This window comes from Vibrio atlanticus (assembly GCF_024347315.1).
Taxonomy (GTDB): Bacteria; Pseudomonadota; Gammaproteobacteria; order Enterobacterales; family Vibrionaceae; genus Vibrio; species Vibrio atlanticus.
This window is the reverse complement of sequence record NZ_AP025460.1, coordinates 1-57,671: the sequence shown is the minus strand read 5'-3', so window position 1 is coordinate 57,671 and position 57,671 is coordinate 1. Positions and strand designations below refer to the sequence as shown.

Annotated in this window: 39 protein-coding genes, 10 tRNA genes, 3 rRNA genes and 1 riboswitch (1 of these 53 running past the window's edge); of the genes, 18 read left to right on the top strand and 34 right to left on the bottom strand. The window is 45.3% G+C overall.

The features are described 5' to 3' along the window. Positions 1–528, bottom strand: the beginning of a protein-coding gene (prlC, locus tag OCV30_RS00260) for an oligopeptidase A (protein ID WP_065679632.1). Its footprint begins 1,515 nt before the window's first position; only the first 528 of its 2,043 coding nucleotides appear in the window; it begins with the start codon at positions 526–528; its stop codon lies off the left edge, out of view. Positions 529–807: 279 nt separating this feature from the next. Between prlC and OCV30_RS00255 the strand changes: the two genes are divergently transcribed. From OCV30_RS00255 to OCV30_RS00240, 4 genes are all read left to right on the top strand, one after another. Beyond that, a complete protein-coding gene (locus OCV30_RS00255) occupies positions 808–1,647 on the top strand; it encodes a 23S rRNA (adenine(2030)-N(6))-methyltransferase RlmJ (RefSeq protein ID WP_009848068.1) in 840 nt (279 codons plus the stop codon). A 188-nt stretch (positions 1,648–1,835) separates the two neighbouring features. Further along, the gene (gene gorA / locus OCV30_RS00250) at positions 1,836–3,191 is read left to right on the top strand and encodes a glutathione-disulfide reductase (protein ID WP_065679631.1); all 1,356 of its coding nucleotides are present in this window, start codon (positions 1,836–1,838) and stop codon (positions 3,189–3,191) included. A gap of 202 nt (positions 3,192–3,393) precedes the next feature. After that, the gene (locus OCV30_RS00245) at positions 3,394–5,091 is read left to right on the top strand and encodes a hypothetical protein (protein ID WP_065679630.1); all 1,698 of its coding nucleotides are present in this window, start codon (positions 3,394–3,396) and stop codon (positions 5,089–5,091) included. 141 nt (positions 5,092–5,232) lie between these two features. After that, positions 5,233–5,484, top strand: coding sequence for a DUF6482 family protein (locus OCV30_RS00240; RefSeq protein ID WP_017103429.1), 252 nt, complete (start codon positions 5,233–5,235; stop codon positions 5,482–5,484). A gap of 91 nt (positions 5,485–5,575) precedes the next feature. Here the strand turns inward: OCV30_RS00240 and OCV30_RS00235 are convergent, their stop codons facing one another. The 11 genes from OCV30_RS00235 to OCV30_RS00185 form a co-directional block, all read right to left on the bottom strand. After that, positions 5,576–6,817: an NADH:ubiquinone reductase (Na(+)-transporting) subunit B gene (locus OCV30_RS00235; protein ID WP_017103428.1), complete on the bottom strand. Its 1,242-nt coding sequence runs from the start codon at positions 6,815–6,817 to the stop codon at positions 5,576–5,578. A 198-nt stretch (positions 6,818–7,015) separates the two neighbouring features. Continuing rightward, positions 7,016–8,002: an SPOR domain-containing protein gene (locus tag OCV30_RS00230; protein ID WP_065679629.1), complete on the bottom strand. Its 987-nt coding sequence runs from the start codon at positions 8,000–8,002 to the stop codon at positions 7,016–7,018. Positions 8,003–8,190: 188 nt separating this feature from the next. After that, positions 8,191–9,129 (bottom strand): ABC transporter permease, encoded by a 939-nt coding sequence (locus OCV30_RS00225; RefSeq protein ID WP_065679628.1) that lies wholly within the window; start codon positions 9,127–9,129, stop codon positions 8,191–8,193. 2 nt (positions 9,130–9,131) lie between these two features. Next, positions 9,132–10,109, bottom strand: coding sequence for an ABC transporter permease (locus OCV30_RS00220; RefSeq protein WP_009848074.1), 978 nt, complete (start codon positions 10,107–10,109; stop codon positions 9,132–9,134). 180 nt (positions 10,110–10,289) lie between these two features. Then, positions 10,290–11,843 carry an ABC transporter substrate-binding protein gene (locus OCV30_RS00215; RefSeq protein WP_009848075.1) on the bottom strand — a complete coding sequence of 518 codons (1,554 nt, stop codon included), beginning with the start codon at positions 11,841–11,843 and terminating at the stop codon, positions 10,290–10,292. 94 nt (positions 11,844–11,937) lie between these two features. Next, a complete protein-coding gene (locus OCV30_RS00210; protein WP_065679627.1) occupies positions 11,938–13,665 on the bottom strand; it encodes a dipeptide ABC transporter ATP-binding protein in 1,728 nt (575 codons plus the stop codon). Positions 13,666–14,865: 1,200 nt separating this feature from the next. Continuing rightward, a tRNA-Pro gene (locus OCV30_RS00205) sits at positions 14,866–14,942 on the bottom strand. Positions 14,943–14,997: 55 nt separating this feature from the next. Next, positions 14,998–15,073 (bottom strand) — tRNA-His (locus OCV30_RS00200). 45 nt (positions 15,074–15,118) lie between these two features. Beyond that, positions 15,119–15,195, bottom strand: a tRNA-Pro gene (locus OCV30_RS00195). Between the two features lie 77 nt (positions 15,196–15,272). Further along, positions 15,273–15,348 (bottom strand) — tRNA-His (locus OCV30_RS00190). A gap of 47 nt (positions 15,349–15,395) precedes the next feature. Then, positions 15,396–15,472: transfer RNA gene (locus tag OCV30_RS00185), tRNA-Arg, on the bottom strand. Between the two features lie 297 nt (positions 15,473–15,769). On the opposite strand from OCV30_RS00185, the gene OCV30_RS00180 reads away from it, so the two are divergent. Beyond that, positions 15,770–16,183: a c-type cytochrome gene (locus OCV30_RS00180; protein ID WP_065679626.1), complete on the top strand. Its 414-nt coding sequence runs from the start codon at positions 15,770–15,772 to the stop codon at positions 16,181–16,183. Positions 16,184–16,269: 86 nt separating this feature from the next. Here OCV30_RS00180 and rep read toward each other — a convergent pair whose 3' ends face one another. Continuing rightward, entirely contained in the window at positions 16,270–18,288 is a 2,019-nt protein-coding gene (rep, locus tag OCV30_RS00175) for a DNA helicase Rep (RefSeq protein ID WP_012602966.1), read from the bottom strand. Between the two features lie 151 nt (positions 18,289–18,439). On the opposite strand from rep, the gene OCV30_RS00170 reads away from it, so the two are divergent. The 4 genes from OCV30_RS00170 to ubiK all read left to right on the top strand — a co-directional run bounded on the left by OCV30_RS00170 (position 18,440) and on the right by ubiK (position 23,687). Continuing rightward, positions 18,440–19,057, top strand: a complete 618-nt coding sequence (locus OCV30_RS00170; protein ID WP_017096411.1) for a TetR/AcrR family transcriptional regulator — start codon at positions 18,440–18,442, stop codon at positions 19,055–19,057. A gap of 18 nt (positions 19,058–19,075) precedes the next feature. Beyond that, on the top strand, positions 19,076–20,182 hold the full coding sequence (locus OCV30_RS00165) for an efflux RND transporter periplasmic adaptor subunit (protein ID WP_012602965.1): 1,107 nt from the start codon (positions 19,076–19,078) through the stop codon (positions 20,180–20,182). An 11-nt stretch (positions 20,183–20,193) separates the two neighbouring features. After that, positions 20,194–23,316, top strand: a complete 3,123-nt coding sequence (locus OCV30_RS00160; RefSeq protein WP_009848084.1) for a multidrug efflux RND transporter permease subunit — start codon at positions 20,194–20,196, stop codon at positions 23,314–23,316. 119 nt (positions 23,317–23,435) lie between these two features. Beyond that, positions 23,436–23,687 (top strand): ubiquinone biosynthesis accessory factor UbiK, encoded by a 252-nt coding sequence (gene ubiK, locus OCV30_RS00155; RefSeq protein WP_065679625.1) that lies wholly within the window; start codon positions 23,436–23,438, stop codon positions 23,685–23,687. Positions 23,688–23,961: 274 nt separating this feature from the next. On the opposite strand, the gene ilvC is transcribed toward ubiK, so the two are convergent. Then, a complete protein-coding gene (gene ilvC, locus OCV30_RS00150; protein WP_009848086.1) occupies positions 23,962–25,446 on the bottom strand; it encodes a ketol-acid reductoisomerase in 1,485 nt (494 codons plus the stop codon). A gap of 146 nt (positions 25,447–25,592) precedes the next feature. Here ilvC and ilvY point away from each other — a divergent pair, with 146 nt between their 5' ends. Continuing rightward, positions 25,593–26,483 (top strand): HTH-type transcriptional activator IlvY, encoded by an 891-nt coding sequence (ilvY, locus tag OCV30_RS00145; protein WP_065679624.1) that lies wholly within the window; start codon positions 25,593–25,595, stop codon positions 26,481–26,483. Positions 26,484–26,602: 119 nt separating this feature from the next. On the opposite strand, the gene OCV30_RS00140 is transcribed toward ilvY, so the two are convergent. From OCV30_RS00140 to OCV30_RS00090, 11 genes are all read right to left on the bottom strand, one after another. Beyond that, positions 26,603–26,693, bottom strand: a tRNA-Ser gene (locus OCV30_RS00140). A gap of 70 nt (positions 26,694–26,763) precedes the next feature. Beyond that, positions 26,764–26,879, bottom strand: a 5S ribosomal RNA gene (rrf, locus tag OCV30_RS00135). Between the two features lie 93 nt (positions 26,880–26,972). Beyond that, positions 26,973–29,865, bottom strand: a 23S ribosomal RNA gene (locus OCV30_RS00130). A 348-nt stretch (positions 29,866–30,213) separates the two neighbouring features. After that, positions 30,214–30,289: transfer RNA gene (locus OCV30_RS00125), tRNA-Val, on the bottom strand. A 32-nt stretch (positions 30,290–30,321) separates the two neighbouring features. Next, positions 30,322–30,397: transfer RNA gene (locus OCV30_RS00120), tRNA-Ala, on the bottom strand. Positions 30,398–30,422: 25 nt separating this feature from the next. Continuing rightward, positions 30,423–30,498: transfer RNA gene (locus OCV30_RS00115), tRNA-Lys, on the bottom strand. 2 nt (positions 30,499–30,500) lie between these two features. After that, positions 30,501–30,576, bottom strand: a tRNA-Glu gene (locus tag OCV30_RS00110). A gap of 123 nt (positions 30,577–30,699) precedes the next feature. After that, positions 30,700–32,254: ribosomal RNA gene (locus OCV30_RS00105) — 16S ribosomal RNA — on the bottom strand. Together the 16S, 23S and 5S rRNA genes with 5 tRNA genes alongside form the textbook arrangement of a ribosomal RNA operon. A gap of 558 nt (positions 32,255–32,812) precedes the next feature. Beyond that, a complete protein-coding gene (gene hemG / locus OCV30_RS00100) occupies positions 32,813–33,340 on the bottom strand; it encodes a menaquinone-dependent protoporphyrinogen IX dehydrogenase (protein WP_065678308.1) in 528 nt (175 codons plus the stop codon). Positions 33,341–33,349: 9 nt separating this feature from the next. Further along, positions 33,350–34,807: a TrkH family potassium uptake protein gene (locus tag OCV30_RS00095; protein WP_012602960.1), complete on the bottom strand. Its 1,458-nt coding sequence runs from the start codon at positions 34,805–34,807 to the stop codon at positions 33,350–33,352. 34 nt (positions 34,808–34,841) lie between these two features. Next, positions 34,842–35,465, bottom strand: coding sequence for a YigZ family protein (locus tag OCV30_RS00090; protein ID WP_004736669.1), 624 nt, complete (start codon positions 35,463–35,465; stop codon positions 34,842–34,844). 227 nt (positions 35,466–35,692) lie between these two features. On the opposite strand from OCV30_RS00090, the gene fadB reads away from it, so the two are divergent. The 3 genes from fadB (at position 35,693) to acuI (ending at position 40,277) form a co-directional block, all read left to right on the top strand. Continuing rightward, positions 35,693–37,864, top strand: a complete 2,172-nt coding sequence (gene fadB / locus OCV30_RS00085; protein ID WP_065678309.1) for a fatty acid oxidation complex subunit alpha FadB — start codon at positions 35,693–35,695, stop codon at positions 37,862–37,864. Positions 37,865–37,890: 26 nt separating this feature from the next. Further along, positions 37,891–39,054, top strand: a complete 1,164-nt coding sequence (gene fadA, locus OCV30_RS00080) for an acetyl-CoA C-acyltransferase FadA (RefSeq protein WP_065678310.1) — start codon at positions 37,891–37,893, stop codon at positions 39,052–39,054. Between the two features lie 242 nt (positions 39,055–39,296). Next, positions 39,297–40,277, top strand: coding sequence for an acrylyl-CoA reductase (NADPH) (gene acuI / locus OCV30_RS00075; protein WP_065678311.1), 981 nt, complete (start codon positions 39,297–39,299; stop codon positions 40,275–40,277). A gap of 103 nt (positions 40,278–40,380) precedes the next feature. Here the strand turns inward: acuI and OCV30_RS00070 are convergent, their stop codons facing one another. Together OCV30_RS00070 and OCV30_RS00065 are read right to left on the bottom strand one after the other, a co-directional pair. Then, positions 40,381–41,322: a LysR family transcriptional regulator gene (locus tag OCV30_RS00070; protein WP_065678312.1), complete on the bottom strand. Its 942-nt coding sequence runs from the start codon at positions 41,320–41,322 to the stop codon at positions 40,381–40,383. Positions 41,323–41,478: 156 nt separating this feature from the next. Beyond that, the gene (locus tag OCV30_RS00065; RefSeq protein WP_004736674.1) at positions 41,479–41,664 is read right to left on the bottom strand and encodes a hypothetical protein; all 186 of its coding nucleotides are present in this window, start codon (positions 41,662–41,664) and stop codon (positions 41,479–41,481) included. Between the two features lie 149 nt (positions 41,665–41,813). Here OCV30_RS00065 and tusA point away from each other — a divergent pair, with 149 nt between their 5' ends. Continuing rightward, positions 41,814–42,065: a sulfurtransferase TusA gene (gene tusA / locus OCV30_RS00060; protein ID WP_004736675.1), complete on the top strand. Its 252-nt coding sequence runs from the start codon at positions 41,814–41,816 to the stop codon at positions 42,063–42,065. A gap of 83 nt (positions 42,066–42,148) precedes the next feature. On the opposite strand, the gene OCV30_RS00055 is transcribed toward tusA, so the two are convergent. Further along, the gene (locus OCV30_RS00055; protein WP_004736676.1) at positions 42,149–42,403 is read right to left on the bottom strand and encodes a hypothetical protein; all 255 of its coding nucleotides are present in this window, start codon (positions 42,401–42,403) and stop codon (positions 42,149–42,151) included. A gap of 151 nt (positions 42,404–42,554) precedes the next feature. Beyond that, on the bottom strand, positions 42,555–43,109 hold the full coding sequence (locus OCV30_RS00050; RefSeq protein WP_017077289.1) for a TMEM165/GDT1 family protein: 555 nt from the start codon (positions 43,107–43,109) through the stop codon (positions 42,555–42,557). A gap of 34 nt (positions 43,110–43,143) precedes the next feature. After that, a riboswitch (yybP-ykoY riboswitch) is annotated at positions 43,144–43,319 on the bottom strand. Between the two features lie 210 nt (positions 43,320–43,529). On the opposite strand from OCV30_RS00050, the gene glyQ reads away from it, so the two are divergent. The 4 genes from glyQ (at position 43,530) to OCV30_RS00030 (ending at position 50,309) form a co-directional block, all read left to right on the top strand. Further along, entirely contained in the window at positions 43,530–44,444 is a 915-nt protein-coding gene (glyQ, locus tag OCV30_RS00045; protein ID WP_009848159.1) for a glycine--tRNA ligase subunit alpha, read from the top strand. Between the two features lie 2 nt (positions 44,445–44,446). Next, positions 44,447–46,513, top strand: coding sequence for a glycine--tRNA ligase subunit beta (gene glyS / locus OCV30_RS00040; RefSeq protein ID WP_065678313.1), 2,067 nt, complete (start codon positions 44,447–44,449; stop codon positions 46,511–46,513). A gap of 202 nt (positions 46,514–46,715) precedes the next feature. Beyond that, positions 46,716–48,803 carry an alpha-amylase gene (locus tag OCV30_RS00035; RefSeq protein WP_065678314.1) on the top strand — a complete coding sequence of 696 codons (2,088 nt, stop codon included), beginning with the start codon at positions 46,716–46,718 and terminating at the stop codon, positions 48,801–48,803. A 255-nt stretch (positions 48,804–49,058) separates the two neighbouring features. Beyond that, positions 49,059–50,309, top strand: a complete 1,251-nt coding sequence (locus OCV30_RS00030) for a valine--pyruvate transaminase (protein ID WP_065678315.1) — start codon at positions 49,059–49,061, stop codon at positions 50,307–50,309. A 230-nt stretch (positions 50,310–50,539) separates the two neighbouring features. Here OCV30_RS00030 and OCV30_RS00025 read toward each other — a convergent pair whose 3' ends face one another. The 5 genes from OCV30_RS00025 to dnaA form a co-directional block, all read right to left on the bottom strand. Continuing rightward, a complete protein-coding gene (locus tag OCV30_RS00025) occupies positions 50,540–50,974 on the bottom strand; it encodes an Hsp20 family protein (RefSeq protein ID WP_009848140.1) in 435 nt (144 codons plus the stop codon). Positions 50,975–51,478: 504 nt separating this feature from the next. Next, positions 51,479–53,896 carry a DNA topoisomerase (ATP-hydrolyzing) subunit B gene (gyrB, locus tag OCV30_RS00020; protein ID WP_017081727.1) on the bottom strand — a complete coding sequence of 806 codons (2,418 nt, stop codon included), beginning with the start codon at positions 53,894–53,896 and terminating at the stop codon, positions 51,479–51,481. 17 nt (positions 53,897–53,913) lie between these two features. Beyond that, positions 53,914–54,993 (bottom strand): DNA replication/repair protein RecF, encoded by a 1,080-nt coding sequence (recF, locus tag OCV30_RS00015; protein WP_065678316.1) that lies wholly within the window; start codon positions 54,991–54,993, stop codon positions 53,914–53,916. 74 nt (positions 54,994–55,067) lie between these two features. Further along, positions 55,068–56,168 carry a DNA polymerase III subunit beta gene (gene dnaN, locus OCV30_RS00010; protein WP_010433159.1) on the bottom strand — a complete coding sequence of 367 codons (1,101 nt, stop codon included), beginning with the start codon at positions 56,166–56,168 and terminating at the stop codon, positions 55,068–55,070. A gap of 81 nt (positions 56,169–56,249) precedes the next feature. Further along, positions 56,250–57,671, bottom strand: a complete 1,422-nt coding sequence (gene dnaA, locus OCV30_RS00005) for a chromosomal replication initiator protein DnaA (protein ID WP_009848136.1) — start codon at positions 57,669–57,671, stop codon at positions 56,250–56,252.

Below are 57,671 nucleotides of genomic sequence, written 5' to 3'. Positions count from 1 at the left end.
ACCCATGGTTGCATCAAGCACATTGTTTGAGAATTGAGAACCCAGCTCAGACTGACGCTTGCTGATCTCGCCGTAGCGGTGCTGCTCGTCTGCGGGTAAGCCAATGCCTGATAATTCAAAGTCACGCAGTGCGTCGGTAATGGTTTTCTGTTGAGCTTGGTCTAATGCCGAGAATGCCTCACTCGCCTTGATCGCTTTATACGCTTCGAACAAACCTTTGTGTTGGCCGACCCACGTGCCGTACTCAGAAAGTACAGGCAGGCAGCTCTCATAAGCGTCACGCAGTTCGTCGCTGTTCATCACAGAATTCATATGGCTTACAGGTGACCAAATACGGCCTAAACGATCATCCACTTCTTCAATTGGAGCAACGAGGTTGTCCCAACTTGGTGAAGTATTACCTTCAAGTACTTGTTCTATCTTGTTGCGACACTCTTCAATCACTTGCTCAACCGCTGGCTTAACGTGCTCAGGTTTGATCTGTGAAAACGGAGGTAAATCCGTGAAGGTTAATAGCGGATTAGACATATAAACATTCCTTTGGCTTTAGAGACTTTCGTCTTTTTTGTAATGAGGTCGTCTTACAGTCATCAGGCTCAGGGTCACCCTAAAAAATCACCTGCGAATAGTTATTAGATAGTGCCCAACAAGGCAAATTTCAATAGTAGAACCAATAACTAACTGCATATTGCGAACAGCTGTTCCTGAATTGTTCGAGAATTTATGGTCCATTGGGGGTTATAATAGTCAAACTAACCCCACCTACACTAACCACACTCTAATTCGAGAGTGTTACGAGAGTTTAATTTGTTAAGTTATCGCCACAGCTTCCACGCGGGCAACCATGCCGACGTAGTAAAGCATATCGTACAGAGCCTTATTCTTAATTCTTTGAAACAGAAGGATAAGCCTTTTGTTTACCATGACACTCACTCTGGTGTAGGTCGTTACGACTTAACGCATGAATGGTCTGAAAAAACGGGCGAATACAAACAAGGTATTGCCCGCGTCTGGGCACAAACAGAACTTCCTGAAGACATTCAAAGCTACCTTGAGTCTATCTCAGCACTCAACAATGGCGAAAAACTGCGTTTCTATCCAGGTTCACCACGTGTAGCACATGCGCACCTGCGTGACCAAGACCGCATGGTACTGACCGAACTTCACCCAGCCGATCACCCGCTGCTTGAGCAAGAGTTCCACCGCGATCGTCAGGTATCTATCTACAAAGAAGATGGCTTCCAACGCCTAAAAGGCAGCCTGCCACCTAAAGAACGTCGTGGTTTGGTACTTATCGACCCACCTTACGAGTTGGCAAAAGAGTATCGTGATGTTGTGACTGCGATTGCTCAAAGCCATAAGCGCTGGGCAACCGGTATCTACGCAATTTGGTACCCAGTGGTAAATCGCTGTGATATCGAAGACATGATCGAAGGCCTTGAAGGCTTAGGCATCAACAAGATTCTACAAATCGAACTTGGCGTATCACCAGACACCAACGAGCGTGGCATGACAGCATCAGGCATGATTGTTATCAACCCACCTTGGAAGCTAGAAAGCCAAATGAACGAAATTCTTCCATTCTTGAAGGAAGCAATTGCGCCGGCAACCGGTCACTTCAAAGTAGAGTGGATCGTACCCGAGTAATCTCGAACTTAACGTCATGCTCCGACGAATACTCAGCAGACTGTGACGTACACGAATAAATTTTAAACAGGGAGATTGAGTTCAACCGATCTGCCCTCAATATAATAATTAGACAATTTAAGAATCTATAGGACGTAGGTGTTCAGTGCGCTCACTGTACCCACAGCCTTCAATAAATGGAGAAAGTAATGGCGACTCATTTTGATTACATCTGTATCGGCGGCGGTTCAGGCGGCATCGCATCAGCTAACCGCGCAGCAATGCACGGTGCAAAAGTTGCACTTATCGAAGCTCAAGACCTTGGTGGTACTTGTGTAAACGTTGGTTGTGTTCCTAAAAAGGTTATGTGGCACGGTGCTCAAGTTGCTGAAGCAATCAACCTATATTCAAAAGACTACGGCTTCGACGTTGACGTAAAAGGCTTCAACTGGGGCAAACTGGTTGAAAACCGTCAAGCGTACATTGGTCGTATCCACCAATCTTACGATCGCGTTCTTGGTAATAACAAAATAAACGTAATCAAAGGCTTTGCTAAGTTTATAGATGAAAAAACCGTTGAAGTTAACGGTGAACACTACACAGCGGATCACATCCTGATCGCAGTGGGTGGTCGTCCAACCATTCCAAACATCCCTGGCGCAGAGCACGGTATCAACTCAAACGGTTTCTTCGATCTGATGGAGCAACCTAAACGTGTTGCTGTAATCGGCGCAGGCTACATCGCAGTAGAAATCGCAGGCGTACTAAGTGCACTTGGCACAGAAACACACCTGTTCTGTCGTAAAGAGTCTCCACTTCGCAGCTTCGACCCAATGATCGTTGAAACACTGGTTGAAGTAATGGAAGCGGAAGGTCCAACACTTCACACGCACTCTGTTCCTAAAGAAGTAGTGAAAGAAGCAGATGGCACGCTGACTCTGCACCTAGAGAACGGCAACACTCAAAACGTTGACCACCTAATTTGGGCTATCGGCCGCCACCCAGCGACTGACGCTATCAACCTAGCATCAACGGGTGTTGCAACCAACGACCGTGGCTACATCAAAGTAGACGAGTTCCAAGCAACCAACGTTCCTGGTATCTACTGTGTAGGCGACATCATGGAAGGCGGTATCGAACTAACACCTGTTGCTGTTAAAGCCGGTCGTCAGCTTTCTGAGCGTCTATTCAACGGTCAAACAAACGCAAAGATGGACTACACGCTCGTTCCTACTGTTGTATTCAGCCACCCACCTATCGGCACTATTGGTCTAACGACTCAAGAAGCTGAAGAGCAATACGGCAAAGACAACATCAAGGTATACACGTCTGGTTTTACTGCAATGTACACTGCAGTCACTCAGCACCGTCAACCTTGTAAGATGAAGCTAGTGTGTGCTGGCGAAGAAGAGACTGTAGTTGGCCTACACGGTATCGGTTTCACTGTCGATGAAATGATTCAAGGCTTCGGTGTTGCAATGAAGATGGGCGCAACCAAAGCAGACTTCGACTCTGTTGTGGCAATTCACCCAACGGGCAGCGAAGAATTCGTTACCATGCGATAAACCACTGTAAGTCAAAGAAATATTATACAAAAGCCGACCTATGTCGGCTTTTTTTGTTTTTTACCGTATGGTTGGGATATTTATTAACCGAACAGCATTTTACATACTTAACTTGGAATCAAGATCAAACTACAATCGCGCGCTATAAAATTACACGCATAAAAAAAACAATTAGCTCTAATACATGAAGGATGTACGAGTAATGAAAAAAGTGAGTATTCTCGCAGCAGCGATTGCAGTGGCTTTAACAGGTTGTGGTAGCGACAGTTCTAATTCAGGTGTCACAACACCGACAGAACCATCAACAACAACCAACAAATTTATCGATGCCGCTGTTGAAGGTATCTACTACAGTACTAGCTCTGGTTCAAAGGGCATCACAAACAGCGAAGGCGAATTTACCGCTAAGTCTGACGATACGGTGACCTTCTTCATTGGTGGTGAAAATGGCTTGAAAGTAGGGGCAGCATCAAACCGTGATGTACTGACACCATTTGAAGCGGCGGGCAAATACGACCGAGCTCTAAATTTAGCAATTCTACTTCAGTCTTTAGATAACCAATTTGGTAGCGCTTCTGATGAAGTACTGACAATTCCAAATGCGTTGCGCGAACCTGATGCTGCGACGTTAGCGAAGATGAAAAACCTAAGTCTAGATGACCGTGATTCTGTTACAGACTTCCTAACAGCGATGGGAGTCACTTCAATTACTAATGAATCTGAAGCATTGGCTCATATGGAGAAAGCATTCGGAGAAAAATCAGGGACTGTTCGCGGCAGCGCTGATGCCAATCCATTTGTAGCGAAAAATGGGCAATTTATTCGCTCAATCATGGTGAGACAGTATGATATTAACGATCCAAACAACCGCCCTAACGACAAAACAATGTTAGTTCACGCTGACAAAATGCTCCCTAAAGCTGTGTTTGAACATACACGTGGCACGCCTTACTTCACTTATCAAGATTCAGCCAATGGTCTTATTGCTGTAAGTGACAGCGACTCTTTATTGTCATACGCAGACGCTGAAAAGTACATCAGCTGTGTATTGGCAGGGAGTTCTGCAGGCTGCAATCAAACAGCTCACCCAGACTTCACCCTAAACGCTCCGTTTTCTTACCTTCTACTTGATAAAAGCAAAGAAAATACCACACCTAAGCCAGGACGTTACGATGAGGCACCTTTCATTGAAGGGAATCAACAAGTCCTCAACCACTACACGCCAAACAAACTGGAAGATGATCGAGATGAAGGCGATGCAACCCCTTCATACCAATATGAAACTCTTTCAGGTAGCTATGACCCAATTACAAAAATATACACACAGATTCGTTCAAAAACAGAGTTAAGCGACCCATCAAGCGAATCAAATAAAGCAAAGCGTATCGAAGAAAGTTTGAATTTCTACTATCACGTAGAAACACCTAGTGACGAAAGGTACGTGGATTTCACTGGGTCTTGGGATACCACTCAGATTTGCGCTGATGGACAAAATGCTGTCATGAGAATGGTATTTGATTCTGAGGGCGCTACCGTATCAGGGAAAGAGTGCAATGCAAACTCACCGGCAGATCTTGAAGACTCAGGCAAGAAGTATACCTATGAAGAGCTTGCTGCAATTGACTATTGGTGGTTTAACATTTCAGGACGTGAATCAAAAGCAACCCTGACAGATCTAAACTCAGTCGTGCGCTTCTGTGATGATACTGACAATGGTTATATTCCTGGTTCAGGAGATAAATGTCCTGTTGATGCAAATGGTAATAATCAAGAATACATCATTAAATGGGAGTATCAGCCAGCAGGTACTAACTGGGATGAAGGGTTGCTAACTCGCCGTAAAATGACTCCAGACGGATCAACAACAGGCCGTGTGAGCATCATGCAAAAAATCAACTAACCTTTGAGTTAATTTGATTACTTATTAATAAACCAGAAGCTGAGCTTCTGGTTTTTTCATTTTTAACACACATGAACCTTCAAACAACCATCAACGTAGATACAGAAACAAAGAACTATCGAGAACAACATGGAGTTTGTTATGAATCTACTCATTGAATCATTTGAAGGCGGGATCTACTTGGCTTACCAAATCATTGGCGAGCAAAAGCAATTAATCAAAGACGACCACCAGCACCCAATGAAGTTTTTGAGTGTTAACCAAGCCCGCGACCACTTCAGTGATCAAGGCGTATCGTCAGCAATGCTGATACACAACAGTGCATACGATGAGATGTGCGGTGAGCATTGTGGTAACACCCAACCATTCGAAATTGATTTGAAGTGGAGTTAAATCAACTTCAAATCAATCGCAATAAAAATTGAAAGGCTTGCAGCGGTGCAAGCCTTTCTTATGGGAATCGCTTTCCCTATCTGCACTGAAATCAGCGCAATGTTCGTTTCTGCCTGCGTTTGATGTTTTGCTCTTTCACTACAAAGTCGAACAGCGGAGCAAAAAGGTTAGCAAACAAGATCGCCAACATGATGCCCTCTGGATAAGCAGGGTTGAGCACTCGAATACCGACCGTCATCACACCGATCAGAATCCCGTAAGCCCACTTACTCTGATTAGTAAACGCGGCAGAAACTGGGTCGGTTGCCATAAAGAAAGTGCCAAAGGCAACACCGCCCAATACAAAGTGCCAGTAGAACGGCATCGAGAACATCGAGTTGGTATCAGAGCCAATCCAGTTCATCAAACTCGAAGTCACGACGAGACCGATAATCACACCGGCAACAATGCGCCAAGAGGCGATCTTCATGACAATCAGAATCAGCCCCGTCAACATGATAAGCAATGAAGAAACCTCGCCCATCGAACCCGGAATATTACCGATAAAGGCGTCCATCCAAGTGATCGCCTCGCCAGTCATGTTATTGATGAGTGACGCGCCACCACCTTCATACCATTGGCTTAAAGGTGTTGCACCAGAATAACCATCGGCTGCCACCCATACTAAACCTCCCGACATGTTGGCAGGATAGGCAAAGTAGAGAAAGGCTCGACCAGCAAGCGCTGGATTAAGGAAATTTCGCCCTGTGCCACCAAACAGCTCTTTCGCGACAACGATACCAAAGGTGATACCTAGCGCTGCTTGCCATAACGGGATAGTCGGTGGAAGAATTAAGGCAAAGAGAACCGAGCTAACAAAAAATCCTTCGTTGACCTCATGCTTACGTACAACGGCAAACAGCACCTCCCAGAAACCACCGACGACGAAAACTGTCGCGTAAACGGGTAAGAAGTAGAGAGCCCCGAGCAGCATTTGACTTCCCCAGCTACTTACTATCAATGACTGTGCATCACCAAATGCCCATGACAAGCGCCAACTACTCTCAATAACCGAGGTAAGTTCGTTAAGTTGATAACTGGATGTAAGTGCCGAGACACTCTGGTGCCCGACGTTATACATGCCCCAGAACATGGCAGGGAAAGTCGCCAGCCACACCAGAATCATAATTCGCTTGAGATCGATACTATCTCGAACATGGGTCAAGCCTCGGTTTACGTTGCCGGGCGTATAAAAGATGGTGGCAAACGCCTCATAGACAGGGTAAAGCTTTTCGTATTTACCTCCGGCTTCAAAACGCGGGGCTACGTCTTCTAATCGTTTCTTCAAACTCATAATCTCAATCACCTTATTGCTTGAGTTATGGTTTTCTACGCACCAACTGCTCTATTTGAACAATTTTTAGCTATTTTTAATCAAATTTGTATTGAAAATCCGAGTATCCGGAAATAGACCTGATATTGAAAAGAAAGGCGTATAAACAACAAAGCCCCAGCAATGGCTGAGGCTTATTTGGTATTACGCACGTCTTCGTTATTTCACACACATCACATTAAGTAGTGAGGAGCCTTTAAGCTGGTTTACGTTACCGTTAGTAAACAGGCCTTTTTTATCCGCTCCCCAATAAGGTAGATGCATTGGCCAGTTCTGATTTTCCATGACCTTCGACCCTAAGAGACTTTGCCACTGCTTTTCAGTCAACAGCGTCATATTAATCTTATCACATACTAATTCGGCACTGTCGTAATCGAGTCGGCTCCAAGGTTTACCTTGCTCCATATAAAACTGTTGTTCATCACCTAAAAGATAAGGAATCGCATATTTACTAGCCGCAACACTCGCTGTCATGCGTATTTCAATGTTCAGATCATTGTCTGAATTTGCACCATGACTAGGGAAAGCTTGAATGGCAGCAGCACTCGCGACTGCAGTTTTTTGAGCAGCAGCTATCGGCTTCGGCGCTGGTTTCGCTGCTACTTTAGCCTTAACAGGGGCTTGATGCTTAACCGTTTTTGGCTCTGCCGTTTTTGACTTCATTGCTTTGGTCACGACCGGTTGTGAAGAAGAGGTCTTCGATTTATCAACCATACGAATAAAGGCTTCGCCATAGCCAGAAACCTTACGTACCTGAGCTAAGTCTTTTCTCGCATCAGAAAAAGTAGAATAAGGACCAATTAGGCAGCGATAGTCTCCACCTTCGGGCTTCATCCATACGTTCGTTGAAATCTTCTCATACAATGGCTTTGCTTTGCTCAGTGACAAAGGCTTATTCAACAAACCACATTGAACCCAAAACAGATCGTTATCTGAATGATGTTTAGGCGCTTTACTGCCCCAAACACCGTTACCAATCGGACATGATTGTTCTAGCTGTGGTAACTGATTGGTGCTTGCCTGAGTCGCATCGCATAGAACCGATTCGGCATTAACTTGGCTTGATACCAACAGGGATGCAGCAATAAGCCCCATACGATAATTTCTAACCACAGCACGACATACAACATTCATTGTCAACTTCATAACCACCACTTAAACCCTCTAGGGGTTAATTATTACCGAACAAGTGTCGATAAAACATGAATTCCATTTTAAGTACTATTGACTCTATCAATGGTACTAAGTTCCAAATTCATTAAGCAAAAAAAGAGCCGTAATTGCTTACGACTCTTAGTTTAGTGATTTTTTTTACTAAAAATCAAACTGAACTATCACCCTTTATAGATTTTCGGGTTAAACACGTCACGTAACCAGTCGCCTAGTAGGTTGATAACTAGAACCAATGTCACCAAAAGCACACCTGGGAATGCAGTGATCCACCATGCTCCTGAGAAGATGTAGTTAAAACCAGTACTAATCAGAGCACCCAGTGACGGTTGGTCTACTGGAAGGCCTAAACCTAGGAAAGAAAGTGCCGCTTCTGACATGATGGCATTTGCCACCTGTACTGTAGAGATAACCAAAATCGGTGATAAACAGTTAGGCAGAATATGACGGAACATGATACGAGGTGCTCTAAAGCCCATCACACGTGCCGCTTCTACGTACTCTTTCTTCTTCTCTGCTAATACTGATGCACGAATAGTACGCGCATACTGCGGCCATTCTGCGATACCAATGATCACCACCAGCATCACCACAGCGTATTGTGCATAGAAATAACTACCGAAACTTGCCTTAAAGATGGCCGAGACAATGATCGCAACCATCATGGTTGAGAACGAAAGCTGAACATCAGCGAAGCGCATCAAGAAGCTATCAATACGGCCACCGAAGTAACCCGCAGACAAGCCAATGATAATACCAAGCGTCAGTTGTAGACCTACCGCTAAGAAACCAATAGTCAGTGATAAACGAGAACCGTAAAGCATAGTCGATAAAATATCACGGCCTTGCTCATCCGTCCCTAGCAAGAAGCGTTCTTCGCCGTCTTCCATCCATGATGGTGGAAGTTCTGAGTCCATGATATCAATCGATGTCACGTCGTACGGGTCTGTTGGCGCTAGGATAGGTGCAGCTAGAGCCATCACCAAGAAGATTGAGAAAATGGCGAAGCTCACCATTGCCACTTTGTCGCGTAAGAAGTAATACACAATGTCAGATTGCTTAAAACGTTCCCAGCGAGACGGCACTGTCGATGTCTGTTCCATGATTATGCTCCTTTCCCTGTGATGTTAACGGTTGGGTTGATAACACCGTAAAGCAAATCAACAATCGTGTTAGTCACGACGAAAATAAGACCAACAAAAATAACGTATGCAGTAATCAGTGGTGTATCTACACGGTTGATTGCTTCTAAGAATAAGAAGCCTGTACCTGGCCACTGGAAAACAGTTTCCGTAAGAATGGTGTAAGCCACCATAGTACCAATCTGAACACCACCAACGGTAAGTACCGGTAGCATGGTGTTTTTCAATGCATGTTGGTAATAGATTTTGTTTAGCGCTAGGCCTTTCGCTTTACCAAACTTAATGTATTCAGAACTTAGAACTTCTAACATTTCAGAACGAACTAGACGAATAAACAGCGGCAGCATGATAGATGCCAGAGCAATACTCGGAAGTACTAAGTGTGCAAGGCCATCTAGCGTTAAGAAGCCAGACTCCCAACCAAACCAGTTGGCCGTATCACCACGTCCAAATGACGGCAGCCAACCGAGCTCGATAGAGAACACATACATCAGCATGATTGCAGTTAAGAAAACAGGAACCGAGATACCGACACTACTGCCTGCCATAATCAATTTGGTAAAAAAGCTTTTTGGGTGAATAGCAGAGTAAACGCCGAGTGGGATCGACATACAAACAATAATTAAAGAAGCACCAAATACCAGCTCCAGAGTTGCCACTAGTTTATCTAGAATCACATCAACTGCAGGTCGCTTAAAGAAGTATGAAGTACCAAGATCACCCTGTAGAGCTGCGCCTACAAAGCGAGAGTATTTTGTAACGAAGGGATCATTTAAGCCGAGTTCATCGCGTAGCGCTTGACGCTCCGCCTCTGAAACAGATTGACCGACTAACTCACGTAACGGGTCGCCCAGGTTATCCTGAATGGCAAACGCCACCAAACTGATCACAAACATCACTATCAGTGCCTGAAACAGGCGCTTGACCAGAAACGTAACCATTCCTTGCCCCTTATCTATCCATGACTATCTAATCGAAATCCGCGACTAGACAACAAAAAATTCAGTCTTAAAAAAGGTATTTAGCCAGACTGAAGGAAGACCAAATACCGAAACTTAAATCTATATCTTAATAACATTGAGAGCCTGAAAGCTTCAGGCTCTCGATTCTAGCAAGCTAGATTATTTTACAACTAGGTCGCCGAAGTAAGGCATAACCATTGGGTTTACTACGTCTGCTGCACCTACGTTAGATTTCGCGCCCCACGCTTCACTCTGCCAGTGTAGAGGAACGAAGACTGCATCGTTGTAAAGTGTTGCTTCAACGCCTTTCAGCATCTTAGAACGCTTAACTGGGTCAGTTTCAGTATTAGAAGCTTCTACAATCGCATCCATTTCTGGGTTTGAGTAGCCAGAACAGTTGTATTGACCACGGCCAGTCTCTTCGTTACGAGTCATTGTTAGGAACTCGTTGAAGTTAGCTGAATCTTCAGTATCTGAGTGCCAGCCGATCATCATCATGTCTGCTGAACATAGGTCAAATTCTGGCCAGTACTGTGCTTTAGGCATTGTCTTAAGATCAACTTTGATACCAATCTTAGACAGCATTGCCGCAGACGCTTGCGCAACTTTCGCATCATTCACGTAACGGTTGTTAGGCGCTGCCATAGTTAGTGTAAAGCCGTCTTCGTAGCCCGCTTCTTTCATCAGCTCTTTCGCTTTTTTCAGATCGTAACGAGGAACTAGATCTTCGTTGTGACCCGCGTAGCCTGTTGGGCTCTGCTGACCAGCAGCTGTCGCGAAACCTTTCATGATTTTCTTAACAATACCTTCATTGTTAATCGCATGAACGATTGCTTGACGAACGCGCACATCTTTCAGTGCTTCGTTGCTGTTTTGGTTCATTTGGAACGTAATGATACGAGTACCAGGTAGCGTTACTAGATCGATGTTCTTCGCTTTTTTAACACGCTTGTGATCGTTTGGCGCAACAGGGTGAATCATATCAACATCGCCAGAAAGAAGAGCTGCTACACGCGTTGCATCTTCTTTGATTGGCACAAGTGTTAGCTTGTCTACGTTACCTTCAGTTTCTGTGTCCCAGTAATCGTTGAAACGCTCGAACGTTACTTTAACGCCTTGCTCACGCTGCGTTACGATAAATGGACCAGTACCAGAAACGTTAGTCGAAGCAAACGAGTTACCGTGCTTAACTAGCTCAGATTTGTCATTACCTTCCGCTGTTTGACCAGAGTAGAACTTGCTGTCCATTGGGAAGATGTAGGTTGCTGTTTGTAGTACTAGTGGGTAAGCCGCTTTTGATACTAGCTCAACTGTGTAGTCATCCACTTTTACCATTTTTTCGTATGGCGTGAAGATAGACTTAAAGTCTGGAGAAGCTTGTAGACGTTCAAAAGTCCACACAACATCATCAGCAGTCAGTTCGTTACCAGAGTGGAATTTCACGCCTTTACGTAAGTTAAAGCGGAAAGTCGTTTCATCAACACGCTCCCAGCTAGATGCTAGGCGGCCTTCAAAATCCATCTCTTGAGTGAAACGTACTAGAGGGTCAAACACCATGTGAGACATTTGCAGTGTGCCACCAGACAGCTGCTCGTGCGGGTCAAGTGATACCGGGTCAGCTGCGTAGCCAACGGTAATATCTGCTGCTGCTGCACTAAAGCTTAGGCCAGCTGCCATTAAAGCTACTGCTAATTTGCTTTTCATGGTTTTCATTGCATAACTCCTTCATGCGGGAATCCAGATCCCTAGTTGTTGTATTTGCGTCTGTTTATTGTTTTTAGCAAGCTAAACTCCAGCCTGCTGATTTTTATACCGCGGCTTGTGCCACTGCTTTTTCTTCTCTTAAACCTGTAAATTCAGGCATTAAAGAAATTAGGTGTTTGCTGTATTCATGCTGAGGCGATTGGAATAGCTGCTCAGTTGGCGCTACTTCCAATAGTTCTCCCATTTGCATCACACCAACACGATCACACATTTGGCGAATAACCGGTAAATCGTGACTGATAAACAGCATGGTTAGGTTGAGCTCGTCTTGTAAATCTTTTAATAGGTTAAGGATCTGAGCCTGAACCGACACATCCAGCGCCGAGGTAGGTTCATCACAAATCAAAAGACGTGGACGAGTTGCCAAGGCGCGAGCGATAGAAATACGCTGACGTTGGCCACCTGAGAATTCGTGTGGGTATTTAACTCCAGCCATCTTGCCTAAACCAACGTGCTCTAGCAGGTCGTGAACGATCTGACGAGTTTCATTCTCGTTGCGCGTAAGCTTATGGAATCGGATCGGCTCAGCAATGATGTCGAATATCTTCATTCGAGGGTTCATTGATGTGTAAGGGTTTTGGAAAACCATCTGCATTTGGCGGCGCATTGGGCGACGCTCTTTTTCAGATTTAAGCCCAGTCAGGTCAACGCCTTCAAACGTTACCTTGCCTGAGTTGGGTGCGTACAAACCAGCAATCACACGAGCAATCGTTGATTTACCCGAACCAGATTCACCAACAAGACCAAAAGTTTCACCTTCATGCACTTCAAAGCTCACGTTGTTTGACGCCTGAACGTACTCACGACGACTCTCAAAGAAAGAATCCTTGGTAGTAAAGCGCAAGTTTACGTTTTCAACATTCAACAGTGGACCAGTGTAATCACGGTGGTCTTGGCTTTGACCTAACCAGTGGTTTTTCACATCAAGTGGTTCCATCTCATGTGCTTCTTCGATGTAGCTCACAAGAGGAAAACGATCAAGTTTACGATCTGAACGCGGAACCGCGGAGATAAGACTGTACGTGTAAGGGTGTTCAGGAGTACCAAGGACTTTCGCCGTCGGACCAAACTCAACCAAATCACCACGATACATAACGGCTACGCGATCGGTAACATTAGATACCACACCCATGTCGTGTGTGACCAACATACAACCTACATTCTTCTTAATACATAGGTCGCGAATCAAACCCAAGATCTGGTCTTGAATAGAAACATCCAGTGCGGTTGTTGGTTCATCAGCGATGATTAGGTCAGGTTCACCTGCCAGTGCGATCGCGATAACAACACGCTGACGCATACCGCCAGAGAATTGGTGTGGGTACTGCTTTAAACGGTTTTCTGGTTGCGGAATACCCACTTGGTTCATCAGATCTAATGAGCGCTGGTAGGCTTCTTGATCCGAAACCTTCATGTTGGCATGAATCGTCTCTTTTAACTGCTGTTCTACTGTGAATAGAGGGTTAAGAGAAGTCATTGGATCTTGGAAGATAAAACCAATCTTTGAGCCGCGAACAGAACGCATCTGTTCAGGAGATAAGCCTGAAACTTTTTCACCGTCCAGAAATACCTCGCCGCTAGCAATGCGACCAGGAGGGCTCAGCAAATCGATCACAGCATTACCTACTGTTGATTTGCCTGCACCAGACTCGCCTACAACGCCAACAATCTCACCACGTTCAATATTGAACGAAAGTGATTTCACTGCGGCGTGAACTCCATGACGAGATGGGTATTCGATACGAAGATTTTTTACTTCTAAAAGTGACATTACCAGACCTCTACTGCTTTGGCAGCTTTCTGCCCTGTCTGCAAAATTGAATCCATTCTTACCAGAATATTGTTCTGATATTTTATACGGTTGACAACTTGGCAAATAATTCACAGAAAAGCAACAAAAATAGGATAAAAAGTCGACATTAAACGCTTAGCAAGTAAAAATGCCACATAAGTATTCACTCGAATAGCATATAGTAATGAAAACCAGCATTATATTTCCAATAACAAATACTCACAAACCCCTTACTACTGCGTACTTGTAGAGTTAAACATATCATTCAAAGCACATATCCCCACCAACCACCAAGATCAAATAATTATTCCAAAAAACAATTAACACTATAGAAACAAACGCTAACTTTACCAATTTAAGCAAACAAAATAACCAGATAAAACCAACCCAACAACATATTCAACCATATGATTTTTTTAATAAATACAAACAAGAAAAACGAAAGATTTAATAAATCAAAGGATTTTTTAAACAACAAGATTCGAAGAAACCTGTCAAATACAGGCCTTAGAGAACATATTTAACGTCAAATTTCACTTTTCATAAAAATCCTTAGACCAAACCTATTAATTTGTCGAATGATTGGTGGTGAGTTTTATATAAAATTAGATATCGATCTGCACATTTGATAAAGCAAACTGCTCCGTATAAGCACCATAATGGAGATAAAGGGTAAAAGCCTATCTTATTGTATGGAAGGAGGAGATTTACGGAGGTGACATCAGGCAAGATGTCGAAGCGGTTGAGGTCCCAGCATTAAAAATTGAGGATTACTGAAATGAGAGATGTAAAAAAGCCCCGTCATTCCTGACACGGACGGCTAGTTGAGGCTTCTTAAGGTGGCCAGTGAAGAGACATCCTTTGAACATCAGGCGAACCCCATTTGGGTTCCAATCTAGTGATCTACAGATGAAAAAAAAGCTCATCATTTCTGATGAGCTTTCTTAAAGGTAGACAGTGAAGAGACATTCTTTGAACATCAGGCGAACCCCACTTGGGTTCCAACCTAGAGATCTACAGATGAAAAAAAAGCTCATCATTTCTGATGAGCTTTCTTAAAGGTGGTCGGTGAAGAAGGATTTGATCGGACTGGCGATCCAGCCCACGACCCTCTGGTCTCAAATTATCTAAATTCCAGGCGTAAAAAAGCCCCGTCATTTCTGACGAGGCTTCTTAAGGTGGTCGGTGAAGAGGGATTCGAACCCCCGACCCTCTGGTCCCAAACCAGATGCGCTACCAAGCTGCGCTATTCACCGAGACGTTTCGTTTGAATTCTCAAACAGGAAACTTCAATGAAGTTACCAAAATTAATGGGGTGGCTAACGAGATTCGAACTCGCGACCACCGGAATCACAATCCAGGGCTCTACCAACTGAGCTATAGCCACCACTAATCTTTTATATAACCGCTTAAAAAGCGATTATTGAAATAGTGGTCGGTGAAGAGGGATTCGAACCCCCGACCCTCTGGTCCCAAACCAGATGCGCTACCAAGCTGCGCTATTCACCGACTAATTTTGTATCGACTCTTGGGAATAATGAATCAACACTGGAAGCCGAAGCTACCGATATTTTGTAAAGAAAGAATGGGGTGGCTAACGAGATTCGAACTCGCGACCACCGGAATCACAATCCAGGGCTCTACCAACTGAGCTATAGCCACCATTATTTCTTTTTGCCAATTCTCACTTACCTAAGTAAGAGACCGGATGGCGCGCCTGAAAGGATTCGAACCTTCGGCCTTTGGCTCCGGAGGCCAACGCTCTATCCAGCTGAGCTACAGGCGCATGCCCTGTCGGCGGAGTGGAATAATACGTATATCACCTTATGCCGTCTAGTACTTTTTTAACTTTTTTTTCTGTTTGGTCTCTTTTTCGACAGTTAATATGTGATAAACCCCTTATTTGAGTACTACAACCCACCGCAGCTTATAAGTTGTTGTTTATTGCAACAACTTATCGGGATATAATCACCCATTATTTACATTGGTTTAACAGTTGCTCTTTGCTGATAAAGCCAAAACACCCTTCCAACACTATAAATTGGTAAGCATGTACTTACCTTGGGAATGTAAAGTGAGTTTAATGGATATGTCTCGTCGAATTTTAAGCGTTGTCATCGCAGTTTTAACCTTTTCAACTGGCGCTATGGCTTCAGGCCTAAGCGAAGCAGAGCAAGATGCTATTGCTGAACGCATCAAACCAGTTGGCCAAGTTTACCTAGTCGGCAGCGAGCCAGTAGCCGCAGAACCAACAGGCCCTCGTAATGGCGCAGCAGTTTACGGTACCTTTTGTATCGCTTGTCACGCATCTGGCGTAAGTGGCGCACCTAAAACAGGTGACGCTGGTGACTGGGGTCCTCGTATTGCCCAAGGTCGCGACATTCTAGCTGACCACGCAATCAACGGCTTCAATGCTATGCCAGCGAAAGGGTCATGTATGGACTGTTCAGACGACGAAATCAAAGATGCTATCGAGCACATGATTGCCGGTCTGTAATTTACCGATCTGTAATTAAAAATACCAAATTCAAAAAAGGTGACCTCATGGTCACCTTTTTATTGGTCTCGATTTAGAGCCAAACATCACTTCTTATTGAACATCGCACGAATGTTGGCAATGTGTGCCTGTCCTTTCTCCATTCGTTCTTCTGCGGATTGAGGCTTCTTCACGCTTTCCCACTCCACATCTTCATGCGGCAGTTCATCAAGGAATCGGCTTTGTGTTGGCTTTATCAATTCGCCATACTGACGACGTTCACGACATTTAGTGAAGGTCAGCTCTTTCTGCGCGCGAGTAATCCCTACATACATAAGACGACGTTCTTCTTCTACGTTACCTTCATCGACACTGGTTTGGTGTGGCAAGATACCCTCTTCGGCTCCCATCAGGAACACATACGGAAACTCTAGGCCTTTCGATGCGTGCAATGTCATTAATTGAACTTGGTCTGCATCGTCATCATCTTCACCACGCTCCATCATGTCACGTAGCGTTAAACGTTGAACCACTTCGCGTAGGGTCTTCTCTTCTTTGTCGTAGTTGTCACCCTCAAGGTCAGCAACAATCCAACTATAAAGATCAGAAACGTTCTTCATTCTCATCTCTGCAGCTTTCGGGCTTGCCGAGGTTTCGTACAACCAATCTTCATAGTTAATATCACGAACTAAAGAGCGAACAGCCTCAACGGTATTGCCACGTTCAGCATTATCAGAAATACGAACAATCCAATCGCTGAAACGGCGCAGGTTTTCTAAACCACGACCAGTCAAAGTTTGCTCTAAACCCATCTCAAAGCTGGCTTCAAACAAGCTCTTGCCACGCATGTTGGCGTAGCTGCCTAACTTCTCAAGCGTCACCGGGCCAATCTCACGACGTGGTGTGTTTACAATACGTAGAAACGCGTTGTCATCATCAGGGTTCACCAACACGCGGAGGTAAGCCATGATGTCTTTAATCTCAGCTCTAGCGAAGAAAGAGGTACCGCCAGAAATTTTGTAAGGCACACGGTTCTGCATCAACGCTTTTTCAATCAAGCGAGATTGGTGGTTACCACGGTACAGCACTGCGTAATCTTTATATTCAGTGCGGTTTAAAAACTTGTGAGCGATGATCTCACCTGTAATACGCTCTGCTTCATGCTCTTCATTCTTAGCATTCAGTACCTTGAGCTTTTCACCGTCCGGGATCTCAGAGAACAGTGACTTTTCATAAACGTGTGGGTTATTAGCGATCAAGATATTCGCTGCACGCAAAATTCGACTCGTTGAGCGGTAGTTCTGCTCTAATTTGATCAAGCGTAAGTTAGGGTAGTCCTCACCTAACAGCACCAAGTTTTGCGGTTTTGCACCACGCCATGAGTAAATAGATTGGTCATCATCGCCTACCACAGTTAAACGACCGCGTTCACCCACGAGTAAACGAACCAGTTCATATTGACTGGTGTTGGTATCTTGATACTCATCGACAAGTAAATAGCGAATACGAGACTGCCAGCGCTCACGCACTTCTTGATTGGTTTTCAGAAGCAATACTGGCATCGCAATCAGATCATCAAAATCGAGCGCGTTGTATGCCTTCATCTGTTTCTGATACATCTCAAAACAGAATGCAAACAACTGCTCTTGTTCGCCTTGAGCTCGAGCTTTCGCCTGATCTGGCGTCAGCATGTCATTCTTCCAATTCGAAATGGTGCTCATTAAAGCACGCAGCAGATCCTTATCACCATCGATCTGTCTCTCTGTTAGCTCTTTTAATAGCGCCAATTGGTCTTGGTCATCAAATAGAGAGAAGCCCGCTTTCAGACCCAGCGCTTTGTATTCACGACGAATGATAGTTAAGCCCATGGTATGAAAAGTCGAAACGATCAGGCCTTTCGATTCACCTTTACCCAGAGTTTGCCCCACACGTTCTTTCATCTCGCGTGCCGCTTTATTGGTAAAAGTTACCGCTGCAATATTGCGTGCCTTGTAACCACACTCTTGAACCAAGTAAGCAATCTTATTCGTGATAACACGCGTTTTACCGGATCCTGCGCCTGCTAATACTAAGCAGGGGCCCGAAACATATTTCACGGCTTCATCTTGTCTTGGGTTCAGTTTCATTTGGTTCTCAATTTGGTCTATCGGAGCGAATTCAATTGCGCGCCTATAATAATGCTGCAACACCACGAATGCTACGCTCTCTTATGCAAGAATTTTATATCACATATGAAAAACTATGTTGCACATATGTATGGGTCTTAGGCTATAATGAATGAACGTTCATTCATTAGTGAGTATATTATCACTGTCTGGTTCTTATTCTATGATAGATAAAAGACAACAAATTATAGATGCCGCCGAAAAACTGATTGCTGAATCAGGCTTTCACGGACTTTCTATGCATAAACTAGCTAAAGAAGCAGGAGTTGCGGCTGGAACTATTTATCGCTACTTCTCAGACAAAGAAGAACTATTACAACAAGTTCGCTTAGCTGTCACTCAACGGAATGCTGGTTTAATTCAGCAAGGCGTTGAAGATTCGATGAGTCTAAAAGAACGATTTAGAAAAATGTGGCTCAACATTTTCGAGCTCTCGGGATCAAACATCTGCAATTTAAAGAATAGAGCTCAATACGACTCTTTACCTTGTATTCGCAGCCATGAGACCAAAGAGATTGAACGAAAAATGTTCCACAAAATAGATCAACTCTTTACTGAAGGTAGAGAGCAAGGGGTGTTTAAGCCTCTAGAAAACCCTGTTTTAGCAGCACTTAGCTTAGAAGTCAGTGTCACGCTGGCCCGTAAGCAATCTCTTGGATATTACCAACTTGATAAAAAAGCCATTGAAGCGGCGATTGAAGCAAGTTGGGATGCGATTATTACACACTAATTTGGAGTTCTAACTAGAATGAAAAAGTGGACTTTCTTCATGTTACTCATCGCTGTACTACTTTTCGGCAGCGTTATTGGGTTTAACATGTTTAAACAACAAAAAATTGCTGAGTTTATGGCTAACCGACCTGAGCCAGAGTTTCCAGTAACGGTAACAGAAGTTCAACCTATCGACTGGGTTCCTGTGATCGAAGCTATCGGCTTCATCGAACCTAACCAAGGTGTAACACTAGCGAACGAAACCAGCGGCGTTATTGACCAAATATCTTTTGGTTCTGGTACTGATGTTAAAAATGACCAACTTCTTGTTCGTCTTGATTCTGGCGTAGAAAAGGCAAATCTAAAGAGCTCTGAAGCTCGCCTACCTGCGGCAAAAGCAAAATACAAACGCTACCAAGGTCTTTTTAAGAAAGGTTCTATTTCTAAAGAAGCATACGATGAAGCAGAAGCAAACTTCTATTCTCTATCTGCTGATATTGAAAGCCTAAAAGCATCTATCGAACGTCGTGAAATTCGTGCTCCTTTCGATGGAAAAGTGGGCATTCGTAACGTTTACCTAGGTCAATACCTGCAATCAGGTACAGATATCGTTCGTTTAGAAGATACCAGTGTCATGCGCCTGCGCTTCACGGTTTCTCAAACTGATATATCTCGCATCCATGTGGGTCAAGCTATCGACATCTTTGTTGATGCCTACCCAGAGAAGCCATTTGAAGGTTCTATCAGTGCCATCGAACCAGCAGTAAGCATCCAAAGTGGTCTTATCCAAGTTCAAGCAGATATTCCAAACAATGATGGCAAGCTTCGTAGCGGTATGTTCGCTCGTGCTAACATCATTCTGCCTAAGCTAGAGAACCAAGTTACTCTTCCTCAAACAGCGATTACTTTCACTCTATATGGTGACAATGTTTACATCTTAACTGAAGAAGACGGAGTTCAACGTGTTGCTCAACATGTTGTAAAAGTAGGTGAGCGTACGGCTGATATTGCACACATCCTTGAGGGTGTTAAAGCTGGCGATACGGTTGTAACTTCTGGCCAAGTACGTCTAAGTAACGGCGCCAAAGTTAAAGTTGTTGAAAGTGATGCAATCACTCCACCATCTGAAACACCTAAGCTGTAACTGGAGGCACAATGCGCTTTACTGATGTTTTTATTAAACGTCCAGTTCTAGCGGTATCCATCAGCTTTTTGATTGCTCTGCTTGGCTTACAAGCAATCTTCAAAATGCAGGTGCGTGAATACCCTGAAATGACGAATACCGTGGTGACAGTCTCAACTGGTTACTATGGTGCAAGTGCCGATCTTATCCAAGGCTTTATCACCCAACCCCTCGAACAGGCTGTGGCTCAAGCGGATAACATCGATTATATGACATCTTCTTCTGTGCTAGGTAAATCTACGATTACCGTGAACATGAAGTTGAACACCGACCCGAATGCGGCATTGTCTGACATACTGGCCAAGACAAACTCGGTACGTTCTCAGCTACCTAAAGAGGCTGAAGATCCAACCGTAACCATGTCTACCGGTTCAACAACCGCGGTACTCTACATTGGTTTTACCAGTGACGAATTGGTATCGAGCCAAATTACCGACTATCTAGAGCGTGTAATCAACCCGCAGCTATTTACGGTTAATGGTGTATCTAAAGTTGACCTATATGGTGGTATGAAATACGCACTGCGCGTATGGCTAGACCCATCAAAAATGGCGGCGATTGGTCTGACTGCATCTGATGTAATGACGGTACTGAACGCTAACAACTACCAATCAGCTACGGGTCAAGCGACCGGTGAGTTCGTGCTTTACAACGGCAGTGCCGATACACAAGTATCAAACACTGAAGAACTAGAGAATCTAGTCGTGAAAAGCGGAGAAGGTGAGATCATTCGCCTATCCGATATCGCGAAGGTTTCTCTTGAAAAAAGTCACGATGTTTACCGAGCAAGTGCTAACGGCCAAGAGGCGGTTGTAGCCGCGATCAATGCGGCGCCAAGTGCGAACCCAATCAACATCGCTGCTGATGTACTGGAACTTCTTCCTCAACTAGAGAAGAACCTACCAAGCAACATCTCAATGAACGTAATGTACGATTCAACCATTGCGATTAACGAATCAATTCAAGAGGTTATTAAGACCATCCTTGAAGCGGCATTAATCGTATTGATCGTGATTACCTTATTCTTAGGTTCATTCCGAGCGGTACTGATCCCTATTATTACTATCCCACTGTCTTTGATTGGTGTGGCAATGGTAATGCAGGCAATGGGTTTCTCTTGGAATCTAATGACACTATTGGCAATGGTACTTGCCATCGGTCTAGTGGTAGATGATGCGATCGTAGTACTTGAGAACGTCGACAGGCATATCAAGCTCGGCGAGTCCCCTTTCCGTGCAGCGATTATCGGTACCCGCGAAATTGCGGTGCCTGTTATCGCAATGACGTTAACGCTAGGTGCGGTATATGCTCCAATTGCGATGATGGGTGGTATTACAGGCTCGCTATTTAAAGAGTTTGCATTAACCCTAGCTGGTTCGGTTTTCGTATCAGGCATTGTGGCACTAACGCTCTCGCCAATGATGTGTTCAAAAATGCTGAAAGCTCACGCTGAGCCAAGCAAGTTTGAGCAGAAAGTTCATAGCGTGCTGGATGGCATGACTAACCGTTACGAGCGTATGCTTGGTGCGGTAATGCAACATCGTCCAGTATTTATTGGTTTTGCTATCATCGTATTTGCAAGTTTACCGTTGTTGTTCAAATTCATCCCTAGTGAGCTAGCACCTTCAGAAGATAAAGGTGTGATCATGTTGATGGGTACAGCACCGTCGAATGCAAACTTAGACTTCATGCAAAATACCATGAACGACGTAAACCAGATTCTGTCTGATCAGCCAGAAGTTGCTTACGCACAGGTATTTACAGGTGTGCCAAATGCAAACCAAGCATTTGGTATCGCGTCTATGGTTCCTTGGAGCGAACGTGAAGCAAGCCAATCAGACGTAGCAAACCGCGTTGGTAATTTGGTGAAAGATGTTCCAGGAATGGCGGTAACTGCATTCCAAATGCCAGAACTACCAGGTGCTGGTTCAGGCCTTCCAATTCAGTTTGTCATAACAACGCCAAACAGTTTTGAAAGCTTGTTCCAAATTACCACAGACATTCTGGCTGATGTCTCTTCAAACCCGTTGTTCGTATATTCAGATCTCGACCTGAATTACGACTCAGCAACCATGAAGATCAACATCGACAAGGATAAAGCAGGCGCATACGGTGTGACCATGCAAGATATCGGTATCACGCTCGGTACCATGATGTCAGATGGCTACGTAAACCGTATCGACTTGAATGGCCGTTCTTACGAGGTAATTCCTCAAGTTGAACGTAAATTCCGTTTGAACCCAGAGTCAATGAACAACTACTACGTACGTGCTGCAGACGGCAACGCTGTACCACTAGGCAGTTTGATTACGATTGATGTTGTGGCAGAGCCTCGCTCTCTTCCTCACTTCAACCAATTGAACTCGGCGACGATTGGTGCGGTACCGGCTCCAGGCGCTGCAATGGGTGATGCAATTGCGTGGTTTGAAGACACGGCAGCGAACAAGCTTCCAAGTGGCTACAACCATGACTACATGGGTGAAGCACGCCAATACGTAACAGAAGGTAGCGCACTTTACGCGACCTTTGGTTTAGCTCTGGCAATCATCTTCTTGGTATTGGCGATTCAGTTTGAATCACTGAAAGACCCACTGGTTATCATGGTATCTGTACCACTGGCGATCTGTGGTGCCCTAATAGCTCTGGCTTGGGGCGCGGCAACGATGAACATCTACTCGCAAGTTGGTTTGATCACCTTAGTCGGCCTAATTACCAAGCACGGTATCTTGATCTGTGAGGTAGCGAAAGAAGAGCAGCTGCACAATCAAAAAACTCGTATTGAAGCGGTAATGGAAGCAGCGAAGGTTCGTCTTCGTCCAATCCTGATGACAACCGCTGCGATGATCGCGGGTCTAATCCCACTGATGTACGCAAGTGGTGCGGGTGCGGCTCAGCGTTTCAGTATTGGTATCGTAATCGTTGCTGGTTTAGCAATTGGTACTCTCTTCACGCTATTTGTACTGCCAGTGATTTACAGCTACTTAGCTGAAAAACACAAACCTCTACCTGTATTTGTTGAAGACAAAGACCTAGAAAAACTAGCTCGCGTCGATGAAGCAAAAGCAGCGCACAGAGAATTAGCTGATAATAAGTAATCACTAAGTCGTAATAACAATAAAAAGGCTACTTCGGTGGCCTTTTTTTGTACGCCATAGGCGACATCGCAAGTGTGATTAAATAGAATAGTGGTAAATATTCAGGAGTTTTAATTGATATGTTTGATCCAAAAAAACTAGAGCAGATTGCTAAGCAGATCCACGATTCTATGCCTCAACCAGTAAAAGAGCTTGGTTCAGATGTAGATCAAAAAGTTCGCCAGGTTATCCAAGGCCAACTGAACAAGCTAGACGTTGTAAGCCGTGAAGAGTTTGATGTTCAAACACAAGTACTACTGCGCACTCGCCAAAAGCTGACTGAAATGGAACAAAAGCTAGCGGACTTAGAAGCAAAGATTGCCGACAGGTAAGCGTAAAGAAAGAAAACTGAAAGGGTTGGTGTGAAAACACCAACCCTTTTGTATTTCTGAAGCTCAATCAAGGACTGAAAGTCGACGAATACCTATCAAGCAATGTTCATTTAATTGATTTTTAAGACTTTGTTACTAAAAGCAAAAAGGCTTGGTCAACGGCGACCAAGCCTTTTTATTAGATGCTGTATTGCTTATTTATAACTCCAACCTGTAAGGAGTTAGTGATACTGCTTCGCTTTTTCTACAAATTTATCAGTATCTAAGCGACTAATTAACCGCCTACAGCGATACGCTTCATGTCGCTCATGTAGCTACGTAGCTCTTCACCGATGTACTCGACAGGGTGGTTACGGATAGCTTCGTTAACTTCAATTAGCTTAGCGTTATCAACTTGGTTAGATGTTTCACCTAGACCACGGCCGATTACGTCTGTTGCTACTGAAGGCATGAACTTCTCACGTAGTAGCGGTGTTGCTACGTTAGCGAATAGGTAGTTACCGTACTCAGCAGTATCAGAGATTACAACGTTCATTTCGTAAAGACGCTTACGAGCAACTGTGTTTGCGATTAGTGGAAGCTCATGTAGAGATTCGTAGTAAGCCGACTCATCGATGATGCCTGATGCCGTCATAGCTTCGAATGCTAGCTCAACACCCGCACGAACCATAGCAACCATAAGGATACCGTTATCGAAGTACTCTTGCTCTGAGATTTCTACGTCAGAAGCTGGGTAGTTTTCGAATGCAGTTTCACCAGTCTCTTCACGCCAGCCTAGTAGGTTCACGTCATCGTTCGCCCAGTCAGCCATCATAGTGCTAGAGAAGTGACCAGAAATGATGTCATCCATGTGCTTGTTGTAAAGTGGACGCATTAGATCTTTAAGCTCTTCAGAAAGCTCAAACGCTTTAACTTTAGCAGGGTTAGATAAGCGATCCATCATGTGAGTTACGCCACCAAACTTAAGTGCTTCAGTAATCGTTTCCCAACCGTATTGTAGAAGTTTACCTGCGTAGCCTGGTTCGATGCCATCAGCAATCATCTTCTCGTAAGATACGATAGAACCTGCTTGTAGCATGCCACATAGAATAGTTTGCTCACCCATAAGGTCAGATTTAACTTCAGCTACGAATGAAGACTCTAGGCAACCTGCACGGTGACCACCAGTACCTGCAGCCCAAGCTTTAGCGATATCCCAGCCTTCACCTTTAGGGTCATTTTCTGGGTGAACAGCGATCAGTGTTGGAACACCGAAACCACGCTTGTACTCTTCACGTACTTCAGAGCCTGGACACTTAGGTGCAACCATTACTACGGTAAGGTCAGAACGTAATTGCATGCCTTCTTCAACAACGTTAAAGCCGTGAGAGTAACCAAGAGCAGCGCCTTGCTTCATTAGAGGCATTACTGTTTCAACAACGTTTGTATGTTGCTTATCTGGAGTAAGGTTGATAACTAGATCTGCTTGAGGAATTAGCGTTTCGTAGCTACCCACAACAAAGCCGTTTTCATCAGCATTCTTGAATGATTGACGCTTCTCATCAATTGCAGCTTGGCGAAGAGCGTAAGATACGTCTAGACCAGAATCACGCATGTTTAGACCTTGGTTTAGGCCTTGAGCACCGCAGCCAACAATGACGATCTTCTTGCCTTCAAGGTATTCAGCTTCAGTCGTAAATTCTTCACGATCCATGAAACGGCAGCGACCTAATTGGTCTAGTTGCTCACGAAGGTTTAATGTATTGAAATAGTTAGCCATTGTAGGGCACTCCTTTAAAAATAAGTCCGTAAGGTCGATATCTCTCTATCGAATGACTTCATACTAAAACAGACACTCCGTTGCTGAAAGTGATATATTCACAATTAGTTATTGCAATAAATGCAACATGGAAACGATCGCAAAACATGAACATAAAATCTCTACAATTATTTATACATTTATGTGATAGCAAGAGTTTCAGCAAAACAGCTGCGGCTATGCACGTCAGTCCTTCAGCACTTAGTCGTCAAATACAAAAGCTTGAGGAAGAAACAGGGCAAGAACTGCTTATCAGGGATAATCGAAGTGTTGACCTCACACCAGCAGGGAAACATCTGTTACCTGTGGCATTGAGCATCGTTGGCGAGTGGCAGCAATACAATCTTCACCTTAAAGGTGGTGAACAAGAGCTCAAGGGTGAGATCCGCATTTTCTGTTCCGTAACAGCAAGCTACAGTCACCTTCCTGAACTCATTACCGAATTCAGGGCTATTCATCCGTATATTGAGTTTAAGCTATCTACCGGTGATCCAGCGCAATCCATCGACAAGATCCTGAATGATGAAGCTGATATTGCTATTTCAGCTAAACCAGATATTTTGCCTTCAAGATTAGAGTTCGAAACCATTAGCGATATACCACTGTCAGTCATCATCCCATCCGGTGTCAGTAGCTTTAGTCAGCAGCTGCAATCAGAGAAACCAAACTGGAATGAAGTGCCTTTTATCATCCCAGAAGCAGGGACTGCTCGAGAACGTGCGAACGCGTGGTTCAAAAAGATGAAGATAAAGCCCAACATTTACGCTCAGGTATCAGGTCATGAAGCTATCGTAAGTATGGTTGCTCTTGGCTGTGGGGTTGGTATAGCTCCAGACGTTGTAATCAACAACAGCCCTGTGAGAGATAAAGTCGATCGTTTAAAAATAGAGCCAATCAAACCCTTTGAATTAGGTGTCTGCTGTAAACGATCTCAACTTGAGAACCCACTGATTAGAGCGTTCTGGCAGGTAGCCGAAGGAAAATATCTCCCTGACTAGTTAACTTTAGATATGCTGGTTAAGAGAATAATAGAGAGAGCACATTAGTGCTCTTTTTGGTTTTTCTAAATAGCAGATATGAAAAAAGCCCGCTGATTTCTCAGCGGGCTTTTCAATGGTGGTGGAGGGATAGGGATTTGAACCCTAGAACCGCTATTAACGGTTGCCGGTTTTCAAGACCGGTGCTTTCGACCACTCAGCCATCCCTCCAACAAATTGTCATCAACAGATTAGTACACTGTAGATGTTGTTACATGTATACACAGGTAACGAAATTAAAGCCTGGTGATGTCCTACTCTCACATGGGGAAGCCCCACACTACCATCGGCGCTATTGTGTTTCACTTCTGAGTTCGGCATGGAATCAGGTGGGTCCACAATGCTATGGTCGCCAAGCAAATTTTAAAATTCGGAAAGCTGTTAAATTCTCATCAAACTCATTCAAGCGTTTGGTATTTCTTTGAGTCCACAAAACCCCTTGGGTGTTGTATGGTTAAGCCTCACGGGCAATTAGTACAGGTTAGCTCAATGCCTCGCAGCACTTACACACCCTGCCTATCAACGTCGTAGTCTACGACAACCCTTTAGGACGCTTATAGCGTCAGGGAAAACTCATCTCAAGGCTCGCTTCCCGCTTAGATGCTTTCAGCGGTTATCGATTCCGAACTTAGCTACCGGGCAATGCCATTGGCATGACAACCCGAACACCAGAGGTTCGTCCACTCCGGTCCTCTCGTACTAGGAGCAGCCCCTTTCAATTTTCCAACGCCCACGGCAGATAGGGACCGAACTGTCTCACGACGTTCTAAACCCAGCTCGCGTACCACTTTAAATGGCGAACAGCCATACCCTTGGGACCGACTTCAGCCCCAGGATGTGATGAGCCGACATCGAGGTGCCAAACACCGCCGTCGATATGAACTCTTGGGCGGTATCAGCCTGTTATCCCCGGAGTACCTTTTATCCGTTGAGCGATGGCCCTTCCATTCAGAACCACCGGATCACTATGACCTGCTTTCGCACCTGCTCGAATTGTCATTCTCGCAGTCAAGCGGGCTTATGCCATTGCACTAACCACACGATGTCCAACCGTGTTTAGCCCACCTTCGTGCTCCTCCGTTACTCTTTGGGAGGAGACCGCCCCAGTCAAACTACCCACCAGGCACTGTCCGTAATCCCGATTCAGGGACCAACGTTAGAACATCAAAACTACAAGGGTGGTATTTCAAGGACGACTCCATCACATCTAGCGACGCAATTTCATAGTCTCCCACCTATCCTACACATGTAGGTTCAATGTTCAGTGCCAAGCTGTAGTAAAGGTTCACGGGGTCTTTCCGTCTAGCCGCGGGTACACTGCATCTTCACAGCGATTTCAATTTCACTGAGTCTCGGGTGGAGACAGCGTGGCCATCATTACGCCATTCGTGCAGGTCGGAACTTACCCGACAAGGAATTTCGCTACCTTAGGACCGTTATAGTTACGGCCGCCGTTTACCGGGGCTTCGATCAAGAGCTTCGACCGAAGTCTAACCCCATCAATTAACCTTCCGGCACCGGGCAGGCGTCACACCGTATACGTCATCTTACGATTTTGCACAGTGCTGTGTTTTTAATAAACAGTTGCAGCCACCTGGTATCTGCGACTCTCGTCTGCTCCATCCGCAAGGGACTTCACTGATAAGAGCGTACCTTCTCCCGAAGTTACGGTACCATTTTGCCTAGTTCCTTCACCCGAGTTCTCTCAAGCGCCTTGGTATTCTCTACCCGACCACCTGTGTCGGTTTGGGGTACGATTCCTTACAATCTGAAGCTTAGAGGCTTTTCCTGGAAGCATGGCATCAATGACTTCACTACCGTAGTAGCTCGACATCGTATCTCAGCGTTAAGAAAGTCCGGATTTACCTAAACTTTCCGCCTACGTACTTGAACCTGGACAACCGTCGCCAGGCCCACCTAGCCTTCTCCGTCCCCCCATCGCAATTGTAAGAAGTACGGGAATATTAACCCGTTTCCCATCGACTACGCCTTTCGGCCTCGCCTTAGGAGTCGACTTACCCTGCCCCGATTAACGTTGGACAGGAACCCTTGGTCTTCCGGCGAGGGAGTTTTTCACTCCCTTTATCGTTACTCATGTCAGCATTCGCACTTCTGATACCTCCAGCAGCCCTTACAGACCACCTTCAACGGCTTACAGAACGCTCCCCTACCCCACATACCCTAAGGTACGTAGCCGCAGCTTCGGTGTATAGCTTAGCCCCGTTACATCTTCCGCGCAGGCCGACTCGACCAGTGAGCTATTACGCTTTCTTTAAATGATGGCTGCTTCTAAGCCAACATCCTGGCTGTCTGAGCCTTCCCACATCGTTTCCCACTTAGCTATACTTTGGGACCTTAGCTGGCGGTCTGGGTTGTTTCCCTCTCCACGACGGACGTTAGCACCCGCCGTGTGTCTCCCGGATAGTACTTACTGGTATTCGGAGTTTGCAAAGGGTTGGTAAGTCGGGATGACCCCCTAGCCTTAACAGTGCTCTACCCCCAGTAGTATTCGTCCGAGGCGCTACCTAAATAGCTTTCGGGGAGAACCAGCTATCTCCAGGTTTGATTGGCCTTTCACCCCTAGCCACAAGTCATCCGCTAATTTTTCAACATTAGTCGGTTCGGTCCTCCAGTTGATGTTACTCAACCTTCAACCTGCCCATGGCTAGATCACCTGGTTTCGGGTCTAATCCTAGCAACTGTACGCCCAGTTAAGACTCGGTTTCCCTACGGCTCCCCTAAACGGTTAACCTTGCTACTAAAATTAAGTCGCTGACCCATTATACAAAAGGTACGCAGTCACACCACGAAGGTGCTCCTACTGCTTGTACGTACACGGTTTCAGGTTCTATTTCACTCCCCTCACAGGGGTTCTTTTCGCCTTTCCCTCACGGTACTGGTTCACTATCGGTCAGTCAGTAGTATTTAGCCTTGGAGGATGGTCCCCCCATATTCAGACAGGATATCACGTGTCCCGCCCTACTCGTTTTCACTGATTATGATGTGTCGGTTACGGGGCTATCACCCTTTATTGCGAGACTTTCCAGACTCTTCACCTGCATCATTAAAAGCTTAAGGGCTAATCCAATTTCGCTCGCCGCTACTTTCGGAATCTCGGTTGATTTCTCTTCCTCGGGGTACTTAGATGTTTCAGTTCCCCCGGTTTGCCTCCTGTTGCTATGTATTCACAACAGGATACTTGCTTATGCAAGTGGGTTTCCCCATTCAGGAATCCCAGACTCAAAAGGTTATTACTACCTAATCTGGGCTTATCGCAAGTTATTACGCCTTTCATCGCCTCTGACTGCCAAGGCATCCACCGTGTACGCTTAGTCACTTAACCATACAACCCGAAAGGGTCTCTATTTGCTTTCACTTTTGAAAAGTGAAAACAAACTAGTATGGCAACTAACCAAGGTTTTTGGTTGTCATCAAGAAGGGTTAATTCTCAATGACTGTTTGCCGGACTCAATTGTGAATCAATGTAAACATTGATTCGAATACAAGACACTTGAATGTGTTTGTTGTGTTTATCTAATGAAAGATAAACATTGAGAACTTTTAAATTTGATTGAATTACTCGTAAGTAAATCAATCAGTCAGCTTTCCAAATTGTTAAAGAGCAAGAGTTTTTCAAGTTTTAAACTTTCAAAACCATTTTTAAATACTCTCTTACGAGAATGCTTAAAGATGGTGGGCGATACCGGGCTCGAACCAGTGACCCCCTGCTTGTAAGGCAGGTGCTCTCCCAACTGAGCTAATCGCCCATGATAGTTTTAATTCCTTCATGGAGAAAGAATGGTGGAGCTATGCGGGATCGAACCGCAGACCTCCTGCGTGCAAGGCAGGCGCTCTCCCAGCTGAGCTATAGCCCCATATTTTTATTTCCTTGGGAGGAAATGGTGGGTCGTGCAGGATTCGAACCTGCGACCAATTGATTAAAAGTCAACTGCTCTACCAACTGAGCTAACGACCCAATGGTATCCCGTAGGGGAGTCGAACCCCTGTTACCGCCGTGAAAGGGCGGTGTCCTAGGCCTCTAGACGAACGGGACACTGCTAATTTATCTCTACTTTAAAAGTAGAAACAAACTTCGAAGAACCTTGGGAGTTCTTCTTCTCTTTGCTTTTCTAAACCTAATCAATCTGTGTGGACACTTGTCGTGGATATCTTCGTATAAGGAGGTGATCCAGCCCCAGGTTCCCCTAGGGCTACCTTGTTACGACTTCACCCCAGTCATGAACCACAAAGTGGTGAGCGTCCTCCCCGAAAGGTTAAACTACCCACTTCTTTTGCAGCCCACTCCCATGGTGTGACGGGCGGTGTGTACAAGGCCCGGGAACGTATTCACCGTGACATTCTGATTCACGATTACTAGCGATTCCGACTTCATGGAGTCGAGTTGCAGACTCCAATCCGGACTACGACGCACTTTTTGGGATTCGCTCACTATCGCTAGCTTGCTGCCCTCTGTATGCGCCATTGTAGCACGTGTGTAGCCCTACTCGTAAGGGCCATGATGACTTGACGTCGTCCCCACCTTCCTCCGGTTTATCACCGGCAGTCTCCCTGGAGTTCCCGACATTACTCGCTGGCAAACAAGGATAAGGGTTGCGCTCGTTGCGGGACTTAACCCAACATTTCACAACACGAGCTGACGACAGCCATGCAGCACCTGTCTCAGAGCTCCCGAAGGCACACCTGCGTCTCCGCTGGCTTCTCTGGATGTCAAGAGTAGGTAAGGTTCTTCGCGTTGCATCGAATTAAACCACATGCTCCACCGCTTGTGCGGGCCCCCGTCAATTCATTTGAGTTTTAATCTTGCGACCGTACTCCCCAGGCGGTCTACTTAACGCGTTAGCTCCGAAAGCCACGGCTCAAGGCCACAACCTCCAAGTAGACATCGTTTACGGCGTGGACTACCAGGGTATCTAATCCTGTTTGCTCCCCACGCTTTCGCATCTGAGTGTCAGTGTCTGTCCAGGGGGCCGCCTTCGCCACTGGTATTCCTTCAGATCTCTACGCATTTCACCGCTACACCTGAAATTCTACCCCCCTCTACAGCACTCTAGTTCACCAGTTTCAAATGCAGTTCCGAGGTTGAGCCCCGGGCTTTCACATCTGACTTAATGAACCACCTGCATGCGCTTTACGCCCAGTAATTCCGATTAACGCTCGCACCCTCCGTATTACCGCGGCTGCTGGCACGGAGTTAGCCGGTGCTTCTTCTGTTGCTAACGTCAAGATGTGCAGCTATTAACTACACACCCTTCCTCACAACTGAAAGTACTTTACAACCCGAAGGCCTTCTTCATACACGCGGCATGGCTGCATCAGGCTTTCGCCCATTGTGCAATATTCCCCACTGCTGCCTCCCGTAGGAGTCTGGACCGTGTCTCAGTTCCAGTGTGGCTGATCATCCTCTCAGACCAGCTAGGGATCGTCGCCTTGGTGAGCCATTACCTCACCAACTAGCTAATCCCACCTAGGCATATCTTGACGCGAGAGGCCCGAAGGTCCCCCTCTTTGGCCCGTAGGCATTATGCGGTATTAGCCATCGTTTCCAATGGTTATCCCCCACATCAAGGCAATTTCCTAGGCATTACTCACCCGTCCGCCGCTCGACGCCCATTAACGCACCCGAAGGATTGTTAGTGTCGTTTCCGCTCGACTTGCATGTGTTAGGCCTGCCGCCAGCGTTCAATCTGAGCCATGATCAAACTCTTCAATTTAAGATTTTGTGACTCAACGAATACTGACTTCAAAACTAATATTCATTCGCTCTTTCGAAAAAGATTGATGAACATGTAATTCTAAAGCTATTACCATTCCAACAGAATGGTAATGAATTGACTGTGCCGAATAACTACAAGTAGTTAAACGTATTGGTCACTCAGTTCATTGAAATCAATTTTGATTCCGAAGAATCTGTTTTATCTAACGATAAAACGTTTTGATATTCATCAACGAGTGCCCACACAGATTGATAGGTTTAAATTGTTAAAGAGCTTTTCCTTTTTGAGCTTCGCTCAAATCGGACGGCCATTTTAGCGATTTAAGTTTTAGTGTCAACCACTATTTTCAAAACTTTTTTCAAGCGCTTAGCTTGGCTAATTTGACCTGCTGTTTCGTTTTTGCTTTTGAAACCTAAGCTTCGAAGCCATCCCGTGTCAGCGAGGTGGCATTATAGAGATTTCGATCACACTGGCAAGCCCTTTTTGAAGTTTTTCTCGTTTTTTTATTTGTTCGATTAAAAAGAACTCAAAACGCCTCAAAAGTAAGCTTTTCTCTTACATCTCTTGCAGTTTTTTAGAGAATAAAGAGACTTTTCCCCAATTTGTGTACTCGACTTCTTTGGTTGTATCCGTTTCTCCACCTGTCATATTCATAATGAAGCGAATCATGGTTTTATCGAACCAGTTATAACGAGGGTAATAGAGGGCGCCAGCAAAAACACCGATCAAAGTAGGTTGCCACGGGGACTTAAGAAGGAACTTCTTAATATAAGCGCTGCCTTCAGGAGTATCTTTACCTTGGTCTTCTTTACGAGCCGTTAAGTTGACGCAAAAGAAAGCAACCTTGTTGGATTGCAGCTGAGCAAGGTTGGCATCAATGAACTGATATAGCTTCTTATTGAGGTGTCCATAGCGAATAGATGCGCCAATCAAAACTCGGTCATACTGAGCAAAGTCGACATTACCAATGGTGTGCAGATCTTGAAGCTCACATTCGAACTCATTCATTTCTTCTTTTATATAGTTCAAGATTTTCTTGGTCTGCCCTTCACTGCTTGAATACAAAAATAGAGCTTTTGCCACAATATGTCCTTAGCTACGCCAAAACGTAGGGGTCAATAAAATTAATAAGGTGAATATCTCTAAGCGGCCAAACAGCATGGATACGATCAACACCCATTTAGCCTTGTCATTCACATCGCCGAAGTGCATTGCCACTTCACCTAAGCCTGGACCAAGGTTATTCAATGTTGCCGCTACGGCAGAGAAAGCACTTAGCTCATCCATCCCCGTAGCAATAAGAGCCAACATACAAACCACAAAAACCAATGCGTATGCAGAGAAGAAACCCCAAACCGCATCAACGACACGTTGTGGTAGCGCCGAACCACCAACCTTGATGGTATAGACAGCACGCGGGTGGACAAGACGCTTCATTTCACGAGCACCCTGTAAAGTAAGCAGTAATATTCGAATGACTTTCATACCGCCACCCGTTGAACCTGCACAGCCACCTATAAAAGAAGAGAACAGAAGCAGCACAGGTAAGAATAACGGCCATTCAGAAAAACCGGTGGTGGTGAAGCCTGCTGTTGTTGAAATAGATACTGTCTGGAACAACGCCTGATCGAAAGCATCATAATACGAATCGTAAGAGTGATGATTCAGCAGTAATAAGAAACAAACTAAAAACAGGACGACTTGAATAAAGATAAAGGCGCGGAACTCTGGATCTTTCCAGTAATACTTAGGATGCACGCCACCAGAAGCAAAGGCCGCAAAGTGAAGAGAATAGTTACATGCAGATATAAGAAGGAACACGACCGTAATCATGTTAATCGCAGGGCTGTTGAAGTAGCCCATACTCGCGTCGTGAGTCGAGAAGCCACCAATAGCAATGGTTGAGAAACTGTGGCTGATTGCATCAAAGAAACTCATGCCTGCAAGCCAAAACGCCACCGCACAAGCAATCGTTAGACTCAGATAGATGTACCAAAGCGCTTTTGCCGTTTCTGCAATACGCGGAGTCATCTTGCTATCTTTTACTGGACCCGGGATTTCAGCACGATATAGCTGCATACCACCGATACCCAGAACAGGAAGGATGGCTACCGCCAATACGATGATACCCATACCACCAAACCATTGTAGGAATTGGCGGTAAAATAGAATTGCTTTAGGTAAGTCATCGAGGCCAACAATTACCGTTGCACCTGTCGTTGTTAATGCAGAAAACGATTCGAAAAAGGCATCAGTAACGGAAACGCTCGGATTATCCGCGATCAAAAACGGCAGCGCACCAGCACTGCCGATTACCGTCCAGAACAACACCACAATGAGAAAGCCATCTCGCGCCTTCAATTCATGTTTATAGCGTCGGTTTGGAAACCAGCAAGTTGCTCCACAAAATAATAGAACAAAGAAAGTCGTCACAAATGGCACACCCGCACCATCTCTATAGATCAGTGCGACGAGCGCAGGTGCGAGCATTGATACACTAAAAAGTGCTAATAATAATCCGACGATTCGAATAATTGAGCGAAATTGCATGAGCTATTGAACGAAGCGAAATGCTTCACACTTCCTAGTTGTCTTTGACTTTCGTTACCAGTGCCTTAGCACCGCTTTTATTGATCATGGTTTGGGTAAACGAATCTACCTGAAGGAGCTCTATTTCAATAATAAGCTCAACTTGCACACCATAATCCGCTTGGACTTCAACAGCCTGATGCTGAGCCATAATGGATTGCGCAATTGGCACAAAGCCATAGTCTAACTCTAGCCGTAATTTTGTGGTTATTTTTTTCTCGATAGTTTGAAGCAGCTTGAGAGCTTGTTGTACTCCACCGCCGTAAGCCTTTACTAGGCCACCTGTTCCAAGCTTGATTCCGCCAGAATAACGAGTGACAACGGCCGTCAGTTCACCAACACCAGAACCAGACAGTTGCGCCAAGATAGGCTTACCCGCAGTACCAGATGGCTCTCCATCATCACTAAAGCCCCATTTCATTGAGTCTTCAGGTCGCCCTGCAGCAAAGCCCCAACAATTATGTCGCGCTGATGAATGCTCTTTTTTTACCTGTTCTACGAACTGTTTAGCAGCTTCTACACTTGGAGTATGAGCAAGATGAGTAATGAAGACGCTCTTCTTTATCTCTTCTTCAAACAGAGCCGACGCTGACGGTATTAAATAGGGCTGTTCATTCATATCGTTAACTTAATTAATAAGAGCGGCGAAGTGTATCACGCGTGAATAATAAGGGTTAGAGGATCTGTGCTGTCGCACAATGTTAAACAATTGTTTAAAAAATGTATTGAAATTAATCAAGCAGAGGTACAGACTAGAATAACTGGTCTTACCAGGTGCTCTACAATAATAGAAAGATAACAAGATTCTCTCAAACAATCGTGGATTGTATGTCATGGAGATAGACAATGATTTACCAAGCTAACACTCTACAGGTAAAGGAATTACAAGATGGTATTGCGGAATTAAGCTTCTGTGCACCGGCATCTGTAAACAAACTCGACCTTGCAACTTTAGAATCACTAGATAAAGCGTTAGATGCTCTTAATGCTCACGCAGGATTACGTGGTTTAATCTTAACTTCAAACAAAGACGCGTTCATTGTGGGCGCAGACATCACTGAATTTCTTGGCCTATTTGCTAAGCCAGAAGCAGAACTTGATGAATGGTTAAGATTCGCTAATTCAATCTTCAGCAAGCTCGAAGACCTTCCTGTCCCAACTCTTTCAATGATGCGTGGCCATGCCCTTGGCGGCGGCTGTGAATGTGTACTCGCTACCGATTTCCGTATCGGTGACAAGACCACCAGCATAGGTCTACCAGAAACCAAACTTGGCATCATGCCTGGTTTTGGTGGTTGTGTGCGCCTGCCTCGTGTTATCGGTGCTGACAGCGCGATGGAAATTATCACTCAAGGCAAAGCATGCCGTCCAGATGAAGCGCTTAAAGTTGGCTTGTTAGATGCGATTGTTGAAACAGACCAGTTACTAGAGTCGGCAATCAACACTATTTCTCTAGCAGCCAATGAGAAACTCGATTGGCAACTACGTCGTAAACAAAAAACATCAGCACTTTCACTAAGCAAACTAGAAGCGATGATGAGCTTTACCATGGCGAAAGGCTTAGTTGCTCAAAAAGCAGGGCCTCATTACCCAGCACCAATCACTTCGGTTATCGCTATCGAAGAAGCAGCACGTAGCGATCGCGATGCAGCACTAGACATCGAGCGTAAACACTTCGTTAAGCTAGCAAAATCTGAAGAAGCGAAAGCATTGGTCGGCTTATTCCTTAATGACCAATACATCAAAGGCTTAGCAAAACAAGCTGGTAAGTCTGCGAATAAAGCAACTGAACGCGCAGCAGTACTTGGCGCTGGCATCATGGGTGGCGGTATTGCTTACCAGTCAGCATTGAAAGGAGTGCCAGTGATGATGAAAGACATCGCACAGGCGTCTCTAGACCTTGGTATGAACGAAGCTTCTAAGTTGTTGAATAAACGCTTATCACGCGGTCGCCTAGATGGATTCAAGATGGCAGGCATTCTGTCTTCTATTACTCCAAGCCTACATTATGCAGGTGTTGAGCAATCGGATGTGATTGTGGAAGCGGTTGTAGAAAACCCGAAAGTAAAAGCGGCAGTTTTGAGCGAAGTGGAAGGTTTGGTTGGTGAAGACACGGTTCTAACGTCAAATACCTCAACGATTCCGATTAACCTGTTAGCGAAATCTTTGAAGCGCCCAGAGAACTTCTGTGGCATGCACTTCTTTAACCCAGTACACCGCATGCCTTTGGTTGAGATCATCCGCGGAGAGCATACTTCAGAAGAAACCATCAATCGTGTGGTTGCTTACGCAGCGAAGATGGGTAAATCCCCTATCGTTGTTAACGACTGCCCAGGCTTCTTCGTTAACCGTGTACTTTTCCCTTACTTTGGCGGTTTCAGCATGTTGCTACGCGACGGTGCTGACTTCACTAAGATCGATAAAGTCATGGAACGCAAGTTCGGTTGGCCAATGGGCCCAGCTTACTTGCTAGACGTTGTAGGTTTAGACACAGCACACCACGCACAAGCAGTAATGGCGCAAGGTTTCCCAGAGCGTATGGGTAAAGAAGGTCGTGATGCAATTGACGCACTTTACGTCGCTGAAAAATACGGCCAGAAGAACGGCAGTGGTTTCTACACGTACAGCGTAGACAAACGTGGTCGCCCGAAGAAAACCTTCTCTGAAGACATTCTTCCTATCTTGGCTGACGTATGCCAACAGCCACAAGACTTTGATGACCAGACAATTATCCAACGTGTGATGATTCCTATGATCAACGAAGTGGTGCTTTGTTTAGAAGAAGGCATCATCGCGACACCGCAAGAAGCGGATATGGCACTGGTTTACGGTTTAGGCTTCCCTCCATTCAGAGGCGGCGTATTCCGCTACTTAGACAGTGTGGGTATTGGTAACTTCGTTGAAATGGCGAAGAGCTACCAAGACTTAGGTGCAATGTACCAAGTTCCTCAACTATTGCTTGATATGGCAGCGAAAGGCGAAAGCTTTTACGACGGCCAACAAGCAAGTTCTCTGTAACCCACATTTGGAAAAGGAATAGCAAAATGAAAAATGTAGTTGTTGTTGATTGCCTTCGTACCCCAATGGGACGTTCCAAAGGTGGAGCTTTCCGTCACACTCGTGCTGAAGATCTGTCGGCACATTTGATGAAAGGCATTTTAGAGCGCAACCCAGAAGTAAACCCTGTCGAAATTGAAGACATTTACTGGGGTTGTGTACAACAAACGCTAGAGCAAGGCTTCAACGTCGCACGTAACGCTGCTTTGCTTGCTGGTCTACCGATTGAAATTGGTGCGGTAACAGTCAACCGTTTATGTGGCTCATCTATGCAAGCTCTGCATGATGCAACCCGCTCTATCATGGTTGGTGATGCTGAAATCTGCCTTATCGGTGGTGTAGAACACATGGGTCACGTACCAATGAACCATGGTGTTGATTTTCACCCTGGCATGTCTAAACACGTAGCGAAAGCTGCCGGTATGATGGGCCTAACGGCTGAGATGCTAGGCAAAATGCACGGTATTAGCCGTGAAGACCAAGATGCATTCGCCGCTCGTTCACATGCTCGAGCACAAGCTGCAACAGTAGAAGGTCGTTTCAAGAACGAAATCCTACCAACCGAAGCTCACGCAGCAGACGGTTCACTGTTCACTCTGGATTACGATGAAGTTATTCGCCCAGAAACAACAGTTGAAGGCTTGTCTCAGCTTCGCCCAGTATTTGACCCAGCAAACGGGACAGTAACAGCAGGTACTTCATCTGCACTGTCTGATGGTGCATCGGCAATGTTGATCATGAGTGAAGATAAAGCCAACGCGCTTGGCCTGAAGATTCGTGCTCGCGTGAAATCGATGGCTATCGCAGGCTGCGATCCTTCAATCATGGGTTACGGCCCAGTACCAGCGACTCAAAAAGCGTTAAAACGTGCAGGTCTGAACATTGAAGATATGGGCGTTATTGAGCTCAACGAAGCGTTCGCTGCTCAATCTCTGCCATGTGCTAAAGACCTAGGTCTGTTGGATGTGGTTGATGAGAAAGTTAACCTTAACGGTGGTGCGATTGCACTCGGTCACCCACTGGGTTGTTCTGGCTCTCGTATATCGACCACCCTAATCAACCTGATGGAAGCGCAAGACGTGAAATACGGCTTAGCGACCATGTGTATTGGTTTAGGCCAAGGTATTGCAACGGTATTTGAACGCCCATAGCGATCACTGACTGTAATACTTGAAAGGTAATATTTTGTGCAGCTATATTTATATAGCTGCACTTTTTATTACTCGGCATCCGATAATCTATCGATTCGTTAAGCGGACTTGGCAAAAGAAAAAGTACCACCTACATCTATGCACAAAACGCATATATTCAATGTTGATGTTTCATTATTTTTTCTCGGATGATTCAACTAAAGTTACTTCAGTTTCCTAATATTCCTCCTACGGAGCAGATCATGTTTAAAGCACTTGTACTAAACCAAGAAGACAAAAAAACTATCGCATCAGTTTCTCAAATTGATGAGTCTCAATTACCAGAAGGTAACGTGAAGGTTGATGTGAGCTACTCTTCTTTGAACTACAAAGATGGTTTGGCGATAACAGGTAAAGGGCGCATTGTTCGCAACTTCCCTATGGTTCCTGGTATCGACCTTTCTGGTGTGGTTTCACAATCTGATGACCCGCGCTACAAAGCAGGCGACGAAGTTGTTCTGACGGGTTGGGGTGTTGGTGAAGGCCACTGGGGCGGTATGGCTGAGAAAGCTAGCCTAAATGGTGACTGGTTAGTGCCAATGCCTGCAGGTCTTGACGCTAAGAAAGTAATGGCGATTGGCACAGCTGGCTTCACTGCGATGCTTTGTGTGCAAGCTATCGTAGATGCAGGCATCAAACCTGAAGACGGTGAAATCCTAGTAACAGGTGCAAGTGGCGGTGTAGGCAGTGTATCTATCACTCTACTAAACCAACTGGGTTACAAAGTAGCAGCAGTTACTGGCCGAGCTTCAGCAAATGGTGAGCTTCTAAAATCACTAGGCGCGACACGCATTGTTGAGCGTGCTGAATTAGAAGAACCAGCGAAACCACTTGAGAAACAATTGTGGGCTGGTGCTATCGATACAGTAGGTAGCAAAGTACTTGCGAAAGTATTAGCACAAATTGATTACAATGGCGCGGTTGCAATGTGTGGCCTAGCAGGTGGTTTTGATTTACCAACCACGGTAATGCCATTCATTCTGCGTAACGTTCGCCTACAAGGTGTGGATTCAGTAATGTGCCCTCGTGAAAAACGTATTAAAGCGTGGGAACAACTGGCTGAATTACTACCTGAGTCTTTCTACAGCCAAGCGACTAAAGAAGTGTCTTTAGATGGTGCAATTCAAGCTGCAGAAGACATCACTAACGGTCAAATCACTGGTCGCGTAGTTATTAAACTATAATTGCGAATTAAACTTCCGTAACCCAGAATAACAAAGGGCTGATAGTAATCAGCCCTTTTGCGTTTTTGTCATTTGGATCGAGTAAACCAAAGCGAGACCTCCATTAACCCAAGCCAACATCCGCAATACGCTTCTGGATCAACTCACCACACTCCTCTTTTACCACCCTTCTTAACCATTGTTGCGAGGCAGAAGAATCGCAGCGTGAATGCCAAATCAGTGAGTAATCAAACGGCATAAACTCGAATGGCAGCGGTTTAACGACCAAGTCATAACGCTCAGCCACCAAGTAAGCTAAATCAGCAGGCACTGTGATCACCAACGGCATTCTATCGACAATCGCCAATGCCGCTTCAAGGTGATAAGCACGCAGCACCATTTTGCGTGGGTTTTGATTGGCTAAGGCATTGTCTAATAAAGCCTTAACGCCATCACTGATCGCAATCATCGCGTGCGGGAGTGATACATAGTCTTCAAGGCTTAAAGGCTTATCGGCTAATGGGTGGTTTTTAGATAACAGACACGACACACCGACCGGCCCCAAGACCTCTTGATGAAGTGGTGCAATGCTGCCACTCGGGCGACAAATCGCCATATCCACACGTTCGGTGCTGAGCTGTTTAAACAAATGTTCATGCTGCAACGGAGCAAACTCCAAAGAGATATTAGGAGCTTGTTCATAAATCTTAGGCAACGCATAAGGCAAGATGGTTTGCATCGCGTAGTCAGTGGTCGCAATTAAAAAACGCTCACTGCAATAGTAAGGATCGAAATCACTCGGACTAAGCAACTGACGGAATGATTCTAAAGGCTGATCAATGCGCTGGCTGATCTCGAGTGCTTTCTTGGTGGGAATAAGGTGCTGACCTTGGCGTGTAAACAGGGGATCGTTGAGTAGTTCTCTTAAGCGGCCTAATACTCGGCTGGTTGCCGACTGGCTTAGGTTAAGACGAAGCGCAGCTTGACTAACACTGCCCTCTTCAATCAATACCTTTAAGGCGACCAGTAAATTCAGGTCTCTACGATAGATGTCTTCTAATTCCACGCCACTTACCTAGCTGTATACAATTATCATTAGTCACTAAGTTGTTTATAGCATGCTTTAGATAAAAAAAATCCCGCAATTACGCGGGGAAGCCCAAGAAAATCTGGGGATAGTGTCGGAATGTTGTCGTATTGGAATTTGCTTGTTGTATTCGGGTTAGTGCTCTTGCTCCTCGGCTATGCCTTGCCAACGGCGCATCTCTACCCAAATACCAATAATCGTTGCTACTATGCCAAAAATTGGCATTAGAGAGGTCTCTGTCGATGAGCGTAGTACTAACGCACAAAAAGAAATAAAACAGAGAACTGAATAAATTGTTAATCTATCTAATCCTGTCAACATCGCCACTCCTTAGCTAGTTGCCTTTGCTTCAAGTTGTTATCAACTTGTTAATTAAGTTATAGGAAATGGTTCCGTTTGCCAAGCACTTATTGCATATTTTTTCTGCAGACGTATTATTCACTCGTTAGATAGATATAGAGATACAAACCATGACATTCAAACCTGAACTGGCAACCCACACTTTAGAAGCTGAAGGCCTGCGTTGCCCAGAGCCAGTAATGATGGTCAGGAAGACAATTAGAAACATGCAGGATGGCGATGTGTTACTGGTAAAAGCTGACGATCCTTCGACAACTCGTGATATTCCGAGCTTTTGTCGATTCATGGATCACCAGTTGGTAGGCCAAGCGACAGAAACGTTGCCTTACCAGTATTTGATCAGAAAGGGATTGGAGGCGTAACGCCCCACCGACTATCAAGTATCAAAAAAGCCGCTCGTACCTTATGTTCTTCAACAGAACTCAGAGTACGAGCGGCTTTTTGTTTATTCGTTTCTAGATTTATTTTGCAGATGCTCAAGCTGATGCTGAATTTCTCGGATATCTTTTCGCATAGGAATAATATGCGCGACCCGAATCCAAGCTTCTACCGCAAGCCCGGTCATGATCATCGAACCAGCCACCATTGGTAGCCACATGTCCGTCAACACCATGCCTAATAGTGTAAGTGCAAGACCAAAGGTAAATAGATAACTTTGGCTTTGTGGAGTAATACCCATATAACGCGTCAACATAATCATGCCCTCGTGTTCTTAACTCACAAGGTTAAAATATCATGACAAGTATGACAGTTATATGTCCATTTGCTCGATAAACCCCACAATACTGTAAGAGTATGACCTACAACACATTACTCTACTGGTTGAGTATAATAAGACTCAATACTACCGCTTAATAGAAAGCCGCTGCGATAGCCAAACCCACGAATAACAAGGCGGTGATCTTGCGAATCAGATCAAGAGGCATCTTGTCTGCCGATAACTTACCAATGATCACTACAGGCACATTCGCCAACAACATACCGATCGTTGTGCCAAGAATTACCCACGTTAATGCATCAGAATATTGAGCCCCTAAAATGGAGGTCGCAATCTGAGTCTTATCACCAATCTCAGCAATAAAGAAAGCGATAAAACTGGCAACAAATGGGCCTCGATTCGAGATCTGCTCATCGTCATCCAACTTATCCGGAATCAGAATCCAGCCCGCCATCGCAATGAAACTGACCACCAGCACCCATTTTAAGATTTCAGGAGATAAGTAATCTGCGATAACGACACCGAGCCATGCAGCAAGAGCATGATTGGCAATGGTGGCAAAGAAGATAGCCGCGATAATAGGTATCGGCTTGCGATATCGACTGGCTAATAAAAGGGATAGCAACTGAGTCTTATCACCGATCTCGGCTAAGGCGACAGTTGTAATTGAAATTGCTAAAACGCTCACGACATGCTCATTTGGGACGGAGATTATTATATTTAACCAAAGACAAACCTCGCGCCCCATCCCGGTTCACGATGCTTGTCTAAGGTCTTGCTAAGCGCCACCAAGGTGGTGGTTGCCTCGAACGCCATGATGATTTTGCATCAATTATGTTGACGGACGAACTCATTCAATAGGATATGAATAAGTAAGCTACTCCCCAAAGACCGTGAGATTTTAATCACCCACGCTTTCAAACACAAGTGTCAAAGTTATCAAAATATCCACTTGTGCCGAAAAACAAACATTAAAGGCAAAAAAATCCACTAAACGACATTTTAGACCACTAATTAAACAAGATTACCCCTACTCGCTTTACCAATATCTCGGTATACTCAGAGGTTATTTTTCTCATTCATTTAAAAGAATCGCGCGAACCTGACTATGCAAAAATACGATATCAAAACCTTCCAGGGAATGATCCTCGCGCTGCAGGATTACTGGGCACAAAACGGTTGTACCATTGTTCAACCACTAGATATGGAAGTAGGTGCTGGCACCTCTCACCCAATGACATGTCTACGTGCACTTGGCCCAGAGCCAATGTCTACGGCATACGTTCAACCTTCTCGTCGTCCGACCGATGGTCGTTACGGTGAAAACCCGAACCGCCTGCAGCACTACTATCAATTCCAAGTAGCTCTAAAACCTTCTCCAGATAACATCCAGGAGTTGTACTTAGGCTCTCTTGAAGTTCTTGGTGTCGACCCACTTGTTCACGATATTCGTTTCGTAGAAGACAACTGGGAAAACCCAACGCTAGGCGCATGGGGTCTTGGTTGGGAAGTATGGCTAAACGGTATGGAAGTGACTCAATTCACTTACTTCCAACAAGTTGGCGGTCTTGAGTGTAAACCTGTAACGGGCGAGATCACTTACGGTATAGAGCGTCTAGCAATGTACATCCAAGAAGTAGACTCTGTTTACGACCTTGTATGGAACGTAGCACCAGACGGTTCTAACGTGACTTACGGTGACATCTTCCACCAAAACGAAGTTGAGCAATCAACATACAACTTCGAGCACGCAGACGTAGATTTCCTATTCACTTTCTTCGACCAGTGCGAAAAAGAGTGTAAAGAGCTACTTGAGCTTGAGAAGCCACTTCCGCTTCCAGCTTACGAGCGCATTCTAAAAGCAGGTCACGCATTCAACATCCTTGATGCGCGCAAAGCTATCTCTGTAACAGAGCGTCAACGTTACATCCTTCGTATCCGCAACCTGACTAAAGCTGTTGCAGAGGCGTACTACGCGTCACGTGAAGCGCTTGGCTTCCCAATGTGTAAGAAGGATAAATAATCATGGCGAAGAATTTTCTAATTGAACTGGGTACGGAAGAGCTTCCACCAACGGCACTTCGTTCTCTAGCAGAAGCCTTTGCTTCTAACTTTGAAGCGGGCCTTAAAGCGGCTGAGCTTTCTCACGAAGGCATTAAGTGGTACGCAGCACCTCGTCGTCTAGCACTTAAAGTGACGGCACTGGCTGAAGGCCAAGCAGACAAAGTCGTTGAGAAGCGCGGTCCTGCAATTTCTGTCGCATTCGATGCTGAAGGCAACGCGACTAAAGCTGCACAAGGATGGGCTCGTGGTAACGGTATTACTGTTGAGCAAGCTGACCGCCTGAAAACAGACAAAGGCGAGTGGCTTCTTTTCAAACAGGAAGTAGCTGGCAAACCTGTTCAAGAATTGGTGATGGACATCGCTGCGAAAGCTCTCGCTGGCCTACCAATCCCTAAAGCAATGCGCTGGGGTAACTCAGACATTCAATTTATCCGTCCAGTGAAAACACTGACAGTACTACTAGGTGATGAGCTTGTTGAAGGCGAGATCCTAGGCGTAGCTTCTGCTCGTACTATCCGTGGCCACCGTTTCATGGGCGAACAAGAGTTCACTATCGACTCTGCTGACCAATACCCTGCGATCTTAGAAGAGCGCGGTAAAGTAATGGCAGATTACGATGCGCGTAAAGCGATCATCCTTGCTGATGCTAAAAAAGCAGCAGACGCGGTTGGCGGTATTGCAGACCTAGAAGATGACCTTGTTGAAGAAGTTACCTCTTTGGTTGAATGGCCAGTGGTGCTTACTGCTAAGTTTGAGCAAGAGTTCCTAAAAGTGCCTTCTGAAGCCTTGGTTTACACCATGAAAGGCGACCAAAAGTACTTCCCAGTGTATGACGCTGATAAGAACCTTCTACCAAACTTCATCTTCGTTTCGAACATCGAGTCTAAAGAGCCTCGTCACGTAATCGAAGGTAACGAGAAGGTTGTACGTCCACGTCTTGCTGATGCTGAGTTCTTCTTCAACACAGACCGTAAGCGCCCGCTGATCGATCGTCTTGCTGAACTAGACCAAGCTATCTTCCAGAAGCAATTGGGTACTATCAAAGACAAAACCGACCGCATCACAGAACTTGCTGGCTACATTGCTGAGCAAATCGATGCTGACGTTGAAAAGTCTAAGCGTGCAGGCCTACTGGCTAAGTGTGACCTAATGACATCTATGGTATTCGAATTTACGGATACTCAAGGTGTGATGGGCATGCACTACGCGACTCACGATGGTGAAGACGAGCAAGTAGCACTGGCACTTTACGAGCAGTACATGCCTCGTTTCGCGGGTGACACACTGCCAAGCACTGGTATTTCATCTGCAGTAGCAATGGCAGACAAGCTAGACACTATCGTAGGTATCTTCGGTATTGGCCAAGCTCCAAAAGGTTCTGACCCATTTGCGCTACGTCGTGCATCACTCGGTGTGCTACGTATCATCGTTGAAAACGGCTACAACCTAGACCTAACCGATCTGATCGGTAAAGCGAAAGAGCTACTAGGCGACAAGCTAACCAACGAAAACGTAGAAGCTGACGTTATCGACTTCATGCTAGGTCGTTTCCGCGCATGGTACCAAGATGCTGGTTTCAGCGTTGATATCATCCAAGCGGTACTAGCACGTCGTCCAACTAAGCCTGCAGACTTTGACCAACGTGTTAAAGCGGTTTCTCACTTCCGTGAACTGGAAGCAGCAGAAGCACTAGCAGCAGCGAACAAACGTGTAGGTAACATCCTTGCGAAATTCGATGGCGAACTACCAGCAGAAATCGACCTAACTCTTCTTCAAGAAGACGCAGAGAAAGCACTGGCTGAAAACGTTGAAGTCATGACGGAAGCACTAGAACCAGCATTCGCAACAGGCAACTACCAAGAAGCCCTAAGCAAGCTTGCTGATCTACGTGAACCTGTTGATGCATTCTTCGATAACGTAATGGTTATGGCTGATGATGAAGCGCTTAAGAAGAACCGTCTAACGCTACTGAACAACCTACGTAACCTGTTCCTACAGATTGCTGACATCTCTCTACTGCAAAAATAAGCACGAGTGAGTCTGTTGCTCTAATTCATACTCTGAGCAACAACAGGTAAACACCCAAAGGGAAGCGAAAGCTTCCCTTTTTGTTTTTGTGAACCAAGCATTTGTTTGTAGAGGTGTTATTGATTAACTGAATGAATCAGCACTCAGACTGTAGAGGGCATAGTTTGCTATAACTGACCTGTTTATTCAGGGGAAGGGAACAATGAAAAAAACAGTACTCGCGCTTTCAATACTCGCACTCAGCGCATGCAGCCAAACCAGTGATAACAACCTACTACTGACGATTGATAACGACACTGTCGTATTTGAATCAACAGGTAAAGGTACCGTGATTGCAGAACAGGAACTCGCTAAAGGTAGCTATACCTTCTCTATCGGCGATACTCAAAATACCTGTGGTACCAACTTTGCGCTGGCTGAAGAAAGCCGCATCAAATTCAATAAGCCCCTTCGCCTAAACGACTGCGCCGATAAATCTGAAATAGAGATTAAGATCTTTCGTGCTAACACCTACCAATTTACGCTCAACCCACAAACCAATGAACTCACGGTTCAGATAAAGCCAAAGCAGCAACAAGTACAAAGCTTTGCTTGTCCGGTTCCTAGTGATCAGCCAACCACTGTCAATGTTGCTCAGACCTTTGACGATGGCACCTTAGTTAGAGATGCTCTTTCAGGCACACAAGCGACTGTAACCAACGGCAGCGTCTCCATGCAGCCAGCAGAAAATAGCCAAGGTGTTCTGCTGCTTGAGAAAGTAGAACCAGAAACCAAGGCCGATTTTAGTTGGGACAACACCACGGTTTACTTCGTAATGACCGACCGTTTCCATAATGGTAATCCTGATAACGACAACAGCTATGGTCGCAGCCAAGACGGACAAGATGACATCGGCACCTTCCACGGTGGTGACTTGGCAGGCTTAACCGAAAAACTCGACTATATAGAATCGCTCGGTGCCAATGCTATCTGGATTACCTCTCCACTAGAGCAGATCCACGGCTGGGTTGGCGGTGGCGATCGCGGCGACTTCAAACATTATGGCTACCATGGCTACTACCACCAAGACTGGACCAAGCTCGATGACAACATGGGCACCGAAGACGAACTGAAAACCTTCATCGATACCGCGCACAGCAAAGGCATTCGCGTTGTTTGGGATGTGGTGATGAACCACACTGGCTACGCCACGCTTGCCGACATGCAAGAGTTCGACTTCGGCAAACTCAACCTTACCGATGAACAAGCTAAACAAACCCTCGGCGAAAACTGGACAGATTGGCAACCAGAAGCAGGCCAGAACTGGCACTACTTCAATAACTACATCTCTTACAGTGACAAAGAAGCGTGGGAGAAATGGTGGGGTAAAGCTTGGTTACGCAGCGACATTGGTGCTTATGACTCTCCGGGTTACAACAACCTCACCATGTCTCTGGCACACCTGCCCGATTTCAAAACAGAGTCGACAGAGACAACCGGGCTGCCTAACTTCTATCGCAATAAGTCCACCAGCGCGACCGATGAACTCCAAATCCCTCGTGACCATTTAATCACTTGGCTATCAGATTGGGTGCGCGAATATGGCGTTGATGGTTTTAGGGTCGATACCGCCAAGCACGTTGAGTTAGATGCGTGGACAGAGCTTAAAGATAGCACTAACCAAGCGCTTGCAGAATGGAAGCAAAACAACCCAGACAAAGCGTTGGATGACCTACCATTCTGGATGACAGGTGAAGTGTGGGCGCACAGCGTAGTGAAATCAGACTATTTCGCTAACGGGTTTGATTCGATCATCAACTTTGAATTCCAGAGTGATATCGCACCCAAAGCACTTAAGTGTCTATCCGATCTCGATGCTGACTACCTACGCTACGCAGACAAGATCAACAGTGACAGTGAGTTCAACGTGTTGAGTTACCTTTCATCTCACGACACCTCGTTATTCTGGACACAGCACGGCAGTGACTTTGCTAAACAAACCAAAGCTGCAAACGCGTTGATGCTGACTCCCGGTGCAGTGCAGATCTATTACGGTGATGAGATTGCACGAGATTTTGGCCCAACAGGATCAGATCCGATGCAGGGCACCCGTTCAGACATGCCTTGGGATCAAATTACAGGCGAACGAGCGGAGTTGCTGGAACACTGGCAAGCGCTTGGCCAATTCCGCCAACGCCACCCAGCGGTTGCTCAAGGCAAGCACATCATCCGTAACAGCAAGGGCTACTATGCCTTCGAGCGCCAATACCAAGATGACAAGGTGTTGGTTGTGTACACCGGCTCGAAATAACCGTTCATTGACATAAAATAGTAGAAACTAAAGGGGAAGCTTAGGCTTCTCCTTTTTTGAGCACGAAACACTCGTCCAATAAGAAAGCAGACACTCATTAGTTAAACTTTATAGAAGTTTTTTTCGTGTTAGAGCATTTGGCGCTATGCGTCGCAAAAACATTGCGGTATGTTCAAGGAACACACTGATGGTAGACATAAGGTCTGCCTTAATGACACATAACAAGCAATCACAATGAATTAGGTAAAATAAGTAATGCAGTTCTCAAAGTTTGGTGAAAAGTTTAATCGATACTCTGGAATCACTCGTTTAATGGATGATTTGAATGATGGCCTGCGAACTTCTGGTGCAATTATGCTCGGTGGTGGTAACCCAGCCGCTATCCCAGCCATGCTCGATTACTTTAACCAAGCCAGTGCCGACATGCTCGCCAGTGGAGAACTCATTGCCGCCCTCGCCAACTACGATGGTCCACAAGGTAAAGACAGCTTCATTAAGTCGTTAGCTGGAATGCTGAAAGAGACCTATGGTTGGGACATCAGCGAGAAAAACATCAGCCTGACCAACGGCAGTCAAAGTGGCTTCTTTTACCTATTCAACCTGTTAGCGGGTCAACAGCCAGACGGTTCTCACAAGAAGATATTGTTGCCGATCGCACCAGAATACATCGGCTACGGCGATGCGGGCATTGATGACGATATTTTTATCTCTTACCACCCAGAGATCGAACTGCTAGAAAACCGCCAGTTTAAATACCACGTTGATTTTGAACAGCTCAAGGTTGATGACTCGGTTGCCGCTATCTGTGCTTCTCGCCCAACCAACCCAACCGGTAACGTGTTGACCGACGAAGAAGTACGTAAACTGGATAAACTGGCGCGTGAAAACAACATTCCGCTACTGATCGATAATGCCTATGGCCTACCGTTTCCAAACATCATCTTTGAAGATGTCGAACCGTTCTGGAATGAAAATACCATTCTGTGCATGAGCTTATCTAAGCTTGGTTTACCGGGTGTACGTTGCGGTATCGTGATTGCGAGCGAAGAAGTAACACAAGCTCTGACCAACATGAATGGCATTATCAGCCTAGCACCAAACAGTGTCGGCCCTGCAATTGCCAATCACATGATTGAAAAAGGCGATTTACTGCGCTTGAGCAGTGAGGTAATAAAACCTTTCTATAAAGACAAATCTCTACGTGCGGTTGAGCTTTTACAAGAAGCGATCGATGACCCTCGCTTCCGTATCCATAAGCCTGAAGGCGCTATTTTCTTATGGCTATGGTTTGATGAACTGCCGATTACCACCATGGAGCTGTACGACCGCCTCAAAGCTCGTGGCGTATTGATTGTTCCGGGTGAATACTTCTTTATCGGCCAAGAAGACGAATGGGATCATGCCCATCAATGTCTACGCATGAACTACGTGCAAGATGATGAGGCGATGCAGAAAGGCATTTCAATCATTGCTGAAGAAGTGAAAAAGGCTTACTCAGAACAGTAATCTGAGCTTTTAGCTTACTGTAACCCAAATACAAAAAGAGCACCGACCTTCTTCAAGGTACTGGTGCTCTTTCACTTCTACTTCCCGATAATGTTTGTCACTTGAATACCCTAAATAATTGGGGGTTCAGCTAGGCGACTAGAAAATTCAGCCCTATGAGCATAGGGAACCTATGTAATTAGGGGGAATTTACGACGTCAACAACGCTGTAGCTTCAAGTATGACGGGTATTAGCCTTCTAGTAGGCTATTACCGTTGATAGCAATCTTACGTGGTTGCATCGCTTCTGGAATTTCGCGTTCTAGGTCAATGTGAAGAAGACCATTTTCCATACTTGCACCTACCACTTTTACGTAGTCAGCCAGTTGGAATTTACGTTCGAAATCGCGCTCGGCAATACCTTGATATACGAAGGTTTTCTCTGCTTCAGCTTTACGCTCACCTTTAACAATTAGCATGTTCTCTTTTTGAGTAAGGTCTAATTGATCATCTGCAAAACCAGCAACGGCCATAGTAATACGGTAGTTGTTCTCATCTTTTTGCTCGATGTTATATGGAGGGTAACCGCCAGAAGAGTTCTTCGATGTGTTCGCTTCCATCATGTTGAATAGACGATCGAAGCCGATTGCGTTGCGGTAAAGTGGAGTGAAATCTACAGTTCTCATAATGCTATCCTTTTAGTAAGCAATAGTCTTAGCTGCGAATTTTACTTAGATCGAACCTGTGTGTGACCTAGTAAACAGCTAAGGGATTCAATTCGCATTCCACGGGTTTCACCTCGTTTAGTGACAACTCTGGGACATGACAATGAATCAATTTTTAAATTGTGTGCTGCCAAAGTTATCCTCTATTGAGCGATACTCTAGCAACGGTTATGAAGGTTCTGTTTCTTCTCTTGTAGAGCAAGACAGTCATCCTCTTCACAACTAGATATGTGGATTGAACAAAATAGTTTCAAGCGTTTATTTTCAATTATTTTTCCAATCCAATATTTTTCAATCACTTAAAAACAAAAAAGACCGTCATTTCTGACAGTCTTTTCAATAAGATATTGAGTTTTTTGAAACGAAGCTATTTCGTTTTAGTTCAAGGAAGAGGCGCGGAGCATACGAATGTATGTGAGCACCTCTGACACAGAAATTAAGCGAAAGAGCGAAGTATCAAAGATACTAAACGTCTAGGTTAGCTACTTTAAGTGCGTTTTCTTCGATGAAGTTACGACGCGGTTCTACTTGGTCGCCCATCAACGTTGTAAACAACAGGTCAGCACCAACAGCATCTTCAATCGTTACTTGCATCATACGACGAGTTTCAGGATCCATTGTTGTTTCCCAAAGCTGATCAGGGTTCATCTCACCTAGACCTTTGTATCGTTGTAGGCTCAGGCCACGACGAGACTCTTTCACTAACCAGTTCAGAGCTTCAACGAAGCTAGAAACTTCTTGAGTACGCTCGCCACGCTTAATGTAAGCACCTTCTTCAATCAGGCCATCAAGTGCTTCAGAAAGATCCGCTAGCTTGCCAAACTCTTTCGAGTTAATCAGATCAATGCTCAGTACGTGTTCATGAGTTACACCATGAGTACGAACCACAATCTTAGGCACGCTTAAACCTAGCTCTTCGTGTTTTTCAACTTCAAGGCTGTATTGGCTTGCACCCGCTTCTTTACCGTTTAGCTGCTCTACTAGCTGCTTACCCCAAGCTTCAACCACCGCGTCATCATGACACTGCTCAGCGGTTAGGCGAGGAACGTAAATCAGTTCGTGAACCAATGCACGTGGGTAGCGGCGGCTCATACGATCAACGAGCTTGATGCCTGCATTGTATTGCTGAACAAGCTTCTCTAAGCCTTCACCAGCAAACGCAGGTGCTTCAGGATTTACGTGCAGTTCTGCATTGTCTAAAGCCAAAGATACTTGATACTGGTTCATCGCATCTTCATCTTTGATGTACTGCTCTTGCTTACCCTTCTTCACTTTGTAAAGTGGCGGTTGAGCAATGTAGATGTAACCACGTTCAATCAGCTCAGGCATTTGACGGTAGAAGAACGTCAGTAGCAGAGTACGGATGTGAGAACCATCGACATCGGCATCGGTCATGATGATGATGTTGTGGTAACGCAGTTTATCTGGGTTGTATTCATCACGGCCAATACCACAACCAAGGGCTGTGATTAGCGTTGCGACTTCTTGAGAAGACAGCATTTTATCGAAACGCGCTTTCTCTACGTTAAGGATTTTACCTTTAAGCGGCAGGATTGCTTGGTTCTTACGGTTACGCCCCTGCTTGGCTGATCCGCCAGCAGAGTCTCCTTCCACAATATATAGTTCAGACTGTGCAGGATCTTTTTCCTGACAGTCAGCTAGTTTACCTGGAAGACCCGCTAAATCTAATGCGCCTTTACGACGAGTCATCTCACGAGCTTTACGCGCTGCATCACGAGCACGTGCTGCATCGATAATTTTAGAACAAACGATTTTCGCTTCACCTGGGTTCTCAATTAGGAACTCAGATAGCTTCTCACCCATCGTAGACTCAACGGCAGACTTCACTTCTGAAGAAACCAGCTTGTCTTTAGTTTGGCTTGAGAACTTAGGATCTGGCACTTTCACCGAAACAATCGCCGTCAAACCTTCACGAGCATCATCACCTGATGTTGAAGTCTTCGCTTTCTTCGAGAAGCCTTCTTTGTCCATGAAGCTGTTCAAGGTACGCGTTAGTGCAGCACGGAAACCCGCTAAGTGAGCACCACCATCGCGTTGAGGGATGTTGTTGGTGAAACAGTAGATGTTTTCTTGGTAACCATCGTTCCACTGCATTGCAACTTCAACAGTGATGCCGTCATCACGCTCTGAATCAAAGTGGAAAATCTTTTGGATGATTGGTGTTTTGTTGGTATTAAGGTGTTCAACAAACGCTTGGATGCCGCCTTCGTATTCGAAGTGATCCATTTTGTCTTCTTCGCGCTTATCAATTAGCTTAATTGATACACCGGAGTTCAAGAATGATAGCTCGCGTAGGCGCTTAGCTAAAATATCGTAATGGAACTCGATGTTAGTGAAGGTTTCTTCACTCGGCCAGAAACGAATCTCTGTACCTGTTTTGTCCGTATCACCCACAACCGCTAGTGGCGCTTGAGGCTCACCGTGACAGTATGTTTGAGTGTGGATTTTGCCACCGCGGTGGATAGTAAGAGTAACTTGCTTAGAAAGTGCGTTAACTACTGAAACACCAACACCGTGCAAACCACCAGATACTTTGTACGAGTTATCATCGAACTTACCACCAGCGTGAAGAACCGTCATGATTACTTCTGCTGCTGATACTTTTTCTTCTGGGTGCAATTCTGTTGGAATACCACGGCCGTCATCGCTTACTGACACAGAACTATCTTCATGGATAGTTACAATGATGTCATTACAGTGACCAGCGAGTGCTTCATCAATAGAGTTATCTACCACCTCAAAAACCATGTGGTGCAGACCGGTACCATCATCCGTGTCGCCAATGTACATTCCAGGACGCTTACGTACCGCATCCAGACCCTTCAGTACTTTAATACTCGATGAATCGTAATTATCTGACATAGTTACTCTCTGACTAATTATCCTTGCTCTATTTTGCCATGTTCCACATGAAACATCCTGCTATTTTCGTCATGCATATCTGCAATCTGATCAGCGGTAATAGAGCTTACAAAAACTTGAGCCTGGGTTGCCTTTAAACACTCAGCAAGACGTGCTCGGCGTTGGCTATCTAATTCGGAAGCAAAGTCATCTATCAAATAGATGCACTGCTTACCTGTCATTTGAGTGAGGTGCTGCCCTTGCGCTACTCGCAGCGCGCACACCATCAACTTCAATTGACCTCGTGACAAGACATCTTCCACTGGAGTGCCGTTCACTTTTATCTTCAGATCCGCTTTGTTTGGCCCACTAAAGGTGTAACCAAGCTGCTGATCCCTTTCAAAATTATTTTCTAAAATATCGGCGTATGGGGTGTCTTTGTCCCAACCACGATAATAGTTAATCTTTATCTCAAACTCAGGAAGGAAGGTCGCACAGATTTCTTCGGCGACTTCTTTAAGCTGCTCAACGTAAGTGGCACGCCACTGGCTGATACTTTCAGCTAAACGGGCCAATTCTTGGTCCCAATAGCTTAGTTCTCGATAGTGTGTTGCCGTTTTCAATAAGGCGTTTCGTTGCTTATTGAGGCGCTTTACCCTGCCCCATGCATCATAAAAGCCGGACTCACTGTGGAAGACTCCCCAATCAATAAATGCGCGGCGATGCTTAGGTCCATCGGTTAGTAAATCAAACCCTTCCGGGTGAATCAACTGCAAAGGTAAAACCTGTGCTAACTGAGCCAATTTTTGCCCAGTTTGACCGCTTATTTTAACCTCTGTTGTGCCATCGCGCTGCTTATTAATGCCAATTGGCAGCTCAAATTGATCCGAGGTCATAAAACGGCCATGTACAAACAGCTCACTGCACTCGTTTTGTATGATACGGCCGGTGAGTGAACTCTTAAATGAGCGACCATGTCCGAGCAGATATACCGCTTCAAGGACACTGGTTTTTCCGCTCCCGTTAGCCCCTATAAGAAAGTTAAAGCCTGATGACGGTTTAATGTCACAGGCTTCTATATTTCTAAACTGCTTAACGATTAAGCGCGATAAAGGCATAACGTCTTCATATTAATCTTCAATCACGACTCGATAGGTAAACGTTGTTGATCAGTAAACATCACAAACAACGCTTATAAGCGAATAGGCATAACAACGTACATCGCGCTGTCGTCTTGTGCGTTCTCGATAAGAGCACTCGCATTGGCGTCTGACATTGAGATGCGAACTTGCTCACAACGTAGTGTGTTCAGAACATCCAATACGTAGCTTACGTTGAAGCCAATCTCTAGCGCGTCACCGTCGAAGTTAACATCTAACACTTCTTCCGCTTCTTCTTGTTCTGGGTTGTTCGCGGTAATGCGCATCTCGCTATCTACAAGATTAACGCGAACACCACGGAATTTTTCGTTCGACAGAATCGCAGCACGAGAAAATGCTGAACGTAATTCATCACAACCAGCTTCAAGTGTCTTGGTAGTATTTTGCGGCATTACGCGGCGATAATCAGGGAAACGACCATCAACCAGCTTAGAAGTGAAGACATAGTTGTTCACTTCAGCACGCACATTAGAGTTACCAATCTGCAGCGTTACCGGTTGCTCTGGTGCATCCAGTAGCTTCACTAACTCTTGCACACCTTTACGAGGAACAATGATCTGCTTCTGAGCAAAATCGGCACCCAATTGTGCTTGAGATACCGCCATACGGTGACCATCAGTTGCGACACTTCGTAGGATCGAACCTTCAATCTCAAACAACATACCGTTGAGGTAGTAACGAACATCTTGGTTCGCCATTGAGAATTGGGTTTTCTCGATAAGACCGCGTAGCTCAGCTTGTGTCACTGACACTTCAACTTCACTGCTCCAGTCTTCAATGTTTGGAAAATCTGCCGCAGGTAATGTTGCTAATGAGAAGCGGCTACGACCAGAACGAACCTGAATACGGTCGCCATCCAATACCACAGTGATCACTGAGCTGTCTGGCAAGCCACGACAGATATCTAGGAATTTACGTGAAGGTACAGTAATGCTGCCCGCTTCGAAATCACCTTCAAGCGTTACACGGCTGATCAGTTCAACTTCTAGATCCGTTGCTGTCATCGACAACACGTTATCTTCTACTTTAATCAGTAGATTTCCTAGAATTGGAAGCGTTGGCCTGCCACCGAGTGCGCCAGATACTTGTTGTAATGGCTTAATCAGGTGACTACGTTCAATGGTAAATTTCATATCTTGCTCTTACGGTCTAAATGGCACTGCGTAATAGTACGTGGCCAAGATTCTGCTTATTAAGGTTAAGAATACTGTGTATTAAGAAGAAAGGGTACGAATCAAGTTCGAATAATCTTCTTTAATGTCGTGGCTCTCTTCACGCAACTGAGCAATCTTACGACAAGCATGCAGTACGGTCGTGTGGTCACGGCCACCGAATGCATCGCCAATCTCAGGCAAGCTGTGGTTGGTTAACTCTTTAGCCAGTGCCATCGCCAGTTGGCGTGGACGAGCAACAGAACGAGAACGACGTTTAGATAATAGATCAGCAACTTTGATTTTGTAGTATTCAGCGACTGTCTTTTGAATATTATCAATAGTGACCAGTTTTTCTTGCAAGGCAAGTAAGTCACGCAGTGCTTCACGCACGAAATCGATCGTGATCGGACGGCCAGTGAAGTTTGCATTCGCAATAACGCGGTTCAATGCGCCTTCTAGCTCACGAACGTTAGAGCGTAAACGCTTAGCAATAAAGAATGCCACTTCATCCGCAAGGTGAATTTGGTGGTCTTCGGCTTTCTTCATTAAGATCGCAACACGAGTCTCAAGCTCAGGAGGCTCAATCGCTACCGTCAAACCCCAGCCGAAGCGAGATTTAAGACGATCCTCTACCCCGTTGATCTCTTTTGGATAACGGTCAGAGGTTAGGATGATCTGTTGGTTGCCTTCAAGCAGCGCATTAAAGGTATGGAAGAACTCTTCTTGAGAGCGCTCTTTATTTGCGAAAAATTGGATATCATCGATAAGCAAAGCATCAACACTACGGTAGTAGCGCTTAAATTCTTCAATCGCGTTATTTTGTAACGCCTTCACCATATCCTGAACAAAACGCTCAGAATGCATGTAAACCACTTTCGCATTCGGCTTATTATCAACAATGGCATTACCCACCGCATGCAACAAGTGTGTCTTACCTAAACCGGTGCCACCGTATAAAAACAACGGGTTATAGGCTGTTCCTGGATTATCAGAAACCTGACGTGCCGCCGCTAAACCCAATTGGTTTGATTTACCCTCAACAAAGTTATTGAACTTATGTTTTGGGTTTACGTTTGAACGGTGGTTAAGATCAACCGCTACAGGCTCTTCATCACGCCAGATATTGTGAACAGGCTTACGAGCTTGTAACTGCGCAGGTGCTGACGATTCAGCGGCCACATCAGCGGCTGTGCGGGTACGAGCTGGGGCGATAGTCTCAGATTTTGGAGCCGTAACTCGTTTGTTCCCAATTTCAAAATGAAGATGCGGGATATCATTACCACAATATTCTTGTAGCAAACGGTTAATGCTATTTAGGTACTTATCGCGCACCCAATCGAGTACAAATCGGTTTGGTGCAAATAGAGTTAGAGTATTACCATTGAGCTCCGCTTGTAACGGACGTACCCACATACTGAATTCTGTAGCTGGTAACTCTTCTTGAAGCTGTTGCAAGCATTGCAACCAAAGCGAAGATGACAC

Coding starts and splice junctions, on each gene's coding strand:
- gorA (WP_065679631.1), top strand. CDS start 1,836: ATGGCGACTCATTTTGATTACATCTGTATCGGCGGCGGTTCAGGCGGC.
- OCV30_RS00245 (WP_065679630.1), top strand. CDS start 3,394: ATGAAAAAAGTGAGTATTCTCGCAGCAGCGATTGCAGTGGCTTTAACA.
- OCV30_RS00240 (WP_017103429.1), top strand. CDS start 5,233: ATGAATCTACTCATTGAATCATTTGAAGGCGGGATCTACTTGGCTTAC.
- OCV30_RS00235 (WP_017103428.1), bottom strand. CDS start 6,817: ATGAGTTTGAAGAAACGATTAGAAGACGTAGCCCCGCGTTTTGAAGCC.
- OCV30_RS00230 (WP_065679629.1), bottom strand. CDS start 8,002: ATGAAGTTGACAATGAATGTTGTATGTCGTGCTGTGGTTAGAAATTAT.
- OCV30_RS00225 (WP_065679628.1), bottom strand. CDS start 9,129: ATGGAACAGACATCGACAGTGCCGTCTCGCTGGGAACGTTTTAAGCAA.
- OCV30_RS00220 (WP_009848074.1), bottom strand. CDS start 10,109: ATGGTTACGTTTCTGGTCAAGCGCCTGTTTCAGGCACTGATAGTGATG.
- OCV30_RS00215 (WP_009848075.1), bottom strand. CDS start 11,843: ATGAAAACCATGAAAAGCAAATTAGCAGTAGCTTTAATGGCAGCTGGC.
- OCV30_RS00210 (WP_065679627.1), bottom strand. CDS start 13,665: ATGTCACTTTTAGAAGTAAAAAATCTTCGTATCGAATACCCATCTCGT.
- OCV30_RS00180 (WP_065679626.1), top strand. CDS start 15,770: ATGGATATGTCTCGTCGAATTTTAAGCGTTGTCATCGCAGTTTTAACC.
- rep (WP_012602966.1), bottom strand. CDS start 18,288: ATGAAACTGAACCCAAGACAAGATGAAGCCGTGAAATATGTTTCGGGC.
- OCV30_RS00170 (WP_017096411.1), top strand. CDS start 18,440: ATGAACGTTCATTCATTAGTGAGTATATTATCACTGTCTGGTTCTTAT.
- OCV30_RS00165 (WP_012602965.1), top strand. CDS start 19,076: ATGAAAAAGTGGACTTTCTTCATGTTACTCATCGCTGTACTACTTTTC.
- OCV30_RS00160 (WP_009848084.1), top strand. CDS start 20,194: ATGCGCTTTACTGATGTTTTTATTAAACGTCCAGTTCTAGCGGTATCC.
- ubiK (WP_065679625.1), top strand. CDS start 23,436: ATGTTTGATCCAAAAAAACTAGAGCAGATTGCTAAGCAGATCCACGAT.
- ilvC (WP_009848086.1), bottom strand. CDS start 25,446: ATGGCTAACTATTTCAATACATTAAACCTTCGTGAGCAACTAGACCAA.
- ilvY (WP_065679624.1), top strand. CDS start 25,593: ATGAACATAAAATCTCTACAATTATTTATACATTTATGTGATAGCAAG.
- OCV30_RS00095 (WP_012602960.1), bottom strand. CDS start 34,807: ATGCAATTTCGCTCAATTATTCGAATCGTCGGATTATTATTAGCACTT.
- OCV30_RS00090 (WP_004736669.1), bottom strand. CDS start 35,465: ATGAATGAACAGCCCTATTTAATACCGTCAGCGTCGGCTCTGTTTGAA.
- fadB (WP_065678309.1), top strand. CDS start 35,693: ATGATTTACCAAGCTAACACTCTACAGGTAAAGGAATTACAAGATGGT.
- fadA (WP_065678310.1), top strand. CDS start 37,891: ATGAAAAATGTAGTTGTTGTTGATTGCCTTCGTACCCCAATGGGACGT.
- acuI (WP_065678311.1), top strand. CDS start 39,297: ATGTTTAAAGCACTTGTACTAAACCAAGAAGACAAAAAAACTATCGCA.
- OCV30_RS00065 (WP_004736674.1), bottom strand. CDS start 41,664: ATGTTGACAGGATTAGATAGATTAACAATTTATTCAGTTCTCTGTTTT.
- tusA (WP_004736675.1), top strand. CDS start 41,814: ATGACATTCAAACCTGAACTGGCAACCCACACTTTAGAAGCTGAAGGC.
- OCV30_RS00055 (WP_004736676.1), bottom strand. CDS start 42,403: ATGATTATGTTGACGCGTTATATGGGTATTACTCCACAAAGCCAAAGT.
- glyQ (WP_009848159.1), top strand. CDS start 43,530: ATGCAAAAATACGATATCAAAACCTTCCAGGGAATGATCCTCGCGCTG.
- glyS (WP_065678313.1), top strand. CDS start 44,447: ATGGCGAAGAATTTTCTAATTGAACTGGGTACGGAAGAGCTTCCACCA.
- OCV30_RS00035 (WP_065678314.1), top strand. CDS start 46,716: ATGAAAAAAACAGTACTCGCGCTTTCAATACTCGCACTCAGCGCATGC.
- OCV30_RS00030 (WP_065678315.1), top strand. CDS start 49,059: ATGCAGTTCTCAAAGTTTGGTGAAAAGTTTAATCGATACTCTGGAATC.
- OCV30_RS00025 (WP_009848140.1), bottom strand. CDS start 50,974: ATGAGAACTGTAGATTTCACTCCACTTTACCGCAACGCAATCGGCTTC.
- gyrB (WP_017081727.1), bottom strand. CDS start 53,896: ATGTCAGATAATTACGATTCATCGAGTATTAAAGTACTGAAGGGTCTG.
- recF (WP_065678316.1), bottom strand. CDS start 54,993: ATGCCTTTATCGCGCTTAATCGTTAAGCAGTTTAGAAATATAGAAGCC.
- dnaN (WP_010433159.1), bottom strand. CDS start 56,168: ATGAAATTTACCATTGAACGTAGTCACCTGATTAAGCCATTACAACAA.